Below are 53436 nucleotides of genomic sequence, written 5' to 3'. Positions count from 1 at the left end.
TACCCCTCGTCCCTTTGGGGCTGCGAGAACACGATGAAGCACTAACTTGTGTAAATTTGATTGAATTATATAGATTTAGTTAAGTTTATCGTATCGGTTCTTTACTATGAAGTCATTAGAAGAGATTTTACAATACAATGAAAAATTCGTTGAAGAGAAAAAATACGAAGAGTATGAAACAGGAAAATTCCCGAATAAAAAAATGGTAATTATCTCTTGTATGGATACTCGTCTTGTTGAATTATTACCAAAAGCAATGAATATGCGTAACGGTGATGTGAAAATTATTAAAGTAGCAGGAGCTGTTATTTCACATCCTTTCGGAAGTATTATGCGTAGTATTTTAGTTGCTGTATACGAACTTGGTGCTGATGAAGTTTGTGTAGTTGGTCACCATGATTGTGGTATGGCAAAAATTCAAGCGAGCAGTACAATTGAGAAGATGAAAGAGCGCGGTGTAACAGAAGAGAAGCTAGATACACTTCGTTATTCTGGAATCGATTTAGAAAGATTCTTGCAAGGGTTCTCTAGTGTAGAAGAAAGTGTAGAACATAGCGTATCAATACTTCGCAACCATCCGTTACTTCCAGGAGAAGTACCTGTTCACGGTCTTGTTATAGATCCTGACACAGGCAAATTAGATTTAGTTGTGAATGGTTACGACAATTAAGAATTTACTTTGTCATCCTTTTTATCTGGGACAGGATCAAATCCTCCCGGGTGGAAAGGGTGACATTTTAATATACGCTTACAAGTAAGCCAAAATCCTTTAAGGGCACCATGTTTTTGAAATGCCTCTAATCCGTAATGAGAACAAGTCGGATAAAAGCGGCATGTTGGTGGTGTCACCGGAGAAATGAACTTTTGATAAAAGCGTATAATTCCAATGAAAATCTGTTTCATAATGGTCTCCTTTTCAGCATAGTCTTAAAGTATTATAGCACGACTGTACATAATACTTTACTAATGTGCATTTCCGTTATATCATATTGGATATAACGGAATTAAATTAAAAGCGGGAGAGATGTTGTATGCCATCAGTAGAAAGCTTTGAATTAGATCATACGATTGTAAAGGCACCTTATGTAAGACATTGCGGAGTTCACAATGTAGGTAGTGACGGTATTGTAAATAAATTCGATATTCGTTTTTGCCAACCGAATAAACAAGCAATGAAACCAGATGTTATTCATACGTTAGAACATTTATTAGCATTTAATTTACGTAAATATATTGATCGTTATCCGCACTTTGATATTATCGATATTTCACCGATGGGCTGCCAAACAGGATATTATCTTGTAGTAAGCGGAACACCGACAGTTCGAGAAATCATTGATTTATTAGAACTAACATTAAAAGATGCGGTTCAAATTACAGAAATTCCAGCTGCAAATGAAACACAATGTGGCCAAGCGAAGCTTCATGACTTAGAAGGAGCACAACGCTTAATGAACTTCTGGTTAAGCCAAGATAAAGATGAACTTGAGAAAGTGTTTGGATAAAATAAAAAACTGCCTGTGAAAGGGCAGTTTTTTATTTTATTAAGAGCGAACATGTTCTTTTTTTATGAAAGTATACTAGACACTCCAACATATAAAACAAAGGCAGAACAGAGAAAATAAACAAATGCTTTCGTTTTTTGCTGCTTCTTTATTTCATCGATTCCAAAAAGGATACACATAATACTTAAAAGGATAAACACGTAAGGTAAAAGAATAGTGAAGTTTGCAAAGAAGCTAAATAGGGCGAGAGAAAGAGCGATAGTGGCGATTATAATTTGAATGTTTTTTAACATGGAATCCCCCTTAAGTAGAAAGAAATAGTTACTGAGAGAAAATAATTATAAATGCTAAATTGGTCAAAATTTCATTCTACATATAGCGAAAGTAGTTTGATATTAAAAAGAAGAATATGAGACTGGAAACGAAAAAATACGGGATACTCATTGATTTTCGTCCGGATTTCAATTCATTAATTCCTAGAAGAATAAAGAAACAACTGAGAATAAATTGTACGTATGGGAGAAGTGAAAAATTATCGGTAACATGGATATAAGTACTTAGAATGAGTAAGAGAAGCATGAGAAATGCTAAAAAACTCCGTAATATAGTTAGAGTTAGCATTGTATAGCCTCCTTTAGACCATTTATCGGAATATTTCTGTGAAACCAATAAATAAAGCAGCGGCTCCTGCTAGTAGAGCGAGCACACTACCTCCTGTTTGCTGTTTTAATACTTCCTCTAAACTTATGGTGAGGGCCATAACTCCTAAAGAGATAAACATATACGGCATTATTTCTCTATTACTAGTAAAAAATCCATAGATTGCTATACATAAAGCAATAAGTGATAAAGTAATCCGTACTCCTTTTAGCATGCATGTACCTCCTTTTATTTGATATAGCTAATGATGAGAACAATCCAAATGAAAGCACCGGCAATAATACAAATAAATCCAGTTGCTGCCTCCTTTTTCTTTATTTGTTCAAATGCGATGAGAAACATTAAAGCCCCTAATAGAAATTGTGAAAGAGGTAAAAAATTATTTTGACCTGTATATAATCCAATTGCCGACATAACGATCACAGTGAGTGCTACTATGATGCGAAGCATATTAGGAATTATCCTTATTCTTTTTTGTATAAGGATTGTCTTCTAGTTTATCGACGGAATGTTTATAAGCATAGCCTTTATTAATTGTCATGATGGAGAGTACGAGGATGATTAGGACGATGATAATACCGATAATTAATATTTTGAACATAAAATCCCTCCTTTTCTTTATTTTACATAATTTTGTAATTGATGAAAACAATAGAAAATAAAAGGATGAAAGAAGGGTGTTACATGGAGACGAAAAAAACATATTATATATCAATAGGAAATGGTCAAATTTCACAAGTGAAGACGGCGGATACGTATAATTTTGAGATTTCCGCAAATGATGAGGAAATTACGGAATTAAGAGAGCACTTTGATCAAGCATATGTAGAAGATTTAGGGTCATTTGTACGCTCCCACGTTCCATTTGTTGAGTATCATCACGATTCAAATAATGACCGATATGATGAACAACTACAAAAAGCATATAAAATGATTTACGATTTAGGAAATCATGAGACGAAAGAATTAGTCGCGCAAATGGGAATAATCAATGGATTGTAATTGGATAATATTATGCAGAAAAGCGAGAATATGCTACAATTTGTGGTAGGAAAAACTTGTAACCATCAATAGGGGAGTAATGGCATGTACAAATTTAAAGATTATTACCACAACACTGTACAATTATCGTTTGAACGTTATCCATTTTCTCCTGAGCCAAAGCATGTTTGGGTTGTATGCCGGTACGGGGATCAATGGTTATTAACGCATCATTTACGTCGCGGTCTTGAATTTCCAGGTGGTAAAGTAGAACTAGGGGAAACACCGGAAGAAGCGGCAGTTCGAGAGGTTCATGAAGAAACCGGCGGCATAGTTTCTGATTTAACTTACTTAGGACAATACAAAGTATCTGGAAAAGACAAAATAATCATTAAAAACATTTATTTTGCAACAATTAGTGCGGTAGAAGAACATACGCATTACGAAGAAACGAAAGGGTCTGTTTTATTAAAAGACATTCCTGACAACATTAAAACGAATAGAAAATTTAGCTTTATAATGCGCGATGACGTATTAGCGCGTACGATGAAACATATAGAAGAAATCGGCTGTTTTACGAAGTAAAGTAGCCGGTTTCTTTTTTTGTGTGTAAGAATAAATGTAAATATATCTTTATATTTTTTTGGGTATATTATACAATTTCGTAAAGATATATTTACATTTTAGGAGGGGGAAGATGGATAATAGAAAAGAAACGACTGTTACTGTTTCGATGATTAAATTAAATATCTATGCATTTCTTATAATATTTGCTTTGGCGTTTGGAATTGGTTATTTGCATATATTTCTTTCAGGCGGGGTTCAAGTTGAATTTACATTGCCCGTTACGTTTCTTTTGATTATTGGAATGATTGTTCTCATTTGTATTCATGAGACCATACATTTAATTGGATTTCGTTATATCGGAGGTGTTCCGTGGAGTGAACTAACATGGGGCGTCAATTGGAAAATAGGTGTAGCATACGCTCATTCTAAAAAAGAAATTACAGTAAAGCAAATGAAGAAAGTGTTAATGTTACCGTTTTTACCGACTGGAATTTTGCCAATTGTATTGGGATTAGTTATGAATCTGGAGCCACTCTCATTTTTAGGTATTTTACTAACAGCGAGTTGTATCGGTGACATTGCCTTATATCAAAAAGTTTCAAAGTTTCCAGATGATGCGCTAGTTAAGGATCATCCGAGTAAACCGCAGTTTACAGTATATGAATCATAAAGGAAGAGGAGGCGTTCGGGAAACGAAGCCTCCTTTTACTATTGTCTTGTTTTTGTCTCTACCTCTAAAAACGAAAGCACCTCCAACAAATCATCTACCACATGCGAATGCTCAAATTCACCCCAAAATGAATCTCTCTTCCACACACCAAGAATCCCTACTCGTTCAGAACCAAGCACATCGTTTTCTGGATGATCTCCAACGTAAAGACATTCTGTGGCCTTAACGTCTAGTTTTTGCAAAGCTCGTTCGAAAATTTCAGGATGTGGTTTTTTAATTCCTTCAGCTTCTGAAACGAGAATGGTGTTTGTATACGTATGTATATGTAGTGCTCGAAGATTGCTCATCTGAAATTCAGTAAAACCGTTTGTAATAATACCAATTTTAATGTTCCGCTGTTTTAACTGTTGAAGTAGTTCATGCGTGTTTTTGAAAGGAATACAATGATGTTGGAAGTTTGTCATGTAGTCGTGCAGCAGTTGCTCTTGCGTTAAAGTAGTAATGTTGTATTCGGAAAGGAGAGTAGCATATACTTTATCCTTCCACGTATAGCCATTATTATCGAGTTCAAGAAATCGAGAACAATACTCGGATTTTTCTACTTTTATAAAATGAGAAGCGAAGCGATTATACTGATTATGAATAAATCGTTCTAAAGATTGGTGGCGATCTAATAGTGTTCCATCTAAGTCAAATAAGATTGCACGAATCATGGGAAACCTCCTTACAGTTTTTATAATTAATTATCGCATATTCGTTAAAAAATGATTATGATATTTTGTAGAATGGAATAATGGGGGATTGTATGAAGAAACTGTATGGCAAGTTAGTAGGGTTTATTGTCGCAATTGGTTTAATAGCAGGATGCGGTAGTTCTTTGAAGAGTGTGAAAGAAAAAGAAATTTGTAAAACAGAAGAAGAATGCACGCGAATAGGAGATAAAACATTACAAAAGGTATATAAAAATATAGATGGACTTTCAGAACTTGAAGCACCGGGAGATTATGATATAGAGGAACATGTGAGTAAAAATATGAAAGAAGCGGAGCAGAAAAAAGAAGATGATGAAAATTATTTCTTTTTAGCTTCTTATTATATTGATGGTGAGGAAATTGTAGATCCATATTTCGAGAAGCTAGATCGGAAACGATTAAATAAAGTTTTCGCTGAAGATACAGAAGCGAAAGAAGAGGTACTACAACAGCGTCAAGATAGAGGATACCATGAATCGTTATGGGAAATGTACAGCACCCTTATTCCAGCGAAATATCGTGAGGATATAAAAGAGTTCGATATGATAACAGATGGTTATGATGGAATTGTGGCTCATGTTATGCCGAGTATGGAATATCCGAAAGAATGGGTTCTTAGCTTAGATACACTTGATTCTGCAGTAAATATCGATGAAGTGATGAAAACATTAATTCATGAGACAGCTCACGTGTTGACGCTGGGGCATAAACAAATACCGATAGATGAAAAATATTTAAAGGCTTTTGAAGAAGATAAGGATATTTCATCGTACCGGAATACATGTAAAAATCTTTTCCTACAAGAGGGATGTGCGAAGGAGAAGTCGTATATTAATCAATTCCATAACGCTTTCTGGAAACAAATTGAGCAGGAATGGACAGAAAAGAAAGTGGAAGAAAGCGAAGAAGTTCAAATGCAGTTTTTCAAGGAAAAGCAGGATGAGTTTGTATCTGAATATGGAACAACAAATGTAGCGGAAGATATCGCAGATACATTTACAGCGTTCATTTTACAAGATTCAAAAAAGGTGAAAGAAGGTACAGAGTTAAAATATAAGAAAATTGCTTTCTTCTATCAGTTTCCTGAGCTTGTAAAAATGAGAGCGGAAGTGCTGTCGGGATTATATGATGTTTCGAAAACGATAGAACAACAAAGTGGAGACTAATGTGAGTTATGCTTTCGATATAGTTTCGTTAAAGAAAAGCGTGAAGAATTTTTAATTCTTTGCGTTTTTTCTCATGTTGATAAAATTGAAAATTCTGTATTTTTATTAAAAAGAAGAAGGAACTGGAGGCACAAAAGAGAATTAGTATAAAAATGTCACAATTTAGACACAATTATAATGCGCGTGTTGTAGGGACTATAAGTTTACTCTCGAGGAGGTAATGAAACGTATGAAAACGATTCTTGCTGTTGCTGGTCTCATTTGGGTAATGTCTCACGGTTTTCCGATTTTTGAAGGGGAGCAAATTCGTAGTGCTTTGAATGAAAAGTTTAATGATTATCATGTGATAGATCGAAAAGATAATGTCGTTACAGTACGTGTGAAAGACTGTTTCCATACAGTTACGGTTGCGGATGGAAACATTACAAATGAAACGAAAATGTGTGATAAAAGGTAAAAGAAAGAAGCTGACTATAGCGTACTGTTTTGAGTCAGCTTCTTTTTCTTTTTCCAATTAGAATTTTTTCAAATGCCTCGACAAATACATACATAAGAGTTGCAAGAACACATGTGAGTAGTACGCTAAGTAAGACGAGTGTGAAGTTAAAGACTTGGAATCCGTAGCTAATTAAGTAGCCAAGTCCTTGTTTGGAAACGAGAAGTTCTCCGAAAATAACACCGACCCACGATAAACCAACGTTTACTTTTAACGTTGAAATAATTGCTGGAAAGGATGCAGGGAGAACGACTTGCTTATAACATTGCCATTTATTTGCGCCAAATGTGTCCATTACTTTTATATAGTTAGAATCGACTTCTTGAAACGCACTGTAAATAACGAGAATGGTAATGATGATGGAAATGATTACTCCCATTGCAATCGACGAAGAAATATTTGGGCCGAAGATTACAATGATAATAGGTCCAAGTGCCACTTTTGGCATAGCGTTTAGGACGACGAGATAGGGATCGAGTACGCGGGCGAGAAGTGGCATCCACCAAAGAAAAGTAGCGATAATAGCGCCGAGCACTGTTCCAAGAATGAAGCCTACTCCCGTTTCAAGTAATGTCGTCCATATGTGGACCCAAAGCGAACCGTCAATCCATTTACTAAGGAAGAGATCCCAAATGCTTGAAGGGGAGCTAAAGAGTAAAGGATCAATCCACTCTTTTTTGCTAGCTATTTCCCATAGTGCAAAGAAAAGAATGAGTAGTAAAAGCTGTAGTGAGCGTGCTAACCATGCGCGCCTGCGTTCCTTTTTCCGAAACTGTTCATGTAGTTGTTTTATATTATCCAAGGCGCTCCAGCTCCTTCCATATATCTTGGAAGATGTTTGGGAAGTCATGGTGGTGGCGTGATTCTAACGGTGATAAGGAACGGATGCTTTCTGGGACGACAAATGTTTTTGCAATTTTTCCAGGGTTTGCTTGTAGTAAATAAATACGATCACTCATCGCAATGGCTTCTTCAATATCGTGTGTTACAAGTAGTGATGTTTTTTTATAGTTACGTAATAATGTGAAGACGAGATCTTCTAGTTTCAACTTCGTTTGATAATCGAGCGCCGAGAATGGTTCATCTAACAATAAAATTTTCGGATCGGTCGCTAACGTTCGAACGAGAGCGGCACGTTGACGCATACCACCGGACAGTTCGCGAGGGTATTGCTCTTCTACATCATGTAGACCGACTTGTTTTAAAAGTTGTAAAGTGTGTTCTTTCGTCTGTTCATTGTAAATTTTTCGAGTGTGAAGTCCAAGCATAATATTTTCTTCAATTGTTTTCCATGGGAACAAGTAATCTTGCTGCAACATATATCCCATAGATGAAGTTTTCGTTGTAATCGGTTCACCATCTAAAAAGACGATACCTTCAATTGGATCAAGTAGTCCAGCGATGATTGAGAGGAGCGTTGTTTTGCCGCAACCACTTGGACCGAGTATAGAAATAAATTCGCCTTCTTCCACTTGTAAACTCATATCTTCGAGAATAAGTTTGGCATTCTCTTTTGCAAAAAAGCAGTGAGAAACGTTACGTATTTGTAAAAAACTCATACACTTCGCCTCTATTTCTTAATAACGCTTTCGGCAATTTTTGTATTGACGAGCGCTTCATGTGGGACTTCTTTTTGTAATTCACCAGCGTCTTTCATAATAGTTTGGAGCTGCTTCCATTCTTCCGCATCTAATAGTGGATTTGTTGCATAAGAATGTTGCTTTTTATACCGCTCAATTACTTTTACCGTAATGTCTTTTGAAGTGTCTTTAAATAGCGGGGAAACGGCATCAGCAATCTCTTCTGGACTATGTGTATCAACCCATTGTTGTGCTTTATAGAGCGCACGTGTGAATTTTTCAGCAGCAACTTTATCTTTCTTTAAGAAACTTTCTTTTGCCATGAAGGTTGTATAGGGAACGGTACCAGATTCATTTCCGAATGAAGCGACGATATAACCTTTACCTTCTTTCTCCAATATACTTGCAGTCGGTTCAAAGAGTTGAACAAACTCTCCTGTACCAGATGCAAAGGCATTTGCAATATTAGCAAACTCGATATTTTGAATTAAGTTTGTATCTTTATGAGGATCAATGCCATTTTTCTTTAAAACATATTCCCCCACCATTTGTGGCATGCCGCCTTTACGCTGTCCTAAAAACGTAACACCTTTTACGTCATTCCAATTAAAAGAGTCTAGTTTTTTTCGTGAAACTAAAAATGTCCCATCTGTTTGTGTAAGCTGCGCGAAGTTAATGACAGGGTCTTTCGCTCCTTGTTGATGAACGTAAATAGACGTTTCAGAACCGACGAGAGCAATATCAATTCCGCCAGATAAAAGAGCCGTCATCGTTTTATCTCCACCAGCTGTTGTTTGAAGGTCAATGTTTAATCCTTCATCTTTAAAAAATCCTTTCTCAATCCCAACATATAACGGGGCATAGAAGAGAGAATGGGTAACTTCGCCGACGCGAATGTTTTGAGTTTGTTCTTTCGTACCTTCTTTTTTACTACTACAAGCTGCAAAAGTGAAAACAGCTAGTAACATGATGCAAAAAACAGCGATTAATTTTTTCACTATATAACACCTCCTAGAAGTCACTCTACAAGCATGATATGTAGGTAAGTGCCCATATGTGAGTATAGATAGCAGGAATTTTTTGGGTGATAAAGAAGTACAAATATAAGGGGTGATAAAATGAAGTACGAATATGATGATAGCGTACATTTACATCTTGATTATTTTGGAGCAGAATGTGATATGGAATCGATCGCTTATAAGAGGAAGAATGAAGATGTATGGGATGTGTATTTTAATTTTGGAGTATACGGTATTCAGAAAGACGATGTAGAGTTAGGTAGGTTTATGGACGACTATGCTGGTCATTACGTTTTTTCTGTACATGCTCGCGATCTTAGTTGGGAATTTGGAAGTGCCCAGTTTGAAGAGTGGGTTTTGGAAAATCGGATAGTAGAAAAAACGCTACAAAAATAGGAGGAATTTTGTGATTGGATTTCTCATCTTATTATTTATTTTTGTGGCCGGTTTTTTTATCATGCAAATGCTTATTTATCGATTTGCAAAGAAAAACATCCATAAATATACAAAAATAAAATGGTTTCATATGTGGTTACATATGAATATGGAAAAAGGTCCGAGATTAGATTTTTTTGATTTTGTAGTTATAGTACTCGTATGTATAGTATGGAAAATATGGCTGTTTCCTTTTATATAATACACATGCTAATCAATTTCTCTTTTATCCCGCATTAACGGGCGGGCTGCCCGTAAAAGCCCGATTGGTGAGGGCTAATTAAAGTTTCACTTTATCATAAATGATGAAAAGAACCTGTCTTGTGGCAGGTTCTTTTCATTATGGCGATATTTGTAAAAAACTCACATCTATAAGTAAAACAGCACATGTGAAAATGATTTCTAAGGATAGTTTGTATTGTAATATAATAAAATGAATATATGCGACAAATTTTGACAAAAGAATATATATACTTTTGTTATGCTATGAAAGTTATTAATTTGTAATGTATATAGGAGGATTTTTCATGTTAAAGAAAGTGTTATTTTCTGTACTTATGGGCTTATGTGTAATTGCTTTAAGTGCTTGTAAAGGCGAGGAAGAAAAAGTAAAAGTAACAACAGATGAGCAGAAAATAGAAGAAGATAAAAAATCGGCAGAGGAAGAAAAACGTAAGCAAGAAGAGCAGCAAAGAGCGGAGGAAGAAAAACGTAAACAAGAAGAGCAGCAAAGAGCAGAGGAAGAAAAACGTAAACAGGAAGAACAACGCAAACAAGAACAACAGAAGGCTCAACAACAGCAGTCTGTACAAAAACAAGAAAACACAAAACAAACAACAGGCGGGAAACCGACACGATCACAAATTTCAGTTGGTTCACATGTAGTTATCCAATTAGATAATGATTATAGTAAAACAGTGAGTGGTGTTGTGAAAGATATTTTGACAAATACAGAAACACATACATACGGGATTAAAGTTCGATTACAGAATGGACAAATTGGCCGTGTGCAAAGTGTTGGGTAATAAGAAAGAGGTCGTCCATCTGTGGACGACCTCTTTCTTATTATGCTTGGTTAGTGCGGAAGAATGGAAGCTTCTGCACAATGTGAATTAATCCGTATGCAAGAATTAAGCACATAAGAGGATTAATGAAAAATCCATAACGGTTAATTGCTAAGAATAAGTTTGAGAAGATAATGTAAATAATAGAACTTGCTACTAGCATCATAACGCGTTTATGTTTAAATGAATTTAGCATGAAGCAGAAGCTGCTCAAGAATGTACCGATGATAAACACTCTATGACATAGTTGCATAAAGTTATGGATACGGTATTGGTCTACAGCAGGAGCTGTTTTGAATAACTCAATTGTCTTACCGACAGTGAACCAAGAGAACCAATAAGTGAAGTCCGTCTTAAATCCATTCTTAATTAATTCTTTTGCGTATGCACCTTTGTCATCTAAGCCTTTAGCTCGCATTTCATTTACTATATTTTCATAGCCAATTTTATTAAATGGATCTGCACCAGCAATCAGTGGATCTGCACCTTGGGTTGAGAATAAAATAAATTGGTTGAGCGCTAAATAGTTACGAACAACCCATGCGCCAATAATTAAGAACGGTCCGATAAACCATAACAATCCGATTCGAATGGAGTCTTTAAATCCATATGTAAATAACACAACAAGAACAGGAATGAGCATCATTGGAGCCGGATTTGGACGGAACATAAGTAAAATTGAAACGACAATTCCAAACCATATATGGAATTTCACTTTATTGTATTTCCATGCGAGAACAAATACATATACACATAACGCCAATAAGAATATGGATGGAACTTCTGTTAGCAATGTACGGAAGTATGTATAGTTACTTGGATAAATAGCATATAAAATACTAGCAACAATTCCATAAATGTTTTTTTCGAACAATTCTTTTCCTATTAAGAATACTAATAGCACTGTACAAAGATTCATGATCATGTTAATAACAGTTGCTACGTAATAGTAGGGAATTGATGTAATATCAGAAATAATCATAGCGCCAGCTAATAGTAATGGCTGACCTGGTGTGATATATGCATTTTTCCCTGGAACTTCACTAGGCTCTAAATACACATAACCAAATACACCATGTTTTAATAGTTGTTCAGCTGTTAACGAATAGTTAAAGGCATCATTTGCACCATATGTTACTTTGACTAACTCCCCATCTAATCCTGGCTGTTTTACTAAACAAAAAACGTGCAACAGGAAAGAAAGCGCCAAAATTGCATATACCGCTTTAGGCAAACTTTTAAACTTAGTAAGCAAAAATGAGCAACTCCTTTTTTTATTAATTCTTTCGTATTTTCATGTGAAATCTTTAATAGTATTAAGGATTTCCAAAACATAGTTATTATATCATAAAGTAGAATATCGAAATTAAGTTTTTCAAGAATGAGTAATTTGTATGCCACAATTTAGCTATTGATTAAGGAAGTATTAAGGAAATATATTTATAGTAGAAGCAAGTTTGCAGACGAAATATAGGATATATGTTATTTTAATAGAAATAGTTTGTACGATGCGGGGTGAAATTAGTACATAGAAAAGAGGGAATGAATTGAAGTATGGTTTTACACTTTTTCATCTTCCGAAAAGAAGTATATTAATTTCTAGCATTATAAGTAGTATGGTGACTTTATTAGTAACAACTATGCTGTTTATGATTTTAAAGGTTTTTAATTTAGACATGATGAAAGATCATTTAAATCAAAAACTAGTTTTAAGTGTTATGATGATTTTCATATGGGGCATAACATTTTATATTACGCATTTCAATAAAAAGGAGATGTCTATATGTAAGGCATCCTTGCGAGTGCATTTTATATTATTTTTACTCGCTCATACAGTAGCGTTATTTTATATTGTCATGCAAGTTAATATGAGTTTCATAGAGACAATGAATTGGATTTACTTTTATAACATGCAGTTTATATTAAGTTTTGTAGTAATTTATGCAATATATATTCTTGTTTATAATTTAATAGGCAAGGTTTTTCTAAGTATGATTTTAACGAGCTGCACGTTAGTCATTTTAGGTATTGTGAATTATTTGAAGCTTATTTTTAGAGGAGATCCGTTATATCCTTCTGATTTTACACAAATTACGCATATGCAATCTGTTATACCAATGGTGATGGACTATTTTAGTTGGAGTTATATTTTTGCCATTATTGCAAGTATTGTAGTTTGTATTGTAGCAGGGATATATATGAGAAAGTATATTCAAAATGTAAAGATTCATCTAGGAATAAGAGCTTTATTAGTAATAGGATCTATTCTTGTTCTATATGCGTACGGTAATTTTACGAATACATTTATGAATAAAGTATTTCAAAAATCAGGTGTAGATTTTGTTTTGTGGAATCAAAATGAGAACTATGCTTCAAATGGTTTTGTGCTAGGATTTATTAGCAATTTAGATACAACAGTTATGGAAAAACCAAAAAATTATTCTAAAGAAAATATGCTTCAAATAGCAAACGATATAAACAAACAATATAGTGGAAATATAGGGAATCAAAAGAAAAAAGAGAAACCGAATATTATTTTTGTAATGAGTGAATCATTTTGGGATCCGACGAAAGTAACAAATCTTTCTTTTAGTGAAGATCCTGTACCAAATTTGCATCATTATATAGAAAATTTTCCTGGTGGACAAACTATTTCTCCTACATTTGGAGGGAATACGGCGAACGTCGAATTTGAGGCGTTAACGAGTTATTCAATGAGTTTGTTAAAGCCAGGTTCTATACCATATCAGCAGGTCGTTATAAATAAGAAAGAAATTCCATCAATTCCTACGGCGTTGAAAAAAGAAGGCTATTACACAAGTGCAATTCATTCATTTGGTCGCTCATTTTTCAAACGCGATGACGTATACAGAGTGTTAGGATTTGATAAGTTTAATGCAGATGATACGATGAAAAATGTAGATATCGATGGAGATTATATTAGTGATTTAGCAATGAGTAAAGAGATAATTGCTGAGTTAGAGAAACAAAAACAGCCTACATTTATTCATGCGGTTACGATGCAAAATCATTTTCCATTTACAGAAGGCCGATTTGGTGAAAACCTAATAGAAATTAGCGGGCTAGAAAATGAAGAATCAAAGGGAGAATTAGAGACGTATACAGAAGGATTAAGACGTTCAGATGAGGCTCTTCAATATTTAATAGAGCAACTAGATAATTTAGATAGACCTACATTATTAGTATTCTTTGGTGATCATCTTCCATCATTAGGAACAAATAAATCTTTTTATAAAGAGAATGGGTATATAACGAATGAGAAAACACCAAGTGAACGTTTAGCGATGGCGCAAACGCCGCTATTAATGTATGCAAACTTTGATATGCCAAATGATAATTTAGGTTTAGTAAGTCCAATTTATTTTTCTAATCTTATTTTTGATTATGCGGGATTAAATAAATCCTCATTTTATCAATTTTTAGCGGAACTTTATAAAGAGATACCAGTGCGTAGAGATGAATTAAAAGTTGATAAAAATGGAGAAGTAATAAAAGATTTAACGAAGAAACAGAAAGAAATGTTAGAACAATATCAAATGCTCCAATATGATCTACTCGTTGGAAATCAATATAGCAAAGATATACTCTTTAAATAAAAGAAACAAAAAGAACTTGTATAATGATACAAGTTCTTTTTTCATAGTATTTAACGGGGTAACCAGACAAGCTGGGTTTAGGGAGTATTACCTGTACATTTAGTATATATGAAAATGTAATCGTTTTATTTGTGTATTTGTGAGAAATATGTGAATCTTATGTTTTATAAAAACTTCGATCATATTGACTTTCATTCGTATATTTCAGTTGTTATGCATTTAAAAATTTTATAAGTTCTTTATTTAATTCATCGGCTTGATCGATTGGTGCCCCATGACCACTGTTGGTAAGAGCATGTAACTGAGAATTTTTAATTCGTTGTTGCGTAAGCTCAGCACTTTTGTAAGGAATTAGTTGGTCGTGAATGCCGTGGAATATTTTTGTTGGGACGTTAATTTTATTTAAATCTTTCGTTACATCTTCATTTGCAGCTGCTTGTAAAATTTTGATAAGGGCATAAGAAGCGGACTGCATACCGAGATAAGAAAACCATTCGAGGGTTGCAGCTCCTAAATTTCTATTGAAAAAAGATAAAGATACATCATTTAAAAATTTTGGTAAATTAGCATACATTTGATTAATGAGAGCATCTGCTTGTTCTTTCGGTACACCGTAAGGAGACGCTTGATTTTTTACGAAAGAGGGGGAGACAGCATCAATTAATACGAGCTTAGAAATACGGCGACCGTTATAGCGAGACATATAACGAATAGAAAGAGCACCACCAACTGAGAAACCAACTAACGCCGCGTTCTCTACTTGGAGTGCTTCTAGAACAATTGCGATATCGTCGGCTAATCGATCATAGGTGTAACCAGTCCATGGTTTATCAGATTGCCCATTCCCTCGTATATCCATGGCGATACAGCGAAAGCCGTGCTCTGGTAAAACATTAAGTTGATATTGGTACATTTGGTGATTTAAAGGCCAACCGTGGACGAAGAAAACGGTCTTACTACCAGGACCTGGGTTAACGTCTTGCACAAAAATATGCACATCTTTTTCGACAGTAACAAACATAACTTCCCCCTATTCTATTCATACGCTCTATCCCAAAAGCGTTGTTTTGTCATCGCTTTAATAAATTCATTTGCTAGTCGCGTAGGGTCTTGTTCTATTAAAACACCAGGCTTTCCTTCAATATTTAAAGATTGAATAATAGAAGAGCCGTTTTGGAAGGAGCCAATCGGCTTAAAGTGATTATATGATTCTACGACAAATGAACTTGCTTTGTTAAGAAAATGATCATCCATCTTTCCGCCGATAAGAAGTAATCCATCATAAAGGAGTGGAGAGCCTGTTAAGAACGTATCATTTACTTCCCACTGTCCATTTTGCGTTCCTTGCACTATGCCTAATCGCTCGGAAACAATCACTGGCTGAAGACCTACTTGTTTGAACTGATTTATTATATATTGCGCGCTTTGCCCATCATATCCATTTGCGACAACGACACCTACTCGTAATGTATTAGGACTAAAGGTTGTATTTGCCATACTGAGTGCTGGAGATGATTTTGTAACGCTGGATTCTTGCACATTTGGGACTTTTGCTCCGAGAGCTTCTGCAACTAAAGTAGCCAATTCAGTACTAATATATCCAATCATATCGACGACTTGTTGGCGGACAGATTTACTTTTGACTTTGCCTAATTCAAAAGAGAAAGCCTGCATAACATGGATTTTTTCGACGTGACTCATACTATTCCAAAATAAACGAGCTTGAGAGAAATGGTCTTTGAAGCTAGCGGCAGTTTCCCTTGTTTTATGCCCAGATACAGTAGAAGGATATGTAACGAATCCCCCCTTTGTTCCAGGAACAGTATAAGGAGAATTATTTGCTAAGGAATTATTATGATAGGCAACTTTTCCTTTGTCGATTATATATTTAGACGCACCATCTCTTTGGTTGTTATGAAATGGGCATACGGGACGGTTAATCGGTAATTCTTGATAATTTGTACCAACGCGCGCTAATTGTGTGTCTGTATAAGAAAAGAGTCTACCTTGTAAGAGAGGATCATTGGTAAAGTCAATACCACGGACGATACTTCCAGGGTGTAGTGCTACTTGTTCAGTTTCAGCGAATACATTATCTACATTGCGATTTAAAGTCATTTTCCCGATGATTTTAACGGGGAAATCTTCTTCAGGCCAAATTTTCGTTGCATCTAATATATCGAAGTCATATTTAAATTCGTCCTCTTCTTCTAAAATTTGAATGCCAAGTTCGTACTCAGGATAGTTTCCAGCATTAATATTTTCCCACAAATCACGGCGATGATAATCGGGATCAGCACCGCCTAGTTTTTGTGCTTCATCCCAAATTAACGAATGAACGCCGAGTTTTGGCTTCCAGTGGAATTTCACGAATCGTGACTTTCCATTTTTATTAACTAAACGAAATGTATGAACGCCAAATCCTTGCATCATTCGAAAGCTTCTTGGAATTGTACGATCGGACATAATCCACATCATCATTGCAGCGGATTCTTGATTATTGGCGATGAAGTCCCAAAAAGTATCATGTGCTGTTTGGCCCTGTGGAATCTCATTATGCGGCTCTGGTTTAAGGGCGTGAATAAGATCGGGGAATTTAATGCCATCTTGAATAAAGAAAATGGGAATATTGTTTCCTACTAAATCAAAATTTCCTTCTTCTGTATAAAATTTAACGGCGAATCCCCTTACATCTCGATTCGTTTCATTTGCTCCTTTTGATCCAGCTACTTCAGAGAAACGAATGAAAAGCGGTGTTTTTTTTGAAGGGTCTTGTAGAAAGTGGGCCATTGTTAGTTCTTCTAAAGATTCATATAACTCAAAAATGCCATGTGCTCCGTATCCTCGTGCGTGAACGACTCGTTCTGGAATTCGTTCACGGTCAAAATGAGAAAGTTTTTCTCGCATAAGGAAATCTTCTAGAAGGGTAGGGCCACGATCACTGGCCGTTAAAGAGTTTTCATCATTTGAAATTTTAACACCTGTATTTGTTGTCATCTCCTTTCCTTCATTTTCACGTGTGAAAGATTGGAGTTGTTCTATCTTTTTATTTTTTTTGCCGTCCATAAAAAACACCTCCCATAATATACGTATTATTTTTTATGTTTTTTATGCTTGCATATAGCATGAAGATATTGCATCATTGGGATGATTTTCCTCAAATTTTCGATTTATCTTTGTTTGTCTATGAAAATCATTTATTATAATAAATGGTATTCTTCGAGATATTATTTTGAAGGGGTGTTGAAGTGAAAGAAAGTTTTCTATCATATAAAGAAGAAGAAAGGAATGCAAAAATCCTTTTATGGGTGTTATATATTATTGTTATTGTATATCAAATTTTCTATGCAATCGTATTAGACAATAAATCAATGACGGATAAGGGATACAACATAATATGGCAAGTTATTTGCGGAGTAGCAATACTGTGCGTGAATATATATTTAATGAAAAAAGAGAAGGCAAACCTTGTTAAATATGCATGGATATTTGTATACATGGCGATCGAAATCGCTAATATATTTTCGTATGTCTTTTATAATAAGGCGGCGTTTGATGCGACAAATATAATAGAAATTATTCTCATTTTCTTTGTACCTATATTTTTAAATAAAAAATTTTATGTGTGTTTACTCTCCACTATTACAGGGAAATATTTGATTTATTTATTTGTACTAGAGGAAGTAAAAGCATTTATGTTCCTTATTATGTGTACACTTATGTTAATAGCTGCATATATCATTTTAAACCGATTTTTACAATATCTTTCAGCTGTAAAGGAAAGTATTGCGATTGCTAGTGAATCACAAAAATTAGCAGTAATCGGAAAAATGGCAGCGACGGTTGGACATGAAATTAAAAATCCGCTCGCTTCATTAAAAGGATTTACGCAATTACAACGAGAGAAGCATGAAGAGGATCCTGTTTATAAACGAATGATTTTTGAAATAGAAAATATGAATAATATGATAAGTGAATTGATGGAAGTTTCTACATGCAAACCTTCTATTTATAAAAAACATGATGTAGGAAAAATTGGATTACAAGTAATAACAAGTCTTCGTGAAAAAATGAATGAATTAAACGTGCAGCTTATTTCAAATGTGGAAGAGAAAACAATAGAAGTTGAATGTGATGAACGAAAAATAAAAGGAGTCTTTTTATATATTATAAAAAATGCTTTAGAAGCAATGGAACAAGGTGGCATATTACATTTACGGTTAGAAAATAAAGGGGAAGAGTATGTAAGAATCAGCATAATTGATAATGGTCATGGTATTAAGAAAGAAAACTTAACCCGTGTTACAGAGACCTTTTATACAACGAAACAAGATAAAATTGGTTTAGGGCTTACAGTAGCGAATCGAATTGTCGCCGAGCACCTTGGTGAGCTGCATATTTCAAGTGAAAGAGATATTGGAACGAGAGTAGACATCATTCTCCCAAGGAAGTGTGGAAATACTGAAATCCAAGTGGAAGAAAAGCTAGGAGTTACCATATGAATAAAGGCTATATATTTAAAAATGAAGAAATAAAGGCGCTGAAAGCATTTTTAAGTTTATTTTTTATTATATTTTTTGTATATGATCTTGCCTATGAATTTATTGTACCTTTAATCGGAGGGGAGCAAGAAGGCGTAGGGGAGTTTGAAGATGGTTTAGGTTTATGGCTTTACCTTTTGATGGTGGTATTGTTTTGTATTGGGATATACGTTATGAAATGGAAGAATGTTTTTGCGGTAAAGTATATAATTCTAATTGGCTATAATGTATTAGACTTTACACATAACATTATGATTTATTATGGTAGCGATGCGGAATTTGATGGTGGAAATATAGTAGAGGGATTTTTTATTTTGTTTGCACCACTCTTTGTGAATAAAAGATATTTCTGGTTAGTTCCAGCGATACTTGTCGGAAAGTATGCTCTTACAGGAATCATTATTCAATCTTCTCTCGTTATAATCCCAATGGCATTATATAGCGTATTTACTATCATATGTTGGATTATATTTTTGAGGGTTCAGTCTTACGTTCGTACGCTTGAGATGATGGATAAAGAAATAAAACAAACAGAAAAACTAGCAGCTGTTGGAAAGATGGCAACGGTTATTGGTTATAAGATTAGAAGACCTTTAGCAAACTTAAAAAAACTTGTGAATAAACAAGCAGACAAGCATCCAGAGGATAAAATTTATAGTGATATTATGAAACAAGAAGTAGATCGGATTCATATAATTGCTACAGAACTTAGTGGATTTGAGAAATCTAAATCACTAGAATCAGAAACTCATAATATACAAGAAATTATCTCTTATGTTATTCGAGTTATGGAAAAGCCTGCTTTAAAACAAGGAGTCCACATACAAGGTATTTACAGCAAAGACTTACCGTCAATTACATGTGATGAAAAACGATTAAAACAAGTATTTTTTAATTTAATCAAAAATGCAATTGAAGCAATGTCAGTTGGCGGAACAATTACGGTTAAAGTTACTGTAAAAGATGGAATCATCGTTCAAGTGAAAGATGAGGGGTGTGGCATTCCGAAAGATAAAATTCCAAAGTTAAATGAAGCCTTTTACACAACGAAGGAAACAGGAACTGGTTTAGGTTTAGTAGTTACTGAAAAAATTATTAAAGATCACAATGGTAAACTGAGCTTTGAAAGTGAAGTTGGGGTTGGAACGACGGTTGAGGTTATGTTACCACTGTATTAATTACAAAAAACATCACTTATTTGGAAGTGATGTTTTTTGTTTTATCTCGCTATTTTTGGATAGTAAAACTCTTATTTTATCGATAAAGAATGTATTATGTGTTTCTAACATCAAAATATTTTTTTGATGTTTTCGTTATGCATTTTCTGAAAATTAATAGTTTTTTTAAAAAAACTATTTTCTTTTTTGGATTTTAATGGTATATTCAAAACACGATAAATAATTACCTATATTTGGCACACTATTCGAAAGGATAGGTCGCAAAGCTAAGAGTCTAAAGTAATGAAAATTACTATGATAGTCTGGTTGCAATTTGGATTTTCGCACATAGTTATATGTATGAAAATCGAAGAGGCAACCGGATTTTTTGTTGTCTTAAAAAGAAAAAATAAATGGGCACACTATTCGAAAGGATAGGTCGCAAAGCTAAGAGTCTAAAGTAATGAAAATTACTATGATAGTCTGGTTGCAATTTGGATTTTCACACATGTTGTGATGTATGAAAATCGAAAAGGCAACCAGGCTTTTTATTTTCTAGGAATACACATTCTGATTGTAAATTTAGGTGATTAATAAATTTAAAGTTCAAAATATTCGGTATATAAGAAGTGAGTGAGGGAGGGAAGTACATTGCAAAATCAAATAGGGAAATTTGGGCGTATACTTCTCGCTGGAGGAATATTATTTACACAAGTTGGTGTGCTAGACTACTCTGCAACTAAAGTTTATGCAGTTACAAACGACGAGCAAGGACATTTTATCGTTCATATGGATAAACAAGAAATAAAAGTTGATGAAAATGTAGTATTAAAGATTACAAATACGAATAAACAAGATGCTAGTATCAAGCTGAAATTATTTGATGGGCAGCTATTTAATGAAGCCGAAACGGAAAAAATGAATGAAAACAATAAAGCGCTTCAAAATATTTCAGTAACAGAAGATCACATTGTAAAAATTGAAAAGAATGAAAAAAGTGATTCTATCGGTGACGTATATGTAGTCATTCAAATGAAAAAGGCTGGAGAGTACAAATTTGAACCGACAGTAAAGTTTGAAGGGCACGAAAAGAAAATTGAATCTCCTTCTCTACATGTTGTAGAGAAAAAAGAGGATTTAAATGCAGCTATTTCTGATGAAAATCGAAAGGCTTCAGAGGAAGCTGTGAAAAAAGAAATAAGTGAAAAAGTGAAAGTATCGGAAGAAAATAAAAAACAAGAAATAAATCTTACTAATGCTGAAGTTCCAAAAGAAACGAAGACTTTAGAGAAAGAAAAGGTTAATGAAGAACTTGTACAAAAGGAAAATGAATTGAAAGAGAGTGATAAGGTAAACGAAATTAATCAGGAATTACCTGCTATTCAACCTGAGAAGGTATTAAAGGGCCAATTACTACTAGCTGCTAGTCCTGTTATAAGTATTCTTAAATATCCAAATGTAAAGGTAATAAATAATAGAACGGGTGAAGGACCTTCTATCTCGGGTAAATATGCTTTTAGATTTGTTTGGAGCCCGCAAGTAACATATGAAGTAAAGGGTAGTAGCAATGATAGAACTGGTCAAAGCCAATATACATTTAGAAATTCAAATAGAGAACAGTATGTATTAGTAAAAAAAGCTGGTGAATATCAAGGGAAATGGATCGATGTCCGTATTAATATTGACTCTATGACAGCTTCATCTGTAGATGTTAAAACACCAATAACGAAAGCTGATGCAAAAAACTTCTTACAATTATATGGGAGTGGAAGATCAGGACAAACTTATAATGCTTCCTTTGAATTTTATGAGCACGGCACAAATAAAAAAGTACCATTAACAGCAATGTGGAATTTCAAAAGGATAAACAGTTATAAAAATGTTACTTTACGTAATGATGGTAGTCATTTAACGAATTTATACGTGTATGATACGAGTTCAATTAGGTATCAAGACAAAGGGAATAATAAAATAGAGTTTTCTGGAACAGCAGGCCCAGTAGCTACTCCAGAAGCAGATATGACAATTACATTTGATAATTTAACAGAATTACCGCTAGAAGTTAGATTAAATGCTTCAGGTGTTAATGTATCATATGACCAATTAGCGATTGCACAAATTGAAATTCCAGCTCCAAGTGTAATAGGAGATATTGTGGAAGATAATTCCCATCAATTTTCTTATAAGGTATATCAAAATATGCCTGCTCAATCGAAAGATATTCACTATGCAAAATCTTATGTATTAGAAAGTGAAGTGAATAAGGATTTTACTGTGAATGATGTTTCCATTCAAGATGTGGAGAGTGGTGATGATGTAAGTAGTTTCTTTGATATTAGCAGGACAAACAATAAAATCACTGCGGTTGCGAAAGCAAATGCGCTAAAAACAGAAGAATTTAACGGGAAAATTTACGAGATGACAATTACAGGTTCTCCTGTAAAAGGTGCCGATGTAATGAAATATTATAAAAATGGTTATCTTGAAATACCGGTGTCAGCTAAAAATTATTTAGATGGCGATAAGAATGGGCAAGAAAGTAACCGAGATGGAATTGTGAAAATAAGGTATAAAGGTATTCCAACTGGTAAACCAGTTCCACAAAAAGTAGTGCAAGGGACAGATTTAACAAAAATGGATATTTCTAAATTTGTGACAGATTTATCTGTAGACACGAATTTAGATGTAGATAAACCAATATCAGTAGTGAAGTTAATGAATATTCCAGATACAAAAAAAATAGGGAATCATACTGTAACAGTTGTAATTGAAACAAAGCAAGGTGTACAAGCGGAGATTCAAGTTCCGGTTACTGTCGTTGATGGAACTTTAAAGTTAGTAGATGTACCAAAAGAAATTACCTTCGGAGATTTAACAATTCCATCGAAAACAACGACATACGCACCGAAGGCGATTTCAAACTCTTTAAAGGTAACCGATGATCGTGCTAAAAAGCAGAAATGGAGTGTATATGTAAAGGAACTTACGCCATTAACTTCAGCGCAAAATGATCAATTGACAGGAGCATTGATTTACAAACGAAATGGAAAGGATACACCTTTAAGTACTTCTAGTATAGAAGCATTCTCGTATACTTCTAACAACGATGAGGAGGTTGCATTGAATTGGAAGGAAAACGAGGGAATTCATTTACAAGTAAAACCAGGGCCGAATGTCAAAGCAAATACAAAATATGCCGGACAGCTAGAATGGACATTAACCGATGCTCCTCTCTAAAAATATATGAAATATATAAATTTTAGAAAGGAGAGAGTAATGAAAAAAATAGTTGGTATTATCGCTTCCACAGTTATATGTGTGCCGTTTCTTATGGCAAATGTAGTAATGGCTACAAGTACGAATTCAAAAGCAGGTATTACATTTTCGAGTAGCTACACACCAAATACATCAACTGATCCGACAAAGATAAATACAACAAAAGAGACAGTTGATAAAAATAAAAATGGAGATAAATATTTACCGAAAACAGGAGGCCAGATACGGGACTTCAAACAATATATAGGATTGTTTTCGATTGTTTTATCTTTATATGTATTCAAAAGAATTAGGGAAAAGCAAATGTATTCAAAATAAAAAATAGATGAAAACAGAGAAAAGGGGAAGGTACATATGAAACTAGCAAAATTAGCATTAATCAGTGCAGTATCATTAACATCAGTTGCAGCAGTAGGAACTTCAGCATTTGCGGAAGAGAAAGCAAATATGAAATCAAAAACAGATGTAACGTTTATTGAAGATACAAGCACAACAGATCCAAACAATCCAGAAAATCCAAATGAAAAAGTTACACCAGAAAACCCTGATGATCATGAAAAAGGAACAAAAGGTCCATTAAGTATTAACTACGTTTCTAACTTACACTTCGGCGAGCAAGTTATTTCTGGTAATGATCAAACATACTTTGCAAAATTGGATAAAGTAAAACAAGGGAGCAAAACAGTTGAAGTACCTAACTTCGTATCTGTAACAGATAACCGTGGTACAAATGCCGGATGGAAATTAAAAGTAAAGCAAAATGCACAATTTAAAAGCGGTAACAGTGAGTTAACAAATGCAGCTTTAAGCTTAAGCAACCCAGTTGTAAACTCTGTAACTGATGCACAATATGCACCTACAACATTTAAAAATAAAGTAACGTTAGCGCCAGGTGGAGATGCGGTGGAAATTACTACTGCAGCAAAGAATAAAGGTATGGGTGATTGGACAACTGCATTCGGTAAAGGGACAGAGCAAGGTAAACAGAGTGTAAGCCTATTCGTACCAGGTACGACAGCGAAAGAAAAAGGTGCGAAATATTCAGCTGAGCTAACTTGGACTTTAGAAGATACGCCAAACTAAGTTTATATAAGATTGAATATTAAGAATATCGTAATTTTAAAAATTATAAAGGGGTATAAAACTATGAAACTAGCAAAGTTAGCATTAATTGGAGCAGTAACATTATCATCAGTATCAGTAGGAACGTCGGCATTCGCAGCTGAAAAAGATGGCGGGAAATTAGACTCAAAGGCATTCATTAAATTCGAGAAAAATACAGATAAAGTCGATGTTGTTAATCCAGAGAATCCAGATGAAACTGTAGATCCAGTTGATCCAGACAAAAAAGGTACGGATGGTCCACTAAGCATTGATTATGTATCTAACTTCAACTTTAAAACACAAAAAGCATCAGGTAATAACGAAATCTACTTTGCAGAATTAGATAAAGTAAAGAAAAAAGTAGATGGTTCTGTAATTGACGTACCAAACTACGTTCAAGTAACAGATAACCGTGGTACAAATGCTGGATGGCATTTAACAGTAAAACAAAATGGTCAATTCAAAACTACAGATGATAAAGCGTTGGATGGCGCGGCATTAACATTGAAAAATTCAGCTTTGAAATCAAACGCAGGTAGCGATGCACCAACAGCAGCACAATCTATTACATTAAACCCAAGTGGTGCAGCATCTGACTTAATTGATTCAAAAGTAGATCAAGGTATGGGTACATGGGTAAATTCTTTCGGTAAAGATGCAGCAGAAGCGAAACAAAGCGTAGAGTTATCTGTACCAGGTAAAACGAAAAAAGAGCAAGCGCAATACACGACTTCACTGACTTGGGAACTAACAGACGCTCCTATGTAAGTAAGAAGAATTTTAAGATAAAAGAGGAAATTGAGAAGAGATAAGGGAATGGATTTAACCTTATCTCTTTCTTGTCTATAAAATGGATATGAAGGGGACTACATAAGAGATGGTAAAAAAACTATTTACTAGCTTACTATTAATTACATTTTTTATGATAAACGCTTTTTCAGTATATGCAGCTGAAATGAAATTCGCTGTAACAGCAGTTATGCCAGAAAATCAAATTGATAAAAACCAAACGTATTTTGATTTGAAAATGCAACCAGGCCAAAAACAAATAATTCAAGTACAAATGAAAAATGATACGAATAAAGAGGTTGTAGTAGAATCGTTTGCTAATACAGCAATTACAAATAGTAATGGTATTACAGATTATAGTACAGTAGAACCAAAAACGGATTCAACTTTGAAATATCCGTTTTCTAAAATCGCTAAAATGCCAAAAGAAACGAAAGTACCAGCTAATAGCACAGTGACAGTGGATGTAAATTTAGAAATGCCAAGTGAGTCATTTGATGGTGTTATTTTAGGTGGTTTGTACTTTAAAGAAAAAGAAGATGAGAATGTAAAGAAAAAAGATGAAGGTGTGCAAATTGAAAACAAATATGCATACGCAATTGGTGTTGTTTTAAAAGAGACAGATGCTGAAGTAAAACCAGACATGACATTAAATGAAGTAAAGCCAACACAAATTAACGGACGTAACGTTGTAACTGCGAATTTACAAAACGTAAAACCAGCAATGTTAAAAAACTTAAGTGTTGATGCAAAGGTATATAAAGAAGAAGGTACAGACGTTTTATTTGAAGCGAAAAAAGAAAATTTAAGAATGGCACCAAACTCAAACTTTGATTACGCTATTAGCTGGGAAAACAAAGCGTTTGATCCAGGGACGTACCGAGTAGAAGTGAAAGCTACTGATGGCGATCAAAAATGGGAATGGACGAAGAAATTTACAATTGAAGGAAAGACAGCTGATAAGCTAAATGATGCAGCGGTAGAAGCGAAAAAAGACTACACGCTATATTACATTATCGGCGGAGTACTACTGTTAATTATATTATTAGTTCTTGTGTTCTTCTTAGGTAGGCGTTCTAAAAAAGAGGACGATAACGAAAAATAATATATTGATAGTGTGAAAATATAAAAAGAAAATAATGGATGTTTTACTATGAAAAATATATAATGGCTTTGTCTGTTATTTGTTATAGTTCATTTATGTTTCTATTTGTTGACCCGAATCTCGGGTCTTTTTTTATGGAATGAATTGTTTTGAGTGTGGTAGAAAAATAGAATATGCAGCACTTCTAAGGTTAATATAAAGAGAGGTTTCCGGCTGTAATACTGGTAGCACTTTGTGAACCAGCTCCAGTAGCGCTAGTAAACTTGGTACTACCGGTAGTCCAGTAAATCTAGTGAAAATGCTTGTTCGTTTGTTGTCACAACGAAAGCATTTACGTTGGTACATGTGCTTTCTCTATTTTTCTGTGGTCGACTGTATTGTGTATATAGATTTCAAAAATAGGAGAGAAGAATTTGGTAGTGTTAGAGCCACCACTTTCTTTGCGGAAGCAAAATAACATCCACATCAAAATTCTCTTTAAACCAATCATACATTAGTGTCTCTTTCACTAAATACTCAGAGGCAGAGTGTGACACACCAATTAGAGACATATTTGTTTCTTTTACGTAATCCATGATGAGCGAGTATTTATGTCTGCCGTAATCATTATCGATATGGCAATGAATTTCTCCTGTAATATATGCTTCAGCACCTTTTTCTTCTGCTTCCTTCATTAAAGATACGACATCGCCACATCCAGCGATAATTGCAATTTTTTTGATGGAATTATGTTGTTTACCTTCGAAGTCTGTGTAAGGAATCTGGAAGAGTTTTTTTAGATGTTTTTGGAGTGCTTCTGTTGATGTTTCATCTATTTCACAAATAAGACCAACTGGTTCTTGTTCTGGACCTCCATATGCGAAGTCGTCAACTACAGTAGCGTTTAATGCTTTTGCAATTGAAATGCTCGTTCCATGCGTTTGATGAAAATCCATTGGTCCGTGACATGTATATATAGAAAGTTGTTTTTCTTTTATCGCCTGCAAATATTTTTCAGGAATTGGTATGAAACCGCGACCTGATTTTCCAAGCGGATCACCACACTCCATTACAAGTGGATGGTGCATAAAGAGTAAATCACCAGGTGTGGATTGTGAAATAAATGTTTCAAGAACATCGTCTGTAGGGAATACAGCTAAAAATACTTTGCTTACATTTTCAGCTCCTCGCATCATAAGGCCGTTAAATAAATCTACAAAATTAGCTTCGAAAAGTTGTTGCCACGGTAATTTGATAGGATCATATACGACTGGGATAAATCGGCTAAAGGCACTATCTTTTCCGTATTTTTTGATTTGGAATAAGTGATTGAGTGATTGCTCTATTTCTTTTAAGGTTGGCATGTTTGATAATCCTCCTTAAGATGATTCTTACTTTATGAGTTATTTGTATTATTCGTAGCAAAATAAGAAGCGGATAGGAAACAAATAAAACCTAGAATCCAACCGATAGGAGGAGAATAAGTATATGTTGTAATAGCATTCCGTTAGAAATGAAAAAACTACCAAATAGGCCTAATAAAATAGGATATCGTTGTAGTTTGAACATAGATAATAAATCTCCTTGTCCCCGCATTAACTACTCATAAAAGATCGATTGGTAAAACTTTACCACATACATTGTATATTAGTCTTAATTTTCTGTATATAACTTTTAAGAAAAATGATGATACAATATATGAATGATACGAGAAGAGAGGATGAAGATTAACGTATGTACGTTACTGTAACAGAAGCAGCATATAAAAAGATTATGGATACGATTCCAAGTGAAGCGAAATATATAAAATTATTTTATGATAATGAAGGTTGCGGTTGTGTTATGAGCGGAATCATCGATTTGGTAGCTGTAGCAGAAAAGGATGAGCGCGATGTGGATATTGAATCGAGCACAATGAATTTTATCGCTGATCGTACAAAGATTGTATTTATGGATGATAAGTTAACTGTTGATTGGCATGAAAGTGGAGGAACTTTTCAGCTGAAGAGCCCAAGCCAGTTTTATAATCCAAATATGAAGTTACACGTTCGAGTATAGTAAAGGTGGTTCCAAAATGTGTTTTGGAGCCACCTTTTTTATTGTATAAGTCGCTATATTAAAAAAATCGCCGATATAACTTCATTTACCTAAACGTTTCATACGATAAAAAGATTTTTTCACATAATGAAATGTACATATGATTCAATTTTCTGTATAATTTTCTTTGCGGAGGGGATACGTATGAGAAGATGGGGGATTGAGTTATTAATTTTAACAGTTGTTATTATTTGGGGGATTAACTATACGATTGCGAAATACGGCCTTTTAGAATTTACCGCAATTGAGTTTACTGCACTTCGGATGATGGCGGCGGCACCGCTCCTATTACTCCTTACATTTTGTATTGAAAAGTCGGTTTATATGGAGCGAAAGGATATACCTAGATTAATCATCGTTAGCGTTGTAGGTATTGTACTGTATCAAACGTTATTTATGGAAACTGTCAAATATACATCCGCTACAAATGCCTCTTTACTCATTTCTATTTCACCTATTTTTACAACTTTATTTGCGATTTTCCTGAAACAAGAAAAGTTTTCTTCTCGAAAGTTAATCGGTTCTATGATTGCTTTTGTTGGTGCAGCATTAGTTTTAGTAGCAGGACATTCACTTGCTAGTTCTTTTTATGGCAATGGAATTGGACTTATTGCATCAATATGCTGGGGGCTTTATCCTGTTTTAGCAGGACCATTAATTAAAAAATATTCAGCACTACGTGTTACCGCATGGTCTGCACTAGTGGGCGCGATTCCGCTGTTATTGTTAAGTGGTCCGCATGTGTTTGTCATGCCATTTCAAATTACTCACGGAATGACACTATTTGCTTTACTATATTCTATTTTCTTTGTAACAGTATTTGGTCTAGTGATGTGGTATGTTGGTGTGCAAAAAATTGGTGCGTCACATACGATGGTATATATGTATATAACGCCGCTTGTAGCTGTTTTATTTGCAGCTGTCTGGGCGAATGAATATGTATCGTTTCAACAAATCATCGGTGGAATTATCATTTTTTTCGGTCTATGGTTTGTGAAATCGGAGAAAGTAAAAGTTCATTCTACTATGCAGGAACCTATATCAAAATAGGAAAACAGATCACCTATGATCTGCTTTCCTATTTTTTTATTTTTGGTAAGAAGATGAGAAATAAGATAGCAGTAATAAGTGGAATTAAGTTTAAAAATGGAATACGGAAGAGTGTAATAAGAATAATACCTGGAAGAAGAACACCGAGGACAGCGTAAAAAATGCTATGATTTTTCGTATACCAATACAATGAAAGCCCAATAAGTGCAGGGATAATGAGGTGGATGAGAGCCATTAAAAAATAAATCATTAGACGCCCCCTTTATTTGTGTGCTTATTACATCATATCCGTATGTTCATAGATTGATATCATTTTTTTCATAAATGGACGAAAAAAGTTTGGAAAACCGTCACAAATTATGAGAATATGCTATTTGAAATCTTGTATAATATTATTTCCTAAAAACATTCAAACAACATAAACATTGTATTTATGTTGTTTTTAATTTGTGTGAAATGGATGTAAGGAATATGAATTTGAAAGAAATTTTTATTGGATAGATAAGAACGAATGAAGAGAGGTACAGCATGATTAGTATGTCATTAAGGTCATTTAAAATCCAATCGTATTATATACTAGGTATTTTGTTATTAGGATGGATGTTAACACCGTTTTCAGCACACTTTTTAGGCGCTGGAATTGGACTTATTGTAAGTATGTATTGCGTTTGGCTTTTAGGGAGACGAATTGAGAAGCTTGGAGATAGTATCGTAAAGAAGACGAAAGCACCGACACTCGGTATGTTTAACCGTTTTGCAGCTGCCATTTTGGGTGCTATTATTATGTACGAAATTGAGCATCACATGGTTATGTGGGCATTTGCAGTAGGGATTATGGGCGGTTATTTCTTAATCGTTGTGAATTTAGGGTACTATAGCATGAAAGATGAGAAAGAACTAACAAAGAGCTAAAAAGATAAAAAAATTCTTTTTAGATGGAATAGAGAATCCGGCGATGGATAGAAGTGGTTAGGAAAATGGTTTATATGCTCACCGTGGTTTGTATAAAAAAGTATATAGAAAGAAGCTTACGTTTTCACGTAAGCTTCTTTTTTATGTAAGTGTGTGTAACCGTTAAGCCGCATTGGGTTTTGTCGGTGAGTACGCGAAACTTTACGGTTACACGACACTTATTCATATGAGTAAAGGGTATTCCAACAGAAAGTTTTAATTTAAGCGATTGGGCCGCCTAAGTTAATAATATCTTCAGAAACGCTTTCGAACTTTTTGAAGTTCTCTTTGAATTCATTTGCAAGCTCGATTGCTTTTGCTTTGTAAGCAGCTTTATCAGCCCAAGTTTGTTCAGGCATTAACACTTCGTCAGGTACACCTGGTACGTGAAGTGGAACTTCAAGACCGAAGATATCATGTTTAGCTGTTTCAGTTTTTGCAAGTTCGCCGTTTAATGCTGCTTGAATCATTGAACGAGTATAACCTAAGTTCATACGTTTACCAACGCCGTATTCGCCGCCAGTCCAGCCAGTGTTTACTAGGAATACTTTCGCATCGTGTTTCTCGATTTTTTCACCAAGCATTTCAGCGTAGCGAGATGCATCAAGTGGTAAGAATGGTGAACCGAAGCAAGTTGAGAATGTAGCTTGCGGAGATGTAACGCCGCGCTCTGTTCCTGCTAGTTTACTAGTGTAACCACTTAAGAAATGATACATAGCTTGCTCTTTTGATAACTTACTGATTGGAGGCAATACGCCAGATGCATCAGCAGTTAAGAAAATAATAGTATTTGGGTGTCCAGCAACACTTGGCAGTACGATATTGTCGATTGCATGCATAGGGTATGCAGCACGAGTATTTTCTGTTAAAGTAGTATCGTTGTAGTCCGCGATACGCGTTTGGTTATTAATGATAACGTTTTCTAAAACAGATCCAAATGTGATTGCATCGAAAATTTGTGGTTCTTTCTCGTGAGAAAGGTTTACACATTTTGCGTAGCAACCGCCTTCAATATTGAATACACCGTTATCAGACCAACCGTGCTCATCATCACCGATTAATTTACGGTTTGGATCAGCAGATAAAGTTGTTTTACCTGTTCCAGATAAACCGAAGAATAGTGCTACGTCACCTTCTTCACCTACGTTTGCAGAGCAATGCATAGAAAGAATATCTTGTTCAGGTAGTAAGAAGTTCATAATAGAGAAGATTGATTTTTTCATTTCTCCAGCGTATTCTGTACCACCAATTAGTACGATACGTTTTTCGAATGAAACCATAATGAATGCTTCAGAGTTTGTACCGTCAACAGCTGGATCAGCTTTGAAGTTCGGTGCAGAAACAATTGTGAACCCTGATTCATGAGTTGTTAATTCTTCTTCAGTTGGACGAATGAATAATTGATGTACAAATAAATTGTGCCACGCATATTCATTAATAACTTGAATTGGTAGGCGGTAATTGCGGTCGGCGCCTGCAAATCCTTTGAAGACGAATAATTCTTCTTTTTCTTTTAAGTATTCTAAAACTTTAGTATATAATTTATTAAAATGTTCTTCAGAAATCGGTTGGTTCACAGCTCCCCAAGCAATTTTGTCAGCAACCGATGCTTCTTTCACAATAAATTTATCTTTAGGAGAACGTCCTGTATATTTTCCTGTTGAAGCAGAAACGGCACCAGTAGAAGTTAATTTCCCTTCATTTCGCATTAATACTTTTTCCACTAATTGCGGAACACTTAGTTGAATCTGTGCATTGCTTCCGTTCAATAATTCGTGTAAACCAATTTGGACATTCACAGTACTCATATTTATATACCATCCTTTTCATTTAATGAAATATTTCTCGTAATCCCCAACAATAGTATAACACAATTATATAAATAATGTATACTATTTCTTTCTTTTTGTTTGTGTGAATGCATTATTTCCTTATTAATATTTCATTCCAGGCGTACTGAGAAAAATTTTCAGGAAAATGTGAATATTAATTGACAAATGAATAGCATTTCTTTAGTATAGGTTGGGACGGATACTCTCTTATCCCGAGCTGGCGGAGGGACAGGCCCGATGAAGCCCAGCAACCTCACTTGTATTGGTAAATGCAGGTGAATAGGTGCTAAAACCTGTGCGAGGCTACAGGTCTCGAACGATAAGAGCGAAGGGCAAAAAGCAGTATGCAAGTAGCAAATTAAACCTTTCCTCTATGTAAAGTAGGAAAGGTTTTTCTGTATGCTTGTGTGGGAGAATAAATGTATGTCGCAGTTTGTGGCAAATTAAGGATGAGTTCCGTACAATATATACAATTACTGTAGGGAGGTTTACCACATGACAAAAAAACGTCATCTGTTCACATCTGAGTCTGTAACTGAAGGACACCCAGATAAAATTTGTGACCAAATTTCTGATTCAATTTTAGATGCGATCTTATCAAAAGACGCAAATGCACGTGTAGCTTGTGAAACAACTGTAACAACTGGTTTAGTATTGGTAGCGGGGGAAATTACGACTTCTACTTACGTAGACATTCCGAAGATCGTTCGTGAAACAATTCAAGGCATTGGTTACACACGCGCAAAATACGGATTCGATGCAGAAACTTGTGCTGTTTTAACATCTATCGATGAGCAGTCTGCTGACATCGCTATGGGTGTTGACCAAGCGCTAGAAGCACGCGAAGGTCAAATGACTGACGCTGAGATTGAGGCAATTGGTGCAGGAGACCAAGGTTTAATGTTTGGTTTCGCATGTAATGAAACACAAGAGTTAATGCCACTTCCAATCTCGCTTGCTCACAAATTAGCTCGCCGTTTAACTGAAGTGCGTAAAGATGATACATTATCATACTTACGTCCGGATGGAAAAACGCAAGTTACAGTTGAGTATGATGAAAATGGTAAACCAGTACGTGTCGATACTATTGTAATTTCTACACAACATCACCCAGATGTTACATGGGAAGAAATCGATCGCGACTTAAAAGAGCATGTAATTAAAGCTGTAGTACCAGCAGAATTAATGGATGGAGAAACAAAATTCTTCATTAACCCAACTGGCCGCTTCGTAATTGGTGGACCACAAGGTGATGCTGGTTTAACAGGACGTAAAATCATCGTTGATACTTACGGTGGATACGCTCGCCACGGTGGCGGTGCATTCTCTGGTAAAGATGCAACAAAAGTTGACCGTTCTGCAGCATATGCAGCTCGTTATGTTGCGAAAAACATCGTAGCAGCTGGTCTTGCTGACAAAGCAGAAGTACAACTTGCATACGCAATCGGCGTAGCGCAACCAGTATCAATTTCAGTTGATACATTTGGCACAGGTAAAGTATCTGAAGACGTATTAGTAGAACTAGTTCGTAACAACTTCGATCTTCGCCCAGCTGGTATTATTAAAATGCTAGACTTACGTCGCCCTATTTACAAACAAACAGCAGCTTACGGCCACTTCGGACGTACTGATGTAGATCTTTCATGGGAACGTACAGACAAAGCAGCAGCTTTAAAAGAGCAAGCTGGTCTATAATATATGAAAAAAAGCTTTGCGCGGTGAGCGCAAAGCTTTTTTAATTTGTTTTATTTACTATTTGAATGCACGAACTACAATACGTTTCTCCTTCTAGCTCAATGTACTTTTTTATATTTGTCATTCCGCTTGCCGGAAATGGCATATGAATCCACGCTTTTTCATACGCTTTTATTTCTTTTTTTCATAATTTACAAAGGATTGGTTTCTTGCGGAACATAGATGATCATCCTTTCAGTTGTCGCGCTTTTCCTGCACAAAAAGCACTACATAGTAAAAAGAGTGTTGCGCATATAATACTAACTAATGTAGCATATGGAATTGCCTCTTTTAGAGAAAATCCTACAGTGATGGAAGCGATAAATAAGAGGATGAATGTTGTTGTTAATTTTTTATAAAGCTCCATAATATGTAAACCTCCTTATTTAGAATTAGAACGTTTAAAAATAAAATCTACTATATAGGCAAGTAATAAAGGAATTAATGTGCTAGTCAAATAGTAACGAATACCACCATCCGGCATGAGTACATATAATTTTAAAAAATTAATATCAAACCCGTAAGCGATACATTGAAACAGGGATAAAATAATAAGGAATGGTATAATAGGTACATATCGTTTTATGTTATAAAACATAAAAAATCTCTTTTATATGGATAAATATACTTATATTGTAGCATGTTGAATTCTTTAATTTATACATAATTTTACAAGGTTAAGTGAAAGGAAAGATGAAAAAATGAGCGTAACTGAACATAAAAAACAAGCGCCAAACGAAGTGCGATGCAAGATCGTGACGATTTCTGATACACGTACGGAAGAGACAGATAAGAGCGGACAACTATTACATGAATTATTAAAAGAAGCAGGACATAAAGTGACTTCTTATGAAATTGTAAAAGATGATAAAGAAAGTATTCAGCAAGCGGTGTTAGCTGGTTATCATGAGGAAGATGTAGATGTTGTATTAACAAATGGTGGTACTGGCATTACGAAGCGTGATGTAACAATTGAAGCAGTATCAGCGTTATTAGATAAAGAAATTGTTGGATTTGGTGAGCTGTTCCGTATGATTAGTTATTTAGAAGACATCGGAAGCAGCGCAATGTTAAGTAGAGCAATCGGCGGTACAATTGGGCGCAAAGTAGTCTTTTCGATGCCGGGTTCTAGCGGAGCAGTTCGCCTTGCGATGAATAAATTAATTTTACCAGAATTAGGCCATATTACATTTGAGCTACATCGCCAATGAGTAAGTATGCTGGAATTGTATTAGCAGGAGGTATGTCGAGTAGATTCGGTGAGCCGAAAGCGTTAGCGTTTTGGAAGGGAACTACTTTTGTTGAGCACATTGTGAAAGTGATGGAAAGTACTTTGCAAGACATTGTAGTAATCAGTCATACTGATATAAAAGGGCGAATAGAGCAATTTGTACAAGTTCCTGTTATAGAAGACATTCCGCACTATAAAGGAAATGGACCGCTTGCCGGCATTGTATCAGGTATGGAATACATAGAAGCAGATTGGTACGCTATTATGCCTTGCGATGCGCCAAATGTTTCGCATGAATGGTTTACCATTTTACTAGAGCAAACGAGCAATGAATATGATGCGGTTGTACCTATTATTAATGGAAGAAAACAACCGTTACTTGCAGCGTATCACAACCGTGTGAAAGAAAAGATTTATACGTTACTTCAAGAAGAAAAAAGAAGTATGGGGCAGCTTTTATCACAATGTAATGTGAAGTATGTTTTGGGAGAAGATGTACAAGCGAATACAGATTGGTTTATAAATGTGAATACGAAAGAAGAATATGTAAAAGCTCAAAAAAACCTTTCAAGTGAATGAAAGGTTTTTTGATATACAGAATTGGGGAACAATTGCTGTATAAAGGTATGTGAGTAAGTTGATTTTAAGGGGAATTTCTTAAAATCATCATACAGCAAAAATACTGTATAACCATATATTAATTTTTATGGTTTTTTATTACAAGTCTGTTTAGTTATGTTTATTTTTGTTATAATAAATATAGAAAAAACGATACTTAACCTTATGTATCATTCATTTGACTTAATTTCACAAACGTGTAAAAAACTCCCTTCTTTTTTGAAAGGAGTTTTTTTGTTTAAGCGAGTAATTCTGATGTGGTCTGTTGAAGGACTACTTCATATTGGTTAAGTAAACCGTGAAAAATCTCATCCCAGCTTTTTGAATTTGCATAAGAAGAAGCCGATATTCCCATTTGCGCAAGCTTTTCTTTATTCTGCAATAAAGAATAAATGGAGGATAGAAATGAATCCGCATTTTTGGGCGGACAAAGAATTCCTGTTTTTCCATCTGTAATAATATTTTTAACCCCGCCACTATTTGCACCAATGACAGGTGTACCGCATGCGAGTGATTCAAGTACGACATTTCCGAATGTTTCAGTAGTTGATGGAAATACCATTATGTTAGAACAAGCATATGCTTCAGCTAAATCTGCACCTTGTAAATAGCCAGTAAAAGTGATATTTGTTTGCGGAACGGCTTCACGTAAACTTGTTGCTAGAGGACCGTCTCCTGCGATGAGCCAATGAATATCGTTTCGAGTATGTGCTGTTTTAACGATAAGATGTTGCAGCGTATCAATATCTTTTTCAGGAGCAATTCGTCCTACATAGGAAAGAACATGCTTCGCTGTAATATTATATTTTTTTCGGAATAGGTCTGTATTGTAAGCGGGATGAAAGAGATTGCAATCTACACCACGTCCCCAAATAGAGAGGTCCTGAAAGCCTTTATTTTTTAATTGATGTAATGTTTCAGAGGAAGGAACAAAATTTTTTTGCATATGACCATGAAACCATCTTAAATAGTTCCAAAGCATATTGGAGAGGAATTCGATTTTGTAATAGCGTAAATAGGCATCGAAATCAGTATGATAAGAACCGACAACTGGAATGTTTAACTTTTTTGCATAATACAATCCACAAAGTCCCATGTTGAAAGGTGTGGCGATGTGAATCATATTAGGTTTAAAGGTAAGAAGTTCCCGTTTAATGCGCGGAGTAGGAAAAGAAAAGCGGCATTCTGGATATAATATTGTTAATGGGATACTTCTCATCTTGTTCACATTCGCTATGAAATTGTCTTCAGCCGTATGCTGAGGAGCGAAAACAGAATAGGCGATATTTTTTTTCTGAAAATATCGTGTTAACCGTTCTAATGTTTTCGCAACCCCATTGACTTGTGGTGTAAAGGTATCGGTAAATATGGCGACTCTCATCATATCGCTCCTTTATGTGAAAAGTGGGATGAATTGATAAAAAGAGATGATGCCAGAGCAAGTGCCAAGGCACATACCGACGAATACATCTGACGGATAGTGAAGCCCTAAATAAATGCGTGAAATACCGACGCATAATGCTAACGGTAATAGAAAAACAAGTAAGCTTGGATTATAGCAAATAAATGGAATGAAGACAGAGAAAACAGCCGTTGTATGACCAGACGGGAAAGAGTGGTCTTTTAATGGATGGACTGGATATTTCGCATCTTGAATTGTTAAATAAGGACGTTTTCTTGGATACCATCTTTTTAATATTTGTACAGGAACATGACTAATTGCTAAAGACATAGCAGTTGCAATTGCTGCTTGGTGTAAAGTTCCTTTTGCGAAAATTAAAAAGAAAAGTGTAAGTGCAATGGAGAAAGTAGCACCACCGATATGAGTAATATTGCTGAAAAAGATGTTTAATGTTTTTTGATCGAAGTAGCGATTAATTCCTTTAAAAATGTAACATTCTATTTTATACAATCCACTGACCTTCATGAAAATTATCCTCCCTCGTTTACATATATATGGAGATATTAGCTTTTATTTTAATAAGATTTTGTTGAGGGAGTAATAATGTTTTGTAAAGAAATAGTGAGATTTTTAATCCCACTATTTGTGGGAAACTCATAAAGTATTGATTGGTGGAAGTTTAATTAAAGTTTTGTTTTTGTAAAAAGCTGCCAATCAAGTGGCAGCTAAAAGGTTATTTCTGTAATGACTTATAATACTGCCCTTTTTCAACATACTGTGTGCGGATTCGCTCCATATCTTTACGATCTTCTTCTGTTAGTTCACGAATGACTTTCGCGGGACGACCGAAAGCTAACGTGTTTGGTGGAATTTTCTTACCTTGTGAAACGAGGCTTCCAGCACCGATAAAGGCTCCTTCACCAATTTCAGCACCATCTAATATAATAGATCCCATTCCAATCAAAGCATCTTTTTTAATATGACAGCTATGTAAAATAACTTGATGGCCAACTGTAACGTCATCTTCTAAAATAAGAGGATACTTTGGGCTTTGGTGAAGTGTACATTGATCTTGTACATTTACCCGGTCTCCAATTATGGTTGGTGATACATCACCACGTATAACTGTATTAAACCAAATACTTGATTCTTCGCCAACGGAAACATCGCCTGTAATGGTAACATAGTCAGCGACAAAAGCACTACTCGCAATTTTCGGATTTTTTTCTTTGTAAGGATATATCATGTAAAGCCTTCCTTTCCTAGAGACTAGTTTAAGTGTATCAAATTATGAAAAAGAGTGAAATGGAGGAGGTCCGTATGTGGAATTATGAAGCAGAAGAAGCAAAAGCTGTCATCGTTATTGTGCATGGTGCAATGGAATATCACGGACGTTACGAAGCTATTGCAGAAATGTGGAATCATATTGGTTACCACGTCGTGATGGGGGACCTTCCGTCACATGGGACTACTTCAAGAAATAGAGGACATATTGATTCATTTGATGAATACATAGAGGAAGTTAAATTATGGGTGAAAGAAGCAAGAAAGTATAGGTTACCTATCTTTCTATTTGGTCATAGTATGGGCGGTCTTATCGTCATTCGTATGATGCAAGAAACGAAGAGAGAAGATATAGAGGGTATTGTATTAAGTTCACCATGTTTAGGTGTAGTAGCTGGACCTTCTACTCCGCTTCAATTTGCTTCAAAAATATTAAATGTTGTCGCTCCAAAATTGCAATTTGCAACGAATCTTACGGTGGAAATGTCAACAAGGAATCATGAAGTGAGAGATGCGATGGAGAATGATTCATTGTTCTTGCGCAAAGTATCAGTACGTTGGTATAGTGAATTGATTAAGTCTATCGAAATTGCTCATAAAAAAATAGACGATTTTCCAGATGTTCCGCTCTTGCTAATGCAAGCATGTGAGGATAAACTTGTAGATAAAACACGTGTCCGCATATGGTTTGATAATGTTAAAATAAGTGATAAGGCATATAAAGAATGGCCAAATTGTTATCATGAGTTATTAAATGAGTATGAGCGTGATGAAATTTTGAATTATATTCAGTCATTTACTGAAATGCATGTCAATAATATAGTAAAAACAAACAAATAAATCATTATTTGTACATTTAATAGAGGAGATGAAGGAAGAAGTGAACGTACCGAGTAATCCCATAACGCTCATGGCGAAAGTATACCGTGATGTGTTTCCGGTTGTACACCATGAGCTAGCGATGTGGAAAGAGCGTGCCTACCATATTCCGAATGATGAGCTTCATAGTCAGGCAATCGCAAGTATTGAGCATAAAACGTTTCATTGCGAGGGTGGTGGCATTTTAGCGCTATTAGCAAATGAACACCGAGAGGAATGTATTCGTTTTATCGTAGCGTATCAAACGATCAGCGACTATTTAGATAATTTATGTGATCGCAGTACATCACTTGATCCGAATGATTTTGCCGCGCTACATGAATCGATGGTAATGGCATTATCGCCTGAAGTGGAAGGTGGCGGTAATTATTATCGTTATCGTGATGATCAAGATGATGGTGGTTATTTAGATGAACTTGTTGAAACATGCCAAGATGTTTTAAAGAAAACGAAGCACTATGACAAAATTGCTCCTATTCTTCATGAACTTGCTTGTTATTATTGTGATTTACAAATTCATAAACACGTGAAGTTAGAAGAAAGAGAACCACGCTTGAAAACATGGTTTGAAGCACATAAAGAAAACTTACCTGAGATGAGTTGGTTTGAATTTTCGGCATGTGCTGGTTCTACGCTTGGGATTTTCTGTCTTGTAGCATATGCATTTCATGATGAATTACATGATGAAGATATTGCGAAAATTAGACAAGGATATTTCCCTTACGTACAAGGACTTCACATTTTACTTGATTATTTCATCGATCAAGAAGAAGACCGCATAGGCGGGGATTTGAATTTCTGCAGTTATTATGAAAATGAGCAAGCTATATTAGATCGTATGAAACATTTTGTAGAAGAAGCAGAGAAGAGCATTGGTGATCTGCCTCATGCGAAGTTTCATCGTCTTATAAGCCGAGGATTACTTGGTATTTATTTATCAGATCAAAAAGTATCAGCACAAAAGAATATGCACAAAATGGCACGGCGCATTGTAAAATACGGAGGTCTCACTTCACGATTCTTCTATTGGAACGGGAAGATGTACCGAAAGAAAATGGCGCAGTGACGAAGAAAACCACTCATGTAGAGTGGTTTTCTTTTTATTATGATCGTATTTTTGAAAATACATATATAAGAAGTTCAATCGCAAAAATAACTAAAACAGATAGTCCAAATAAAGGCATGAGAGTGCCTAGTATAACCATCAGGATAAAGAAAATGAATATGCTTTTCTTATCTCTTTGCTTTGGCGGTGCTGCTAATTTTCCTTTCGGCTTTCTTGCTAACCACATTTTTACCCCGTAATAAACAAGGAGTAATAAAGATAATGTCGTTAGTAAGCATAATATTTTATTTGGCCATCCGAATAAATGTCCTTCGTGAAGCGGGATACCGTAAGTGAACCATTGTGCAAGTAATCCATAATCACGATAGTCCGTTTTTGAAATGAGTTCTCCGCTATATTGATTAAAGTAAGCTGTTATTTCTTCATTTGGTGCGACATGCATACCTGTAATACCAGAACCGCTTGATTTCGAAACGGTGAATACACCTTTCGGATTAGTTGGTAATGAGATAACATACGGCTTTTTTATTTCAATTCCTTTTTGTAATTCATCGATAGAAATTGCTTTTGGCTCACTCGAATTAGATTCAGGAGGGGCTTCTTTTCTTGTTGCCCACGGCAATTCTTTTACCTTTGATTCAGGTGGTGTCATATATAATTTTGGATATCCGAGCGATTCATTAGAAGATGCGATTTTATAAATTTGGTTACCCATAAATCCTGACCACGGCAATCCAGATGCGACTAGCAAAACGAGAGGGATTGTAAATATAATACCGATAAGAGAATGACGTCGTTTTGCTTTTTCTCGTTTATTGGATGACGGTGTGTTTTTGAATTGGCGTATACTCATATACAACCCAGTTATAATTAAAAAGATGGTCCAGCATGCCGCAAGCTCTACAGTATAGTTGACAACAGTACCACCGACTAAAAGAGAACTATGTAATTCCCTCATTATATTCGCGAATGTTTCACTTGCGTTTTGATCCCCAACAATTTGATTATTGTTATCTAAATACACATATTTTTGTTGCCCAGTATATTCATTTGCAATGGTAAGTCTCGTATTATAATCCCCATTAAACTCACTAATTTTCGCCACGCTATAATGTGGATATTTTTTCTCTGTTAAGAAAAGCGAATCAGCCATCGAAATAGATTCTGTTTGGGCGCTCTTCCCAAAATATAAATCTTTATAGATGAAATCTTCAACCTCTTCCCGAAATAAATACCCAATCCCGCTCAGTGACAAAGTAATAAGAAGCGGCGTAATAAAAAGCCCAGCATAAAAATGCCAACGCCAAAAAATGTAATGAAGCGAACGATTTACTTTCATACTTTCAGTTCCCCTAACCTTCCCTATATGAATAGATTACTCATTTAATATAGCGAGATTAAGTGTGATTACTTTGAAAGAATTGTGAAGAAAGTTAAAAGTTTTTAGGATTTTCAACAAACATAAAACACATTTCAAAAGGAAGGCATTCAATGTTTATGAATGTTTCTTCTTATTTGATACATGCATTTCAACAACCGCTTTTGCAAGACATTGCGCGGAATCAACAAAATCCTCATTCGCTACAACATTCAAATCAGTACATGCGATAATTGCGGTATCTACTTCATCTTTTAACTGTACAACGAGCGCATTCCATAATTCTCGAGCTGCTTCAACTTCTCCAGATTTAATACAAGTAATGATTTGACTAATCATTTCCTGCCATCTTTCATGATGAATGTATTCTATATTCCGTTTTGCAATCCCGGCTTGATAAATACCAGCTTTAATTGTCGCTTCTGTTGCGAGAAGAGCGACTCTTTTTGCAGTTTCAGGAATTGCTTTTAACGTCTCATCGACTATATTCAAAATCGGAATAGAAAGAGAACGCTGTAATTCCTCGAAATAAAGATGCGCCGTATTGCACGGCATAGCGATAAATTCTACGCCAGTACTTTCAAGTTTTTGTGCCCCTTCAATAATCGCTTTTTTCATTGCTTCGTGATCAATAGGGCGATCCATGTAAAACGGTGTTGGGCAAGAATAAATCATCATATGAGGAAAGTCCATATCATGCTTTGCTCCGTATATTATTTGGCACGCTGCTACAACTGTATCGACAAATGGCCCAGTTGATTTTGGTCCCATTCCTGCTAGTATTCCAATCATTGGTCTGTCTCCTTTAATATGTAATTAAAAACGTTTTTTGCGAACGACAAATAGAAATATAGTAAGTAATAAAAATGAATATACGATAGCCCAAGCTGTGAGCCATAGCGTGTGAGTAAGTATATTATATTTGTATTGTCCAAGCGTTAGAAAGCTTTCGACAGGTGGTAAAAACCATAGTAACTCTTTTTTAAACCGGATTGAGGCGATCGTTATAAGTAATATAAATGTAAGGCTAAGCCAAGCGGTGCTTGCTTTTGGAATAATATTTCTAGTAAATAAAGTTGCGATTGAAATTCCTAGTATAGAGAAAGACATGTGAGCGAGAAATCCAACTAAAAATAAAGAAATTCTCATTTCTTCATTAAACATTTGCAGGATAATTGGGTAGATTACGGATATAAAAGATAACACAGTACAAATGAGAAGAGCCGTAATATATTTACCAACATATAGTGTGGAAATATTATTTGTATGTGAAATGGTGATTTGTTCTTGTACAGGGTCTTCCGTATGGAAAATCGTAACCGTAATCCAGGCGGATAATAAGTAAAGTGCGAGTGCTGTTTCTAAGTATGTCGGTACAATAGGAGTCGGTTTATATGTATATACAAAAAGTAAGCTCACAAAGTACATCGCGATAGGAGGGACGTACTTATATGATTTTGTATAGTCGAGAAAATGGTAACGAATAAGAGCAAACATAATAAACCTTCTTTCGATTTAAAAGTTAGGTTGTAGCAGTGTAATAGATGCTTTTTTATGTAATAAAAACTGAAGCATTTCGTTTGTATATTCTTTTTCGATTTGTAATTGAATAAGGTTTTGATTTGAATTGTGTGAAACGTGTATAAATCCTAATTGTTTCCGTAGTTCTATCGCTGAAAATGTTTCGTGAACGATTGCTTCAATATAGACTTGTTCTGCTCTTTTTTGCACAGAGATATCCTCCGTGATTGTATGATTTGCTAACGTCACAATTCTATCGGCGAAGTTTTCTAGTAGTTGCTTTTCGTGACATGTGAAGAGTATAGATATGCCTTGTTGTTTTAATGAGAGTAAAATATGTTCTAATTCTTGCTGAGAGTTAGGATCGAGCCCAGAAAGCGGTTCGTCTAAAATTAATAAATGGACGTCTGTAAGTAATGCTTGCATAATGCCAGTTTTTTGTTTCATACCTTTTGAAAAGTTTCGTACAACGGAATGTCTTGCATGATGTAAATGAAAAGATTTAAGAAGCATCGGAATTTTATCTTTTAAATATTTTGTTGATAAATCGTGAATGTGGCCGAGATGATATAGATAATCCTCTAATGTAAAACGAATCCCTTCAGGAAAATGTTCAGGTACATAGCCAATTTGTATATGTTCTTTTCTTTGAAGTGTCCCTGCCGTAGGTGAAATAAAACCTGCAATTATTTTGAGTAGAGTACTTTTTCCAGTCCCATTCCCGCCAATAATAGCGAGTGCCTCTCCTTCTGGAATGGATAAATCAATGTTGTCTAGTATAAGTGATTTGCCGTACTTCTTTTGAATTCCCCTTAGTTCTACTAGCAAAGTTCTATCCTTCTTTCTTTCAATAGTGTATACATCCATTATATAGGAGAATAACAAAAAGACGTGCAATGAGTGCACGTCTTTTTTTGTTATGTTTTGTCGAATCGTCGATATATCGAAAAAATCGTTGATATATTATCGCTTCTCAATCGCCACAATAAATGGTGGATTATTTTGCTGGTTAATGAAGCCATATCGCAGTACGTGAGCTTGTTTTTGATCTAGTTCTTCTGCAAATTTGAGAACAGCGTCGCGTTCTACTTGTCCTTCTGGATGTCCGTGATAAATGACAAGGACGATGATTCCTTCAGGGGCCATTACGTCAAGTAATTGTTCAATCGCCGAGATTGTTGAGTTCGGTTTTGTAACGATATGTTTGTCACCGCCAGGAAGGTAACCTAAGTTGAAGATAGCGCCTGTTACTTTTCCTTTTGCATCTTCTGGTAATACGGATAAAAGCGTATCGTGACTATCGTGAACTAAAACAGTACGTTCGAAAAGATTCTTTTCTTTTAAACGGATAGTGGAGCTTTCAATTGCTTCTTTTTGAATATCAAATCCAAATACTTTTCCGTTATCTCCAACGATTTCAGCTAGGAAGCAAGTGTCATGACCATTTCCAAGTGTTGCATCTACAGCGTAATCGCCTTCTTTTACTGCCGTTTGCAGAAGCGAGCGAGCAAACGGTAATACGCGTTCTAATTTCATTTTTGTTTCTCCTCATTTGCATATTTTCCTTGCCAGCTTCCGCGGCGTACAAATTCTGCATCGATGGAATTTAATACTTCCCATTTATTTAAGCTCCACATTGGACCAATCATTAAATCAGGTGGACCGTCACCTGTGATGCGGTGAACAATCACGTCTTCTGGAATGATTTCAAGTTGGTCAACAACGAGACTTACGTAATCTTCAAGAGAAAGGAATTCTAGTTGTCCTTTTTCATATTGCTTCACCATTGGTGTTCCTTTTAATAAATGAAGTAAATGAATTTTAATTCCTTGTACGTCAAGCTTTGCTACTTCACGGGCTGTTTCCATCATCATGTCGTAATCTTCAAGTGGAAGACCGTTAATAATATGAGAACAAACTCTAATGCCGTGTTTGCGTAATTTATTTACGCCTTCAACGTAAGAAGGGTAATCGTGAGCACGGTTAATCAGATTTGCAGTCCGTTCATGGACAGTTTGTAATCCGAGTTCAACCCAAAGATATGTGCGTTTATTTAAGTCCGCTAAATATTCAACGACATCGTCTGGTAAACAATCAGGACGAGTCGCAATAGAAAGACCGACAACGTCTTTTTCAGCTAGAAGCGGTTCGAATTTTTCTTTTAACACTTCAAGTGGTGCATGTGTATTTGTGTATGCTTGGAAATAAGCGATACATTTTCCGTCTTTCCACTTTGAGCGCATTTTTTCTTTCATTTCATGATATTGCGTTATAACATCATCGCGTCGATCACCAGCGAAGTCACCAGATCCAGCAGCACTGCAAAATGTACAACCGCCATAAGCAACTGTACCGTCACGGTTCGGGCAATCGAAGCCAGCATCTAGTGAAACTTTAAAGATTTTTTCACCAAATTCATTTCGTAAATGGTAATTCCATGTATGATAACGTTTATTGTCGTTCGTATATGGAAAAGGGTTTTGAATCTTCATTACTTTCCCTCCTAAGACGAGTCAAAATGAAACAAAATCCATTATAACATACTCATAAGGTTCATATGGAAGGGACACACTAAAGGGGAATTGAAGCAAGGAGGGACAATTATGGCAGAGCGTCAATCACTTGAATCGTATATTACACAAGCGGAACAAGCGGTGGAATATGCGAAAGAACAATTAGATCTTGGTATGAGACAAGAGCATTACAATACGATGGAGTATTCAGATGCGCAGTTACAATTAGAGCAAGCATATAATGATTTACAAACGATGCAACAACATGCGAATGACGAGCAACGTGAGCAATTAAATAGAGCACGTATGGCAATTCGCCAATTGCAACATCAAATGATTATTACACCGCACTAATAAGGAGTGAATGTAATGGCGAAACGTTCAGATCAAAATAACCCAGAGCAAAAAACGCAAAATGGGCATAACGCTGAATTTTCAAATGAGCTTGATCCAGTTGTGCAAGTGAAACAGCGCAATAGTAAAAAAGGACAACCGCAAAGATCAAAGCAATCAGAGTAAACCAGGTCGAAATACGACCTGGTTTCATTTTGTTATATTACAATAATGTAAGATTTCTGTAAGGTTTGTCGATAGTTATAACCCAGCTTCTCCAGTAGAGTAAGGAAGGATTAAATTTTGGACAAGGAGTTGCTTTATGGGGAACAATATTACAAACAAACGAATTGATGAGTTAGATTACATTCGTGGCTTCGCACTACTGGGGATTATTTTAGTAAATATTCTTGCACTACTTAATATTAAAATTCCAGATCCTAATACAGTAGATGCAAGTTATCAAAGGTTTCTATACTTATTTGTAGAAGGTCGTTTCTTCTCAATCTTCTCATTCTTATTTGGAGTAGGATTCTATATCTTTCTTACGAGAGCAATTGCGAAGGGGAAAAATGGATATGTTCTATTTTTACGTCGTTTAGTTGCACTATTTATTTTCGGTTTGATTCATTACATGTTCCAGCCTGGAGAGGCATTAACGTTATATGCAATTTGCGGGTTAATCGTTTTACCGTTTTATAAAGCGAAAAAGCAAGTGAACTTAGTAATTGGTCTTATTTTGACAATCGCCTTTAGTGTAATGGGTGTTAAAGAACTATTACCACTCGGCTTAATTTTATTAGGTCTCGCTGCAGGACAATATCGTGTATTTGAAAATCTCAAGGAAAACATAAAGAAAGTCGCTATTTTTACAGGCGTTATGTTTATTTTAAGTGTCGTAGCTGTATGGTATCAATACGGACACGTGCCTGCTGCTCCATTTGTAAATATGATACTTATGAATGAGGACGGGACGATGGATGCTGCAGGTCAATTTTTAAAAATTGGTGTTACAGTTGGACCAGTCATTTCAGCTTTCTATGTCGGGGCATTAATTTTACTACTTCAATTAAAAACAGTTCAAACATTGTTAGCACCACTGAAGTACTATGGTCGTATGGCGTTAACAAATTATATCGGACAAACTGCAATGATTTTAATTGCAGGTAGTGTATTTAACTTTGCAGGAAACTTAACGTACATGCAGACACTATACGTATGTATCGCAATTTATGTAATTCAAATTGTGTTTAGCGTAATTTGGATGAAAATCTTTAAGATGGGTCCACTAGAATGGATTTGGCGTGTTATTACGTATTGGACGGTAACACCTTTAAAGAAATAAAGTGAAACTTTAATCAGTGGGGGTTTTCTTCATCCCCCACTGATTATTAGTTGAACCAATCGGACTTTTATGGGCAGTTGATCCCCCACCTAACTTCTTTGCTTTCGCTGAATTTTGAGGTGGGGGTCTTACTGCCCATTAAAGCGGGATAAAGAGAGCAGTGGGCTGTTTCTTTTGAGGAACAGCCTATTTTTATTGTCATCTTTTGTCAGTAAGTCGATATATTTTGAAAATCGCTCATAAAATTTCATTTACCAATGAAGTTGATCAAAAAGAAAAAACGAACCTTACACGCGCCTATTTTTTATCTTACAAAAGTGTAAGGTAATTGTAATGTTAACAAATAGCAGTTCACCCCCAAAAGGCGCAAAATAGGTAATGGAAAAACAAGCGTAGGAGGATATATATGACGAAACCAGTTGTAGACGTGAAAAACGTTCAAAAAGTGTACGGTAAAAAAGGTGAGAATCAATCACACGCGTTAAAAGGTGTTTCATTCTCGATTCAAGAGGGTGAGTTTGTTGGGATTATGGGACCATCTGGTTCTGGTAAAACGACATTATTAAATGTAATTTCAACGCTTGATAAAGCAACGGGCGGCGTTGTTGAAATTGCAGGTACGGATATTACGAAAATGAAGCAAGGTGAGCTTTCAGATTTCCGTTCACAAAAGTTAGGATTTATCTTCCAGGACTTTAATTTATTGGAAAATTTATCTATTTATGAAAACATTGCACTTCCACTATCTCTTCAAGGGGTTTCATCACGTAATATTGGACCAAAGGTCGAGAAAGTAGCGGGGATGTTAGGAATTACAGAAATACTTCAAAAGTATCCATCTGAAGTATCTGGTGGACAAAAGCAACGTTCAGCAGCAGCTCGCGCTTTAGTACATGAGCCGGCAATTATTTTAGGGGACGAGCCAACAGGAGCGCTTGATTCTAAAAATGCAGCAAGTTTACTTGATGCGATGACAAATTTAAATCAAGATCAAGGCGTATCTATTATGATGGTTACACATGATCCTTACAGTGCAAGTTACTGTCAGCGTATTTTATTCATTCAAGATGGTGAGTTATATAAAGAAATTCATCGCGGTGGTACACGTGAAGAGTTTTATAAAGAAATTTTAGATGTGCTTGCAGACTTAGGTACACAAAAAGCGTAAGAAAGGAGGTCTAGTACATGTTATTCAAACTTTCCATGTCAGGGCTAAAAAGTAAGCTGAAAGATTATATTGTCTTACTTGTTGGTCTTGTCATGTCGATTTCAATTTTTTACATGTTCCAAACGTTAGCGCTGAATAAAGCATTTCTAGAATCCAATTCAGTTATTAAATCTATTGGATTCGTATTCCAAGCAGGATCATTTTTATTAGCCATTATAACGTTCTTCTACATTTTATATGCGAACTCTTTCTTATTATCTCTTCGTCAAAAAGAGTTTGGTATGTATATGATGTTAGGAGCAAAAAAGCATAAAGTTACATTACTTATGTTTATTGAAACAATCGTATTAGGTGCTGCGTCTCTTGCGATTGGTATTATAGTTGGTGTAGGACTTGCAGAAGGTATCGGACAATTATTAATGAAACAATTAGAATTTGCTGGTGAAGGTTATAAATCGTTTTACCTTCCATCTATGACAGTTACTTGTATTTTCTTCTTTGCACTATTTGTATTATCAGCAATTATGAATAGTATTAAGTTATCACGTATTTCTGTATTGCAGCTGGTACATGCAGATGCACAAACAGAGCGTGTTGCGGTAAAAGGAAAAATGACAGGTTTAGTTGCATTCCTTGCAGTTATTTTATTAGGCATTGGATATGCAGCTATGATGAATATGGAAACATTAAGAGAGATGGGAATTCTTATTGCATTAATTACAACAACAGCTGGTACTTACATGCTATTTGGATCACTTCTCCCGGTTATTATTAAAAAGTTAAAGAGTAATAAAAAGCGTAGTGAAAAAGGGCTTAATGCTTTTACATTTGCACAATTGAACTTCCGTATTAATAGTTTAACGAAAGTACTTGCGACAGTAGCGATGTTAGTAGCGCTTGGAGCTGGTGCGATTTCAGGTGGTATGGCGTTTAAAAATAACGTTATAAAAATGGTAGATGGTTTAGTAATCTATGATTCAGTAGTTCATAATCCAACAGCTGAAGAAAAGAAAATTTTAGACGGTATTACATTTAAAGAGAAAAGCGAATATCGTTACAAAGTTGATGATAAATACGTTTACTATGTAAAAGAAGATTTAGAGAAAAATCGTCCTTTAGTAAAAGATATGACAAAGATGAAGTCTATGAAGGATTTAGTAAATACGAAAAAAGCTTCAGAGGAACTACCGGTAGGTGCAGTTTCTAGAGAGATGAATCAAAAAGATGCGAACGCTAAAGAACTTTCAGCGGAATGGATAGATGCTTTTAGTACAATCCATCCATATTATTTATACAATGATCATGCAATTAAAATTGTAGATCAAAAAATGTACGATGGGATAAATGGTAAAGAAGGTATAGCATTTATCGGAAAAACAGATGATTTTTTAACATATAAAAAAGAATGGAAAAAACTTGACGAGTTGCAGCTAGATAAATATAAAAATGTAAAAGCTGAACAAATGGATAGTAAATATCAAGCGTATAGTGGGTTCTACGGCATTGCGAGTGGAACAGTATTTATGGGATTCTTCCTTGGAATTGCGTTCTTAGCAATGATGGCAAGCTGTCTTATGTTTAAAATTCTTTCTGGTGCATCAAAAGATATTACGCGTTATCAAATGCTTCGTAAAATCGGTGTGCGTCGTGAGTTATTAACGAAATCGATTTATAAAGAGTTATTCTTAGTATTCTTATTCCCGGCAATTGTGGGTATCGCTCACGTATTAGTTGGTATGAATATTTTCGGATTTATTTTAATCGATCCGTACTTCCGTATTTGGGTACCAATCGTAATTTTCGTAGTTATTTATGCGATTTATTACTTCATTACAGTTCAATTGTATAAAGGAATTGTTCTTCCTAAGGAAGATTGATAAAAAACCGAGCGAAATTGCTCGGTTTTTATTATTTTCAGAAAAAACACTTTAATGTTACTGAAATATATAATATAATGTAAATAAGTAACGTAAAATAAAAGTAGAAGCAGCTGGATAAGGAAAGGAGGAATCCAATCTATAGAAAGAAGCTGAACTTTTATCCCCTATTTCTTTTCTAACCACAACGTATTTGTACAATCGTAAATTTCCAAATTGAAAATTGCTTGGATCACAAAAGTATATTGTGAAAATGATGGATAATACATGGAAATCTCATAGCATGATAAGGTAAAATGGACAACATGATGAGAAAATTACCGTTCATAAGATGAGGAGATACATGTATGGAAGTTGTAGAGGCATTAAAAGATATAAACCAAATTGAGGCTATGAAAAAATATTTAAAAGAGCACTCCCAGCGAGATTATCTTTTATTTGTTATTGGAATTAACACAGGATTGAAAATTACAGAACTACTTAGCATGAAATTTGAAGATGTATTACATGAAGACGGAACTGTTAAAGAGTTTTATTCTCTTCCTGTGAAAGATGAAAAATTTAAACAAGATATTTATTTAAATACAAAAGTAAAAGAAGCGCTTTTAGATTACGTACAATCTATTGGCGTTAAAAGAGAAAATTACGTATTTCAATCTAATAAAACGCCAAATTCAATTACGCGCCAACAAGCGTATCGTGTAATTCATAATGCTGCAGAAGCAGTTGGAATTGTTGGTAAGATCGGAACGAATTCAATGCGAAAAACGTTCGGATTTCATGCGTACAAAAGAGGGATAGCGATTGCGCTATTGCAAAAACATTTTCATCACGCGACTCCATCAGAGACGCTAAAGTATTTAGGTATCTCAAAGGATGAGACATTTAAAACAGAGATTGATGTCGATTTATAAAAGCCGTAACTAAAAAATTTAGGAGGCGGAAAATATGAATATTAGAGAGAGTGAACTGCCGGGTATTGGATGTAAGTTTGAAGTGATTACAAAAGGTAATGAAAAGATGGTTATTGTTATTCATGATGATGGGCGAAGAGAACTGTATCATTTTGATGCTGATCATGAGGAGAGTATTTCAAGTGTCTCTCTTCGTGATTCCGAAGCGAGACAAATTGCGGCTATATTGGGCGGAATGGTATATAGACCACAAGCTTTAGATACGATTGAAATGGCTTTTGAAGGATTATCAATTGAGTGGTTTAAGGTAGAAAATAATGCACCAGTCGTACAAAAAACAATTGGTAGTTTACATGTCCGAAACACATATAACGTAACGATCATTGCCATTTTGAAAAAGAATATGAAGAAGTTCTTTAATCCAGGTCCAGATTCTATCATTGAAGCTGGCGATATGCTCGTATTATCAGGTGAAAGACATGAAGTGAAAAGAATTATTAATGAGTTGCTTTCGGTAGGAGGGGATTCATAATCGATGGATACTTTAATCTTTGAAGTTGGAACTGCGTTAATATTAGTCGCTTTTGCAGCTATTCTCGCTGCAAAGTTAAAGTTCTCGATTATCCCGTTTCTCATTATACTCGGTATGCTAGTGGGGCCTCATGCCCCAGATTTAGGGCTTATCGATTTAAGGTTTATTGAAAGTGGAGAAGTTATTTCCTTCCTCGGCCGTGTTGGCGTTATATTCCTCTTATTCTATTTAGGCTTAGAATTCTCAATTAAAAAATTAATTAAATCAGGAAAATCAATTGCTTTTGGGGGAACTGTTCATATATCGCTTAATTTTATATTAGGTTTACTTTACGGATATATAATGGGTTTCCCCTTATTAGAAACATTAATTATTGCTGGGATCATAACAATTTCATCGAGCGCAATTGTTGCGAAAGTAATTGTTGATTTAAGAAGATCTGGTAATAAAGAGACGGAGCTAATTTTAGGCATCATTATGTTTGATGATATCTTTTTAGCGGTATATTTATCAGTCGTTTCAGGGTTAGTACTCGGAGGGGCAACGTCATTTGTAGGTGCTCTTACATCGATTTTAATCGCAGTAGGGTATATGTTACTATTCTTTGTAGTTGCTAGAAAAGCTACACGATTTTTAAATAAAATATTAGATATTTCGTCCAATGAAATTTTTATTATTGTAATATTCGCTATTTTATTCTTCGTAGCAGGATTTTCCGAAACAATTCATGTCGCTGAGGCGATTGGAGCTTTATTATTAGGACTCGTTTTTTCTGAAACAGAGCATAGTGATCGAATTGAACAGCTCGTTGTTCCGTTTCGTGATTTCTTTGGAGCTATATTCTTTTTCAGCTTCGGTTTAAGTATAGACCCATTTTCACTTGGAGGAGCAGTATGGTTGGCATTAGGAGCAGTTTTCATTACTCTTATCGGTAATTTTACCGCTGGAATGGTTGCGGGACGTAAAGCTGGTTTATCTCATAAGGCTTCTACGAATATCGGTTTAACACTTGTATCACGCGGAGAATTTTCTATTATCGTCGCGAATATTGGAATTGCGGGCGGCTTAATGGCAACGATTAAACCATTCTCAGCCTTGTATGTTTTAATATTGGCATCGTTAGGACCTTTATTAACGAAAGAATCTGGGAGAATATATTCCTTACTAGACAAAATATTTAAATGGAGCGCTAAAGAAAGTGCGAAGCGAGAAAAAGAAGTTGGATAATATATAAATGAGAGAAGACTG

60 protein-coding genes and 3 riboswitches are annotated in these 53436 nt (G+C 35.2%); of the genes, 34 read left to right on the top strand and 26 right to left on the bottom strand.

The annotated features are described in order from the left end of the window. The first annotated feature begins 106 nt into the window (after positions 1 to 106). On the top strand, positions 107 to 670 hold the full coding sequence (locus COK05_RS11545) for a beta-class carbonic anhydrase (protein ID WP_000838171.1): 564 nt from the start codon (positions 107 to 109) through the stop codon (positions 668 to 670). Here the strand turns inward: COK05_RS11545 and yidD are convergent. Beyond that, entirely contained in the window at positions 667 to 903 is a 237-nt protein-coding gene (yidD, locus tag COK05_RS11540) for a membrane protein insertion efficiency factor YidD (RefSeq protein ID WP_098612689.1), read from the bottom strand. The two genes, COK05_RS11545 and yidD, sit on opposite strands and share 4 nt — an antisense overlap. A gap of 128 nt (positions 904 to 1031) precedes the next feature. Here yidD and luxS point away from each other — a divergent pair, with 128 nt between their 5' ends. Next, entirely contained in the window at positions 1032 to 1505 is a 474-nt protein-coding gene (gene luxS / locus COK05_RS11535; RefSeq protein ID WP_001141371.1) for an S-ribosylhomocysteine lyase LuxS, read from the top strand. A gap of 62 nt (positions 1506 to 1567) precedes the next feature. Here luxS and COK05_RS11530 read toward each other — a convergent pair whose 3' ends face one another. The 4 genes from COK05_RS11530 to ytzI form a co-directional block, all read right to left on the bottom strand. Next, positions 1568 to 1798 (bottom strand): YczI family protein, encoded by a 231-nt coding sequence (locus COK05_RS11530; RefSeq protein ID WP_048565086.1) that lies wholly within the window; start codon positions 1796 to 1798, stop codon positions 1568 to 1570. Positions 1799 to 2148: 350 nt separating this feature from the next. Then, entirely contained in the window at positions 2149 to 2379 is a 231-nt protein-coding gene (locus tag COK05_RS11525; RefSeq protein WP_098612688.1) for a DUF3953 domain-containing protein, read from the bottom strand. Positions 2380 to 2393: 14 nt separating this feature from the next. Beyond that, positions 2394 to 2624: a YczI family protein gene (locus COK05_RS11520; RefSeq protein WP_098612687.1), complete on the bottom strand. Its 231-nt coding sequence runs from the start codon at positions 2622 to 2624 to the stop codon at positions 2394 to 2396. Continuing rightward, the gene (gene ytzI / locus COK05_RS11515; protein WP_139366420.1) at positions 2617 to 2766 is read right to left on the bottom strand and encodes a YtzI protein; all 150 of its coding nucleotides are present in this window, start codon (positions 2764 to 2766) and stop codon (positions 2617 to 2619) included. The genes COK05_RS11520 and ytzI overlap by 8 nt, the downstream gene beginning before the upstream one ends. 83 nt (positions 2767 to 2849) lie before the next feature. On the opposite strand from ytzI, the gene COK05_RS11510 reads away from it, so the two are divergent. From COK05_RS11510 to COK05_RS11500, 3 genes are all read left to right on the top strand, one after another. Next, positions 2850 to 3167 carry a hypothetical protein gene (locus COK05_RS11510; RefSeq protein ID WP_000448409.1) on the top strand — a complete coding sequence of 106 codons (318 nt, stop codon included), beginning with the start codon at positions 2850 to 2852 and terminating at the stop codon, positions 3165 to 3167. Between the two features lie 84 nt (positions 3168 to 3251). After that, complete coding sequence (gene mutTA / locus COK05_RS11505) at positions 3252 to 3731, top strand: antimutator 8-oxo-(dGTP/GTP)ase (RefSeq protein WP_000276385.1); 480 nt, start codon at positions 3252 to 3254, stop codon at positions 3729 to 3731. 112 nt (positions 3732 to 3843) lie between these two features. Next, entirely contained in the window at positions 3844 to 4383 is a 540-nt protein-coding gene (locus COK05_RS11500; protein WP_098612686.1) for a DUF3267 domain-containing protein, read from the top strand. A gap of 38 nt (positions 4384 to 4421) precedes the next feature. On the opposite strand, the gene COK05_RS11495 is transcribed toward COK05_RS11500, so the two are convergent. Then, complete coding sequence (locus COK05_RS11495; RefSeq protein WP_098612685.1) at positions 4422 to 5096, bottom strand: HAD family hydrolase; 675 nt, start codon at positions 5094 to 5096, stop codon at positions 4422 to 4424. A 92-nt stretch (positions 5097 to 5188) separates the two neighbouring features. Here COK05_RS11495 and COK05_RS11490 point away from each other — a divergent pair, with 92 nt between their 5' ends. Together COK05_RS11490 and COK05_RS11485 are read left to right on the top strand one after the other, a co-directional pair. Continuing rightward, positions 5189 to 6301: a hypothetical protein gene (locus tag COK05_RS11490; protein ID WP_098612684.1), complete on the top strand. Its 1113-nt coding sequence runs from the start codon at positions 5189 to 5191 to the stop codon at positions 6299 to 6301. A gap of 229 nt (positions 6302 to 6530) precedes the next feature. Beyond that, positions 6531 to 6758 (top strand): hypothetical protein, encoded by a 228-nt coding sequence (locus tag COK05_RS11485; protein ID WP_000849112.1) that lies wholly within the window; start codon positions 6531 to 6533, stop codon positions 6756 to 6758. A 34-nt stretch (positions 6759 to 6792) separates the two neighbouring features. On the opposite strand, the gene COK05_RS11480 is transcribed toward COK05_RS11485, so the two are convergent. From COK05_RS11480 to COK05_RS11470, 3 genes are read right to left on the bottom strand one after another with little or no spacing between them, the layout of a single operon-like run. Continuing rightward, the gene (locus COK05_RS11480) at positions 6793 to 7599 is read right to left on the bottom strand and encodes an ABC transporter permease (RefSeq protein WP_098612683.1); all 807 of its coding nucleotides are present in this window, start codon (positions 7597 to 7599) and stop codon (positions 6793 to 6795) included. Further along, positions 7592 to 8356 carry an ABC transporter ATP-binding protein gene (locus COK05_RS11475; protein WP_097845236.1) on the bottom strand — a complete coding sequence of 255 codons (765 nt, stop codon included), beginning with the start codon at positions 8354 to 8356 and terminating at the stop codon, positions 7592 to 7594. The genes COK05_RS11480 and COK05_RS11475 overlap by 8 nt, the downstream gene beginning before the upstream one ends. 11 nt (positions 8357 to 8367) lie before the next feature. Further along, positions 8368 to 9375: an ABC transporter substrate-binding protein gene (locus tag COK05_RS11470; protein ID WP_141539033.1), complete on the bottom strand. Its 1008-nt coding sequence runs from the start codon at positions 9373 to 9375 to the stop codon at positions 8368 to 8370. A gap of 120 nt (positions 9376 to 9495) precedes the next feature. Here COK05_RS11470 and COK05_RS11465 point away from each other — a divergent pair, with 120 nt between their 5' ends. From COK05_RS11465 to COK05_RS11455, 3 genes are all read left to right on the top strand, one after another. After that, the gene (locus COK05_RS11465) at positions 9496 to 9792 is read left to right on the top strand and encodes a DUF3986 family protein (RefSeq protein WP_098612682.1); all 297 of its coding nucleotides are present in this window, start codon (positions 9496 to 9498) and stop codon (positions 9790 to 9792) included. Positions 9793 to 9802: 10 nt separating this feature from the next. Next, positions 9803 to 10033, top strand: coding sequence for a hypothetical protein (locus COK05_RS11460; protein ID WP_098612681.1), 231 nt, complete (start codon positions 9803 to 9805; stop codon positions 10031 to 10033). 325 nt (positions 10034 to 10358) lie between these two features. After that, positions 10359 to 10856, top strand: a complete 498-nt coding sequence (locus tag COK05_RS11455) for a YwbE family protein (protein ID WP_098612680.1) — start codon at positions 10359 to 10361, stop codon at positions 10854 to 10856. A 40-nt stretch (positions 10857 to 10896) separates the two neighbouring features. Here the strand turns inward: COK05_RS11455 and COK05_RS11450 are convergent, their stop codons facing one another. Continuing rightward, on the bottom strand, positions 10897 to 12150 hold the full coding sequence (locus COK05_RS11450) for a glycosyltransferase family 39 protein (protein WP_098612679.1): 1254 nt from the start codon (positions 12148 to 12150) through the stop codon (positions 10897 to 10899). A gap of 292 nt (positions 12151 to 12442) precedes the next feature. On the opposite strand from COK05_RS11450, the gene COK05_RS11445 reads away from it, so the two are divergent. Continuing rightward, positions 12443 to 14512: an LTA synthase family protein gene (locus COK05_RS11445; RefSeq protein WP_098612678.1), complete on the top strand. Its 2070-nt coding sequence runs from the start codon at positions 12443 to 12445 to the stop codon at positions 14510 to 14512. 211 nt (positions 14513 to 14723) lie between these two features. On the opposite strand, the gene COK05_RS11440 is transcribed toward COK05_RS11445, so the two are convergent. Together COK05_RS11440 and COK05_RS11435 are read right to left on the bottom strand one after the other, a co-directional pair. Next, positions 14724 to 15533, bottom strand: coding sequence for an alpha/beta fold hydrolase (locus COK05_RS11440; RefSeq protein WP_098612677.1), 810 nt, complete (start codon positions 15531 to 15533; stop codon positions 14724 to 14726). A gap of 14 nt (positions 15534 to 15547) precedes the next feature. Further along, on the bottom strand, positions 15548 to 17578 hold the full coding sequence (locus tag COK05_RS11435) for a catalase (RefSeq protein WP_098612676.1): 2031 nt from the start codon (positions 17576 to 17578) through the stop codon (positions 15548 to 15550). A 182-nt stretch (positions 17579 to 17760) separates the two neighbouring features. On the opposite strand from COK05_RS11435, the gene COK05_RS11430 reads away from it, so the two are divergent. The 7 genes from COK05_RS11430 (at position 17761) to COK05_RS11400 (ending at position 26484) form a co-directional block, all read left to right on the top strand. Then, positions 17761 to 19014: an ATP-binding protein gene (locus tag COK05_RS11430; protein WP_098612675.1), complete on the top strand. Its 1254-nt coding sequence runs from the start codon at positions 17761 to 17763 to the stop codon at positions 19012 to 19014. Then, positions 19011 to 20231, top strand: coding sequence for an ATP-binding protein (locus COK05_RS11425; protein WP_098612674.1), 1221 nt, complete (start codon positions 19011 to 19013; stop codon positions 20229 to 20231). The genes COK05_RS11430 and COK05_RS11425 overlap by 4 nt, the downstream gene beginning before the upstream one ends. A 225-nt stretch (positions 20232 to 20456) precedes the next feature. Beyond that, positions 20457 to 20545, top strand: a riboswitch (cyclic di-GMP riboswitch). A gap of 71 nt (positions 20546 to 20616) precedes the next feature. Continuing rightward, positions 20617 to 20705: riboswitch (cyclic di-GMP riboswitch) on the top strand. A gap of 156 nt (positions 20706 to 20861) precedes the next feature. After that, entirely contained in the window at positions 20862 to 23447 is a 2586-nt protein-coding gene (locus tag COK05_RS11420; RefSeq protein ID WP_098612673.1) for a WxL domain-containing protein, read from the top strand. 39 nt (positions 23448 to 23486) lie between these two features. Continuing rightward, positions 23487 to 23804, top strand: a complete 318-nt coding sequence (locus tag COK05_RS11415; RefSeq protein ID WP_098612672.1) for a cell wall anchor protein — start codon at positions 23487 to 23489, stop codon at positions 23802 to 23804. A 36-nt stretch (positions 23805 to 23840) separates the two neighbouring features. Then, complete coding sequence (locus COK05_RS11410) at positions 23841 to 24569, top strand: WxL domain-containing protein (protein ID WP_098612671.1); 729 nt, start codon at positions 23841 to 23843, stop codon at positions 24567 to 24569. Positions 24570 to 24632: 63 nt separating this feature from the next. Beyond that, positions 24633 to 25358 carry a WxL domain-containing protein gene (locus COK05_RS11405; protein WP_098612670.1) on the top strand — a complete coding sequence of 242 codons (726 nt, stop codon included), beginning with the start codon at positions 24633 to 24635 and terminating at the stop codon, positions 25356 to 25358. Positions 25359 to 25467: 109 nt separating this feature from the next. Next, complete coding sequence (locus COK05_RS11400; protein WP_098612669.1) at positions 25468 to 26484, top strand: DUF916 and DUF3324 domain-containing protein; 1017 nt, start codon at positions 25468 to 25470, stop codon at positions 26482 to 26484. A 422-nt stretch (positions 26485 to 26906) separates the two neighbouring features. Here the strand turns inward: COK05_RS11400 and COK05_RS11395 are convergent, their stop codons facing one another. Further along, on the bottom strand, positions 26907 to 27827 hold the full coding sequence (locus COK05_RS11395; protein WP_098612668.1) for a Nif3-like dinuclear metal center hexameric protein: 921 nt from the start codon (positions 27825 to 27827) through the stop codon (positions 26907 to 26909). A gap of 370 nt (positions 27828 to 28197) precedes the next feature. On the opposite strand from COK05_RS11395, the gene COK05_RS11385 reads away from it, so the two are divergent. Further along, positions 28198 to 28521 (top strand): iron-sulfur cluster biosynthesis family protein, encoded by a 324-nt coding sequence (locus COK05_RS11385; protein WP_098612667.1) that lies wholly within the window; start codon positions 28198 to 28200, stop codon positions 28519 to 28521. A 183-nt stretch (positions 28522 to 28704) separates the two neighbouring features. Next, positions 28705 to 29610 carry a DMT family transporter gene (locus COK05_RS11380; protein WP_098612666.1) on the top strand — a complete coding sequence of 302 codons (906 nt, stop codon included), beginning with the start codon at positions 28705 to 28707 and terminating at the stop codon, positions 29608 to 29610. Positions 29611 to 29638: 28 nt separating this feature from the next. Here COK05_RS11380 and COK05_RS11375 read toward each other — a convergent pair whose 3' ends face one another. Beyond that, complete coding sequence (locus tag COK05_RS11375; protein WP_000639042.1) at positions 29639 to 29860, bottom strand: hypothetical protein; 222 nt, start codon at positions 29858 to 29860, stop codon at positions 29639 to 29641. A 278-nt stretch (positions 29861 to 30138) separates the two neighbouring features. Between COK05_RS11375 and COK05_RS11370 the strand changes: the two genes are divergently transcribed. Further along, on the top strand, positions 30139 to 30522 hold the full coding sequence (locus tag COK05_RS11370) for an ATP synthase subunit I (protein ID WP_000624926.1): 384 nt from the start codon (positions 30139 to 30141) through the stop codon (positions 30520 to 30522). Between the two features lie 260 nt (positions 30523 to 30782). Here the strand turns inward: COK05_RS11370 and pckA are convergent, their stop codons facing one another. Beyond that, positions 30783 to 32369 (bottom strand): phosphoenolpyruvate carboxykinase (ATP), encoded by a 1587-nt coding sequence (gene pckA / locus COK05_RS11365; RefSeq protein WP_098612665.1) that lies wholly within the window; start codon positions 32367 to 32369, stop codon positions 30783 to 30785. 228 nt (positions 32370 to 32597) lie between these two features. Next, positions 32598 to 32719, top strand: a riboswitch (SAM riboswitch). Between the two features lie 169 nt (positions 32720 to 32888). On the opposite strand from pckA, the gene metK reads away from it, so the two are divergent. After that, on the top strand, positions 32889 to 34088 hold the full coding sequence (metK, locus tag COK05_RS11355) for a methionine adenosyltransferase (protein WP_000163117.1): 1200 nt from the start codon (positions 32889 to 32891) through the stop codon (positions 34086 to 34088). Between the two features lie 226 nt (positions 34089 to 34314). On the opposite strand, the gene COK05_RS11345 is transcribed toward metK, so the two are convergent. Next, positions 34315 to 34494 (bottom strand): hypothetical protein, encoded by a 180-nt coding sequence (locus COK05_RS11345; RefSeq protein ID WP_098612664.1) that lies wholly within the window; start codon positions 34492 to 34494, stop codon positions 34315 to 34317. Between the two features lie 15 nt (positions 34495 to 34509). After that, positions 34510 to 34725, bottom strand: coding sequence for a hypothetical protein (locus tag COK05_RS11340; RefSeq protein ID WP_098612663.1), 216 nt, complete (start codon positions 34723 to 34725; stop codon positions 34510 to 34512). 103 nt (positions 34726 to 34828) lie between these two features. On the opposite strand from COK05_RS11340, the gene COK05_RS11335 reads away from it, so the two are divergent. Beyond that, complete coding sequence (locus tag COK05_RS11335; protein WP_098612662.1) at positions 34829 to 35338, top strand: MogA/MoaB family molybdenum cofactor biosynthesis protein; 510 nt, start codon at positions 34829 to 34831, stop codon at positions 35336 to 35338. Continuing rightward, on the top strand, positions 35335 to 35937 hold the full coding sequence (locus COK05_RS11330) for a molybdenum cofactor guanylyltransferase (protein ID WP_098612661.1): 603 nt from the start codon (positions 35335 to 35337) through the stop codon (positions 35935 to 35937). The genes COK05_RS11335 and COK05_RS11330 overlap by 4 nt, the downstream gene beginning before the upstream one ends. 277 nt (positions 35938 to 36214) lie before the next feature. Here the strand turns inward: COK05_RS11330 and COK05_RS11325 are convergent, their stop codons facing one another. The 3 genes from COK05_RS11325 to COK05_RS11315 all read right to left on the bottom strand — a co-directional run bounded on the left by COK05_RS11325 (position 36215) and on the right by COK05_RS11315 (position 38624). Next, a complete protein-coding gene (locus COK05_RS11325) occupies positions 36215 to 37357 on the bottom strand; it encodes a glycosyltransferase family 4 protein (RefSeq protein WP_098612660.1) in 1143 nt (380 codons plus the stop codon). Between the two features lie 12 nt (positions 37358 to 37369). Beyond that, complete coding sequence (locus tag COK05_RS11320) at positions 37370 to 37903, bottom strand: phosphatase PAP2 family protein (RefSeq protein WP_098612659.1); 534 nt, start codon at positions 37901 to 37903, stop codon at positions 37370 to 37372. Between the two features lie 208 nt (positions 37904 to 38111). After that, entirely contained in the window at positions 38112 to 38624 is a 513-nt protein-coding gene (locus COK05_RS11315; RefSeq protein WP_098612658.1) for a gamma carbonic anhydrase, read from the bottom strand. A gap of 74 nt (positions 38625 to 38698) precedes the next feature. Here COK05_RS11315 and COK05_RS11310 point away from each other — a divergent pair, with 74 nt between their 5' ends. Both COK05_RS11310 and COK05_RS11305 read left to right on the top strand, forming a co-directional pair. Then, positions 38699 to 39502, top strand: a complete 804-nt coding sequence (locus COK05_RS11310) for an alpha/beta hydrolase (protein WP_098612657.1) — start codon at positions 38699 to 38701, stop codon at positions 39500 to 39502. 40 nt (positions 39503 to 39542) lie between these two features. Then, complete coding sequence (locus COK05_RS11305; RefSeq protein WP_141539031.1) at positions 39543 to 40607, top strand: tetraprenyl-beta-curcumene synthase family protein; 1065 nt, start codon at positions 39543 to 39545, stop codon at positions 40605 to 40607. Between the two features lie 37 nt (positions 40608 to 40644). Here the strand turns inward: COK05_RS11305 and COK05_RS11300 are convergent, their stop codons facing one another. The 6 genes from COK05_RS11300 to COK05_RS11275 all read right to left on the bottom strand — a co-directional run bounded on the left by COK05_RS11300 (position 40645) and on the right by COK05_RS11275 (position 45998). Then, positions 40645 to 41946: a PepSY-associated TM helix domain-containing protein gene (locus COK05_RS11300; RefSeq protein ID WP_098612655.1), complete on the bottom strand. Its 1302-nt coding sequence runs from the start codon at positions 41944 to 41946 to the stop codon at positions 40645 to 40647. Positions 41947 to 42102: 156 nt separating this feature from the next. Beyond that, positions 42103 to 42777 (bottom strand): aspartate/glutamate racemase family protein, encoded by a 675-nt coding sequence (locus tag COK05_RS11295; protein WP_098612654.1) that lies wholly within the window; start codon positions 42775 to 42777, stop codon positions 42103 to 42105. A gap of 24 nt (positions 42778 to 42801) precedes the next feature. Continuing rightward, the gene (locus tag COK05_RS11290; RefSeq protein WP_098612653.1) at positions 42802 to 43482 is read right to left on the bottom strand and encodes an ABC transporter permease; all 681 of its coding nucleotides are present in this window, start codon (positions 43480 to 43482) and stop codon (positions 42802 to 42804) included. Positions 43483 to 43500: 18 nt separating this feature from the next. Beyond that, a complete protein-coding gene (locus tag COK05_RS11285) occupies positions 43501 to 44334 on the bottom strand; it encodes an ABC transporter ATP-binding protein (protein ID WP_098612652.1) in 834 nt (277 codons plus the stop codon). A gap of 135 nt (positions 44335 to 44469) precedes the next feature. Continuing rightward, positions 44470 to 45042: a class I SAM-dependent methyltransferase gene (locus COK05_RS11280; RefSeq protein ID WP_098612651.1), complete on the bottom strand. Its 573-nt coding sequence runs from the start codon at positions 45040 to 45042 to the stop codon at positions 44470 to 44472. Then, a complete protein-coding gene (locus tag COK05_RS11275; RefSeq protein ID WP_098612650.1) occupies positions 45039 to 45998 on the bottom strand; it encodes a TIGR01212 family radical SAM protein in 960 nt (319 codons plus the stop codon). Before COK05_RS11275 ends, COK05_RS11280 begins: the two co-directional genes overlap by 4 nt. Positions 45999 to 46109: 111 nt before the next feature. On the opposite strand from COK05_RS11275, the gene COK05_RS11270 reads away from it, so the two are divergent. The 8 genes from COK05_RS11270 to COK05_RS11235 all read left to right on the top strand — a co-directional run bounded on the left by COK05_RS11270 (position 46110) and on the right by COK05_RS11235 (position 53415). Then, the gene (locus tag COK05_RS11270) at positions 46110 to 46373 is read left to right on the top strand and encodes a YtzC family protein (RefSeq protein ID WP_000840865.1); all 264 of its coding nucleotides are present in this window, start codon (positions 46110 to 46112) and stop codon (positions 46371 to 46373) included. A 15-nt stretch (positions 46374 to 46388) separates the two neighbouring features. Next, the gene (locus tag COK05_RS11265) at positions 46389 to 46538 is read left to right on the top strand and encodes a hypothetical protein (protein WP_001129345.1); all 150 of its coding nucleotides are present in this window, start codon (positions 46389 to 46391) and stop codon (positions 46536 to 46538) included. A 136-nt stretch (positions 46539 to 46674) separates the two neighbouring features. Beyond that, on the top strand, positions 46675 to 47697 hold the full coding sequence (locus tag COK05_RS11260) for a DUF418 domain-containing protein (protein WP_098612649.1): 1023 nt from the start codon (positions 46675 to 46677) through the stop codon (positions 47695 to 47697). A gap of 406 nt (positions 47698 to 48103) precedes the next feature. Beyond that, positions 48104 to 48865 (top strand): ABC transporter ATP-binding protein, encoded by a 762-nt coding sequence (locus COK05_RS11255; RefSeq protein WP_088098076.1) that lies wholly within the window; start codon positions 48104 to 48106, stop codon positions 48863 to 48865. Between the two features lie 17 nt (positions 48866 to 48882). Then, positions 48883 to 50742 (top strand): FtsX-like permease family protein, encoded by a 1860-nt coding sequence (locus COK05_RS11250; protein WP_098612648.1) that lies wholly within the window; start codon positions 48883 to 48885, stop codon positions 50740 to 50742. A 347-nt stretch (positions 50743 to 51089) separates the two neighbouring features. Further along, positions 51090 to 51656: a tyrosine-type recombinase/integrase gene (locus COK05_RS11245; protein WP_098612647.1), complete on the top strand. Its 567-nt coding sequence runs from the start codon at positions 51090 to 51092 to the stop codon at positions 51654 to 51656. 34 nt (positions 51657 to 51690) lie between these two features. Continuing rightward, positions 51691 to 52188 (top strand): cation:proton antiporter regulatory subunit, encoded by a 498-nt coding sequence (locus tag COK05_RS11240; protein WP_098612646.1) that lies wholly within the window; start codon positions 51691 to 51693, stop codon positions 52186 to 52188. A 3-nt stretch (positions 52189 to 52191) separates the two neighbouring features. Beyond that, complete coding sequence (locus tag COK05_RS11235; RefSeq protein ID WP_098612645.1) at positions 52192 to 53415, top strand: cation:proton antiporter; 1224 nt, start codon at positions 52192 to 52194, stop codon at positions 53413 to 53415. The last annotated feature ends 21 nt before the right edge of the window (positions 53416 to 53436 follow it).

The sequence above is a fragment of the Bacillus cereus genome (genome assembly GCF_002567495.1).
Taxonomy (GTDB): domain Bacteria; phylum Bacillota; class Bacilli; order Bacillales; family Bacillaceae_G; genus Bacillus_A; species Bacillus_A cereus_AQ.
This window is presented reverse-complemented; position numbering and strand designations above follow the sequence as displayed.

What these genes read in the sequence shown, in the direction of transcription:
- COK05_RS11545 (WP_000838171.1), top strand. Translation starts at nt 107, where the DNA reads ATGAAGTCATTAGAAGAGATTTTACAATACAATGAAAAATTCGTTGAA.
- yidD (WP_098612689.1), bottom strand. Translation starts at nt 903, where the DNA reads ATGAAACAGATTTTCATTGGAATTATACGCTTTTATCAAAAGTTCATT.
- luxS (WP_001141371.1), top strand. Translation starts at nt 1,032, where the DNA reads ATGCCATCAGTAGAAAGCTTTGAATTAGATCATACGATTGTAAAGGCA.
- COK05_RS11530 (WP_048565086.1), bottom strand. Translation starts at nt 1,798, where the DNA reads ATGTTAAAAAACATTCAAATTATAATCGCCACTATCGCTCTTTCTCTC.
- COK05_RS11525 (WP_098612688.1), bottom strand. Translation starts at nt 2,379, where the DNA reads ATGCTAAAAGGAGTACGGATTACTTTATCACTTATTGCTTTATGTATA.
- ytzI (WP_139366420.1), bottom strand. Translation starts at nt 2,766, where the DNA reads ATGTTCAAAATATTAATTATCGGTATTATCATCGTCCTAATCATCCTC.
- COK05_RS11510 (WP_000448409.1), top strand. Translation starts at nt 2,850, where the DNA reads ATGGAGACGAAAAAAACATATTATATATCAATAGGAAATGGTCAAATT.
- mutTA (WP_000276385.1), top strand. Translation starts at nt 3,252, where the DNA reads ATGTACAAATTTAAAGATTATTACCACAACACTGTACAATTATCGTTT.
- COK05_RS11500 (WP_098612686.1), top strand. Translation starts at nt 3,844, where the DNA reads ATGGATAATAGAAAAGAAACGACTGTTACTGTTTCGATGATTAAATTA.
- COK05_RS11495 (WP_098612685.1), bottom strand. Translation starts at nt 5,096, where the DNA reads ATGATTCGTGCAATCTTATTTGACTTAGATGGAACACTATTAGATCGC.
- COK05_RS11490 (WP_098612684.1), top strand. Translation starts at nt 5,189, where the DNA reads ATGAAGAAACTGTATGGCAAGTTAGTAGGGTTTATTGTCGCAATTGGT.
- COK05_RS11485 (WP_000849112.1), top strand. Translation starts at nt 6,531, where the DNA reads ATGAAAACGATTCTTGCTGTTGCTGGTCTCATTTGGGTAATGTCTCAC.
- COK05_RS11475 (WP_097845236.1), bottom strand. Translation starts at nt 8,356, where the DNA reads ATGAGTTTTTTACAAATACGTAACGTTTCTCACTGCTTTTTTGCAAAA.
- COK05_RS11465 (WP_098612682.1), top strand. Translation starts at nt 9,496, where the DNA reads ATGAAGTACGAATATGATGATAGCGTACATTTACATCTTGATTATTTT.
- COK05_RS11455 (WP_098612680.1), top strand. Translation starts at nt 10,359, where the DNA reads ATGTTAAAGAAAGTGTTATTTTCTGTACTTATGGGCTTATGTGTAATT.
- COK05_RS11440 (WP_098612677.1), bottom strand. Translation starts at nt 15,533, where the DNA reads ATGTTTGTTACTGTCGAAAAAGATGTGCATATTTTTGTGCAAGACGTT.
- COK05_RS11435 (WP_098612676.1), bottom strand. Translation starts at nt 17,578, where the DNA reads ATGGACGGCAAAAAAAATAAAAAGATAGAACAACTCCAATCTTTCACA.
- COK05_RS11425 (WP_098612674.1), top strand. Translation starts at nt 19,011, where the DNA reads ATGAATAAAGGCTATATATTTAAAAATGAAGAAATAAAGGCGCTGAAA.
- COK05_RS11415 (WP_098612672.1), top strand. Translation starts at nt 23,487, where the DNA reads ATGAAAAAAATAGTTGGTATTATCGCTTCCACAGTTATATGTGTGCCG.
- COK05_RS11410 (WP_098612671.1), top strand. Translation starts at nt 23,841, where the DNA reads ATGAAACTAGCAAAATTAGCATTAATCAGTGCAGTATCATTAACATCA.
- COK05_RS11405 (WP_098612670.1), top strand. Translation starts at nt 24,633, where the DNA reads ATGAAACTAGCAAAGTTAGCATTAATTGGAGCAGTAACATTATCATCA.
- COK05_RS11400 (WP_098612669.1), top strand. Translation starts at nt 25,468, where the DNA reads ATGGTAAAAAAACTATTTACTAGCTTACTATTAATTACATTTTTTATG.
- COK05_RS11395 (WP_098612668.1), bottom strand. Translation starts at nt 27,827, where the DNA reads ATGCCAACCTTAAAAGAAATAGAGCAATCACTCAATCACTTATTCCAA.
- COK05_RS11385 (WP_098612667.1), top strand. Translation starts at nt 28,198, where the DNA reads ATGTACGTTACTGTAACAGAAGCAGCATATAAAAAGATTATGGATACG.
- COK05_RS11380 (WP_098612666.1), top strand. Translation starts at nt 28,705, where the DNA reads ATGAGAAGATGGGGGATTGAGTTATTAATTTTAACAGTTGTTATTATT.
- COK05_RS11375 (WP_000639042.1), bottom strand. Translation starts at nt 29,860, where the DNA reads ATGATTTATTTTTTAATGGCTCTCATCCACCTCATTATCCCTGCACTT.
- COK05_RS11370 (WP_000624926.1), top strand. Translation starts at nt 30,139, where the DNA reads ATGATTAGTATGTCATTAAGGTCATTTAAAATCCAATCGTATTATATA.
- pckA (WP_098612665.1), bottom strand. Translation starts at nt 32,369, where the DNA reads ATGAGTACTGTGAATGTCCAAATTGGTTTACACGAATTATTGAACGGA.
- metK (WP_000163117.1), top strand. Translation starts at nt 32,889, where the DNA reads ATGACAAAAAAACGTCATCTGTTCACATCTGAGTCTGTAACTGAAGGA.
- COK05_RS11345 (WP_098612664.1), bottom strand. Translation starts at nt 34,494, where the DNA reads ATGGAGCTTTATAAAAAATTAACAACAACATTCATCCTCTTATTTATC.
- COK05_RS11340 (WP_098612663.1), bottom strand. Translation starts at nt 34,725, where the DNA reads ATGTTTTATAACATAAAACGATATGTACCTATTATACCATTCCTTATT.
- COK05_RS11335 (WP_098612662.1), top strand. Translation starts at nt 34,829, where the DNA reads ATGAGCGTAACTGAACATAAAAAACAAGCGCCAAACGAAGTGCGATGC.
- COK05_RS11330 (WP_098612661.1), top strand. Translation starts at nt 35,335, where the DNA reads ATGAGTAAGTATGCTGGAATTGTATTAGCAGGAGGTATGTCGAGTAGA.
- COK05_RS11325 (WP_098612660.1), bottom strand. Translation starts at nt 37,357, where the DNA reads ATGAGAGTCGCCATATTTACCGATACCTTTACACCACAAGTCAATGGG.
- COK05_RS11320 (WP_098612659.1), bottom strand. Translation starts at nt 37,903, where the DNA reads ATGAAGGTCAGTGGATTGTATAAAATAGAATGTTACATTTTTAAAGGA.
- COK05_RS11315 (WP_098612658.1), bottom strand. Translation starts at nt 38,624, where the DNA reads ATGATATATCCTTACAAAGAAAAAAATCCGAAAATTGCGAGTAGTGCT.
- COK05_RS11310 (WP_098612657.1), top strand. Translation starts at nt 38,699, where the DNA reads ATGTGGAATTATGAAGCAGAAGAAGCAAAAGCTGTCATCGTTATTGTG.
- COK05_RS11300 (WP_098612655.1), bottom strand. Translation starts at nt 41,946, where the DNA reads ATGAAAGTAAATCGTTCGCTTCATTACATTTTTTGGCGTTGGCATTTT.
- COK05_RS11295 (WP_098612654.1), bottom strand. Translation starts at nt 42,777, where the DNA reads ATGATTGGAATACTAGCAGGAATGGGACCAAAATCAACTGGGCCATTT.
- COK05_RS11290 (WP_098612653.1), bottom strand. Translation starts at nt 43,482, where the DNA reads ATGTTTGCTCTTATTCGTTACCATTTTCTCGACTATACAAAATCATAT.
- COK05_RS11280 (WP_098612651.1), bottom strand. Translation starts at nt 45,042, where the DNA reads ATGAAATTAGAACGCGTATTACCGTTTGCTCGCTCGCTTCTGCAAACG.
- COK05_RS11275 (WP_098612650.1), bottom strand. Translation starts at nt 45,998, where the DNA reads ATGAAGATTCAAAACCCTTTTCCATATACGAACGACAATAAACGTTAT.
- COK05_RS11270 (WP_000840865.1), top strand. Translation starts at nt 46,110, where the DNA reads ATGGCAGAGCGTCAATCACTTGAATCGTATATTACACAAGCGGAACAA.
- COK05_RS11265 (WP_001129345.1), top strand. Translation starts at nt 46,389, where the DNA reads ATGGCGAAACGTTCAGATCAAAATAACCCAGAGCAAAAAACGCAAAAT.
- COK05_RS11260 (WP_098612649.1), top strand. Translation starts at nt 46,675, where the DNA reads ATGGGGAACAATATTACAAACAAACGAATTGATGAGTTAGATTACATT.
- COK05_RS11255 (WP_088098076.1), top strand. Translation starts at nt 48,104, where the DNA reads ATGACGAAACCAGTTGTAGACGTGAAAAACGTTCAAAAAGTGTACGGT.
- COK05_RS11250 (WP_098612648.1), top strand. Translation starts at nt 48,883, where the DNA reads ATGTTATTCAAACTTTCCATGTCAGGGCTAAAAAGTAAGCTGAAAGAT.
- COK05_RS11245 (WP_098612647.1), top strand. Translation starts at nt 51,090, where the DNA reads ATGGAAGTTGTAGAGGCATTAAAAGATATAAACCAAATTGAGGCTATG.
- COK05_RS11240 (WP_098612646.1), top strand. Translation starts at nt 51,691, where the DNA reads ATGAATATTAGAGAGAGTGAACTGCCGGGTATTGGATGTAAGTTTGAA.
- COK05_RS11235 (WP_098612645.1), top strand. Translation starts at nt 52,192, where the DNA reads ATGGATACTTTAATCTTTGAAGTTGGAACTGCGTTAATATTAGTCGCT.